This window comes from Micromonospora pattaloongensis, assembly GCF_900107255.1.
GTDB lineage: Bacteria > Actinomycetota > Actinomycetes > Mycobacteriales > Micromonosporaceae > Micromonospora_I > Micromonospora_I pattaloongensis.
Map to the genome: position 1 here is coordinate 1 of NZ_FNPH01000016.1, position 56438 is coordinate 56438.

Genomic DNA, 56438 nt, shown 5'->3' on the forward strand with positions numbered 1-56438 from the left:
CCGCCCAATCCTCCACGCTCAACACCCTCCCGATCCTGGAAGGGGGGTCCAGCTTCGCCCGTCGCCCGGGGGTCAGTTTTCACGCGTCGCCGACACTACGGGCGTAGCCACGGTGCGACATCGTCCCAGCACAGTCACTTTCAGATACGCGGAACGAGTACGCGCCTACACCAGTAGGCGCACCTCCCCCAACCGTCACGGCGATCCGGGTCTCGCCGCCATCCGGATGCCGATGTGCGGACGTCGGTGTCATGCAACCTGCCCGGCACCGCCAGCGTGGCGGCTCAGTCCCACCAGAACGACCACCAGGCCCGGTTCGTGAGGCTCTCGGCGTAACGGATGAGGGTGTGGGTGTGGGACTGCCACACGTTGTCGGGGCAGAACGCAAAGTGTTCGGCAGCGACGCGCAGCGCGTGGTCTGCGTTGGTGGGCGGAGCAGCGACGCTGAGGTATAGCTCGGCTGGTCCGAGGCCGACGACTCTGGCCCCGAAACGTTCTTCCCAGCTGCGCAGCACCGCGCTGAACTGCGCGGTGTCGTTCTCGTAGTTCAACGGCCCACCCCACCCCAGATCGGCCGGGGCATCCGCACCGCGGGCACTGGGACTCAGCCCGAGGCGCGGCGCGGTCAGCCACGAGTCGGCCAGCAGATGTTCGGCGAACTCGGCAGCCCGAGCCGCGGGGTCTTCCTGCAGCGTTCCGGCAGGCGCGAGCCCAGGCCACCGATTGCCGAACGGCGCCGTGACGGCCAGCCGCTCCGGCGCGCTGAGCATGTCGTAGTCCCCATCCGTCGCCGTGTAGACAGACCACCACCCAGTCAGCAGCGCGTCGGCGTCATGATCGCCTGGGCTGGACTTGATGAGACGCGGGTCGAGTTCACCGGTCGTCCACGGGGTGCCCGGCTCGTCCGACCTCCCTCCGAGCAGCAGTGGCCACAGACCTGTCCGGCCATGGCGCGCCTGAAGTGATCCCCACAGACCCGCGTCCGGACGGGTGTCGCTGATCCACAGGATCGGCTCCTCGAGAACCCCGGCCTCGGTCTCATGCACGGCTCGCCCGGGCGGAAGGTCAAGGCTGAGGGAGCCGCCCGAGTCGTGCCGAAGGGATGTCAACGGATTGCCTGGCATTGGACGCACGGTACAGACCCGCCAACACGATCAGAGTCACTCGCCTCGTCGGCTATCCGCTTCTGCCGCATCTTGGCCAGGCACTCATGTATCGCCGTGGCCTGGCAAGATCGCTGCGGGAGGTAGGGTCATTGCAGTACACGTGGGTTTCGTCGGCTGGCGGACCGCTGCTCGTCGCTCCGCAATCGGCGCTATCGCTGTGGACCGGTGCTGACAGCACGGATGGTCCCGTGGAGAGCTGGGGCGACTACGGCCGGGCCTGCGCAATCGACGGTTACGTCGGCGTGGTCGCCATAGGTCAGCGGCAGGCGCTTGTCCTGGGCGATGAGCCGGCAATGACGACGTACCTATCCTCGGAACGGCTGTTCCTGCGGTGGGCAGCGGCGTACGAGGAAGACGACCTGGTGAGCGCTGCACGCCGAGCGGTACGTGATGGCGTGAATTGGGACGCGGATGAGGATGTCCGCTGGGTGGCGGACGGGCCGGTCGTGATGTTCGATTCGGCGTGGCCCGGAGCGGAGTTGGAACCAGACAACCACCTCGTGATCGAGCTACGCCCGAGCGAATACCGGGTCCGGGCGACGTACCGCGCCGATGGTGACAACTGGATGATCCTCGTTCAGCTTCAACCCGTGCCATGAACTCGCACAGCCAGAGGCAAACGCAGGCTTGATCAGGACATCTGGATCTGCCGCCGACCGGGCGTCACGTTGAGTGGCAGGCGTGGGTGGGTCGAACGCTCGGTCGCGCCGGGATGAGTGCCTCACCGTTGGAGTCAGACGTTCAGTGGGTTCGCGTGTGCGGGTTGCCCCAGCAGCTACATGGTCGTGCGGCGTGGAGCGGTCAAAGCGTCGCGACGAGCCGGAACCGCTCCAGCACGGCTGGTGTGTCGTCGTTCACGGTGAAGCCTGGATTGCCCAGCCACCCTCGGTAGTCCATTCCGTGCCAGTACTCCTCGTGGCCAGCTCGCCAGGCGGCGATCGAGTCGTGCCCCTCGCCCTCGTCCCGGGCGTGGTCGAAGTCCACGTCGCCGAGGCAGCTGACACGCACCTCGGTCAGTTCGATCACCGCGACCCGGCGACCAGCAGAATCGACCACCGCCGCTCGGGCACCCACGACCGGTAGTGGCTCGCCTTCGATTTCGTAGTCCTGGAGCAGGCCGGTCGTGGTGGTCTTGGTCCCCTCGAGGACTGCAGCGACCAGCTTGTCGCGCAGCGGACCAGGGAAGGCCAACTCGAACGTGGGTAGATCTGCGGTCACTGGAGGAGACTAACGAGAGATCGTCGACGTCTGCGAGCCGATCATGCGGTCCTTACGACCAGTGTTGACTCTCATGCCGCATACCGCGCGATTAGCCAGGGCGTTAGTCGAGTGCGAGCGCCTGCTGAGTGTCGCTAGCCGAGTCGAACATGACGCACGTTGGCCACGGTGGTACCTCCGATTTCCCACTCCACGTCAGATGGACCAGCGCCCATCGGTCGTCGACCTTGAGCAGCACGTCGTCGCGTGCATCGGAGCGTCCGACAACCGCGAAGGGCATGCCGTGCAGGGCGTGACCCGGCGATGTCTCACGCAGCATTTCGTTCGTGATCGCGTGGACCTGTTCTTGCTCGGACTCGCCGGGGTTGCGCAGGTCCCACCAAGGGTCGGTGATGATCACATCGTCAGGCACGCCGAGATCCTGACATGCCGCAATCCGCCCGCGGCCGTGTCGTCGCGGGCCGCTGGGCACCAATCTCCGGTCGTGCCGTCGACCGTGGGGAACGCAATGTCACGGAGGGTCGATCAGGACAACATCTCGTCGGGCCGATGAGCGGATGTCGAGGGCATGCTGGCGGGATTGCGGAGCAGGCGGACTGCTATCGTCCGCCGCGTGAAGGGCGATGACGAGATCCTGGAAATGGTTCGCCAAGACCTGGGTCTCGCTGAACTGCTGTGGAAGGTCTGCGAGTTTGACGTCACCCGCGGTGATCACGGTGAGCCTGTCCGGCTGTCGTCCGGGCATGCCGTGGAAGGCATAGCAGGTGACTTCGCTGGCGGCACGTTCTTCCTCTGCGGTGAACGCCGCTCGATTCGTCCGGTCTTGTATGCCAGCTCCGAAGGGCAGGCCGGCCTTATCGGCCATAGCCTTGGCGAAGCCCTCCAGGTCATGATCGGGCTGCCGTCCTGGTGGGACTGCCTGAAGTTTTCCGGCGGCGGGGATCTGGTGACAATGCAGTGCGCTGCGGAGCATCTGCAGCGCGACGAGCTCAGAGACCAGCCGGAGGTTGCTGTTCAGCGGGTCCAACTCGCGACAGCACTGTCGTTGGGTCTGGTGAACGCCCCGCTGCTGCTGACCCACTTGCGTGACGCGGTGGCCGGTACCACGCCTGACTTCGTCCTTACCGGGGAAACTGGCGAGGAGTACGGATCGCTGTTCGGGCTGTGGCTGCCGGGCCGCAATCCCTGCTGGAGTTGAGAGCGTCCGTTCTAGCTCACGACCGACCACCAAGATGAGATGCGCTGATCTGCCTCTGTCCGGGCGTTCGCAGTACTGGCCAGAGTGCGCGGTCATGGCTCCCCTCTGTGTTAAGACGCTGTCGGGAGCGGGGTTCTATGCTGGGTGGCGGCGGGACCGGGAAGTGACTTCTCCGAAGAGCTGGCATGGGGATGTGAGCTGGTCATGCTGGAGTCAGTAGTCGTTCCCCGGTGTCCTCCCGGGCCCGTCGCCGCGGTGGCCGCGGCGTTGTCGATCATGTGTCGGAAGACGATGTCGGACAGGCGTCGTTTCAGCGCGCGCATCGCTTCCATTGACGTCTTGCCGGACGCTTTCTTCCCGTCGAAGTAGGCGCGTCCTTCGGTGGGGTTGCGTAGTTGAACGGTGGCCATGATGTGCAGTACGCGGTTGATCTGTCGGTTGCCGGCGCGGGAGAGTCGGTGGCGTATCTGGTCTCCGGAGGAGGCGTCGATGGGGGCGGTGCCGTTCCAGGAGGCGAAGTGGGCCCGGTTGGGGAACCGGGTGATGTCGCCGACCTCGATCAGCAGGCGGGCGGCGCCGGAGGGTCCGATGCCGTGCAGGTCCATCAGCGTGGTGCCGGTGGAGGCGACCAGTTCCTTGAGTTCCTTGTCGGCTTGCTTGGAGCGTTGGTAGATCCGTTCGAGGTCACTGATCAGCTCCGCAGCGACCCGGCGTCGGGCCTTTCCGACGGCGTCGCGGGGTCTGACCGTGGCCGGCAGTGCCTTGGCCTGGGCGGCGGACAGGTTCTTTTTCGCTCCGCCGGGGATGAGCTCCAGCAGCAGTTGGTGCAGCTGGGAGACCATCCGGGTGTGGTCCTCGCCCAAAGAGCGGCGGCGGTCGGCCAGGATCCGCAGCAGGGCGAGTTGTTCGTCGTTGACGACCGGGCGCAACCCCGCCATCCGGGTGCCGACCAGCGCAATGGAGTGGGCGTCGGTGGCGTCGGTCTTGCGGCCCTGCCCGGTGGCGAACACCCGCGCCCGGGCGGACAACTTCGGTGGCAGATCGACGACTTGTTCGCCATCGGCGAGCAGCCGGTTGGCGATGTGCCGGCCAATGCCCTGGCAACCCTCGATCGCCCAGACCCGGTTCGGCCACCGCGTGGCGTACTTCCTCATAGCCGCGTAGCCGGCCCGGCCGGTGTCGAAGCGGCCGCCGCCGACGACGGCCTCGTCGCCGGCCATGACCTCGATCGTGGCCGAGCGCTTGTGCGGGTCCATCCCGATGACCACGCGATCCGACGTGCCACTCAACGCGTCCTCCGATGCTCGATCCACTCTGGGTTGTCGAGCCGGGAGGGCAACGCTACTTCGAGCCGAGCAAACCCCTCTTGAGCCTCTCCCCGCCCTGCGGCGACGCCCGGGCTGCGCAGGCCAAATGAGAGCCACACGACCAGCGTGGGCAGCCGAAATGAGAGCGACAGCCCGGGCGCCTCGACCGAAGCCTGGCCGGGCCGCGGTCGTAGGTCAATGAAGCAAGTAGCCGAGATGACTGCGTCACCCTTTGGCGGGGTAGCCGGGCTTAGGAAGTAGGGATCAGAGCGGCGAAGGACTCGATACCTTCAACCCAGCCGGCACCTCGTCCAACTCGGCAAGCCGAACCCGTCATGCGTATTGTCTAGCGGATGAATTGGCGCTCACCGAGACCGGCCGTCATTGCGGCAGCGCTCGGTGCTGCCTTCGTCCTCTCTGCCGTCGTTTCGCTCAGCGTGCCAATCTTGGTCCAGACCAGTGATGGTGGCAGCACTGCGACAGAACCGACCGCCCCCCGAGCCATCACCTGTTTCCAACCCCCGCAACCGACCGGAGCGGTGCCCGATCCATGCTGGGACGTCGCCGTCGCGGCGGGCCGGAGCACCCCGAGCCAAGCGGCGCGGGAGGCCGCTCGACTCGCCGCCGTTGAACTCCGAACGGAGGTGTCGGCCCTGATCGATCGGCAGCCGTCGGTCTGCGTGACGACTGCGGCCGGTGGACCCGGGCGATGCAGTCGCGACGAACTCGACGCCGGCGAGCTGCGGAACGCGCTAAACCGGGTAGGTCTGGTCGACCATGTCGTACGATTCGCGCGGTCCGACGACATCACCGAGGGCAAGGGGCTCGTGTTCGCCGCGCGAGTTGGAGGCGCCTGCGTGCTCGGCTACGTGCTCTCCTCGAGAGAGGCGGCCGGCGTAGCTGGGACGCTGCACGATGGCACGTGCTTGTCCGTCTGAGCAGCCATGCCGCGATCGGCGCGATGAGGAGCGTGACCAACCCAGCAGCAGCCCTCGGAGTGTCCGGACATGCAGGTAAGCGCGACGTCCTACTAACGCGCCGCCGGTACAGCAACTGTCGAGACGACTCGAAGCCCAGCCGATCGTACACCTGCACTGCCTTGCGACCGGAGTGGACGGTCACGGAGGAGTCGAGCAACGAACGCTACGTGCGAGTGCTGGTGCGCGGACCACTGCGCGACGTCCGCTGCGAAGGCGTCAACGGACTGCCGTGCTGGTTCCTCATTCAGGGTGTCTCGCCCCAACAACTGGGCCAAGTCTGCGACGTCATCCGCGCTGGCCTGACTAATTCTCCCGCGCAGGTCTGTCACCTGGTTGGCCAGAAGCACGGGAGTCGCGAACACAACTGTGTTCAACCGCATGACGACCGGATCTGCCGCACGGCGAGCGCGGAGGCGCAGCTCAGTCGAACCAGTTGAACAGCAGGTCACCGAGCCGGCTCGGCTGGTGGTAGGCGACATCCCGCCGTTCTTCTTCGGTAAGAAGATGCAGGTGTCGGTCGTTGAGCGGTTGATTCAGCTCTGCCGTGGTGGCGACCCGCAGCCCTGCGCGGCGGTAGACGTCCCCGCCGGGGACGTCAACGAACACCGCGTTGATCATGTAGGGATCTTGCTGTTCGGCTCCAGCGACCAGGAAGGCCGCAGCGTTGAAGAGGATGCTCAACGGCTTGCCATCACGGAGTCGCACACCGACCCTGTAGTGATTTCGGCCGACCGTCGGCTCCTCGACCGAGGTCGTGACCACACCGCCGACTGCCCTGGTGCTGTCGTACACCATGGCCAGCCACGTTGCACTGGCCGTCCGATCTGGGTGCGGCTTGGTCACTCCAGCCTGCAGCAGATGCAGAATCTCCACGCAGGGATCATCCGGCACCGCGGCGTCACGAAGTGCTGACTCGGCCGGCATATGAGCGGGTGTTCCACGAGCTGCGCCTCGGTGGACCCTGACTAGGGTGATGCGGTGCCGATCTACGCTGGGTTCGACGGAGCGCCACTGCATTACGACGAAAGCCACCCTGGGCGAAGCCGGGACCTTCCGCCCGTCATCGTCCTCGCCGGCGGCGCCGCCAGGCACCCGAGCTACCTCGGTGATCTGGCCGGACTTGCATGGACGTGGTGCGGCGTAGGAGCGGGCGGGTCAGGGCAACCCTTGCCGTCGTCGAGGAGTTGCTGGCCGAGGAGGGCGACGCGTCGCGTATCGCGCTGGATTTTCTCGAAAATCTTCAGAACGCGGCGTCGCACGGGACGGAGGGATTGTTCACTACGGAGGAGTTGCTGCCGTTGCGCGGGCCCCGGACGGTGGAGGGCTGGGAGACGGTGGACCGGTTCTGGGCCGCTGTCGTCGCCTGGTGCGACGAGAACGGGGTGGAGCTGGAGTCGAGTGAGTCGCTCCGCCTCGTCGAGCATCCGGGACTGCAGTCGATCATGTGGCCGTCGTGCCGGAGCCTCGCTGACGGGCGGCGGGTCGATCTCAGCGATGTAGTGCGGTACGAGAAAGCGGTTGGCATGCCGATGGCCGGCTTCGGTCACCACCCGACGCCATGACCGGACAGGCGGCGGCGCGACCGGCACGCCGCACTCTGGAGGCATCCCCTCCCCAGGGCTGGTTGATCGGGCACGTGGACCATCACCTCCAAGCCCCAGAGGCAACGAGACGTGCCCCGACGCACATGCCGACGCAACACGCTCTTCTACCCGCGGACCACACGTCGCGCAGCGCGGCCTGCTGTCCACGGGTGGCGACGCGCGGAGGTGGCGACGCGCGGAGGTGCCGATGAGCGGATGCCGAGGAGCGTCACCTCCTGTGTGATCATCGGTATGCGCGCACGGCGACGACGGGCGAGGGACACACGGTGACGGTTGATTGGGGTCGGCTCCAACACGCGTACGGCTGGGCCACCGATACGGCCAAGCACCTGCAAGCGCTGGAGTCCGGCGACGCCGAGGCTCGCGCGGCGGCGCTGGACCACCTCGACATCGCCGTGCTGCACCAGGGTTTTCCCCGGACGGCGACCGCGCCGGTCGTCCGGGCCCTGACCACGCTGCTCGCCAACGGGCGTGCACACCCGGACACAGTCGAATCGCTGCTGGAGTTCCTGGGCGACGCGGCCCTGAGCGTGACCGGCCTGGCCGACGATCGCTACTTCGCCGATGTGCTGCCGGACCTTGCTGACGCGCTCGCGGAGGCGTATCCGGTGGTGCTTCCGCTGCTCGTGGCATCCCCGCCGGACCGGGCCCTGTTCCGCGCAGAGAACTTGGTGGCGATCGTCCGCACACCGCGCCTTGCGGACCGGCGGGAGGAACTAGCCGTCCTCGTCCTGGAGTGGGCGGAACGCGATGCCGGGCCGCAGGCGGATTGGGTTCACTGCCTCGCCCGGCTCGACGTCGACGTCCGCGATCGGCTCACCGACCTGGACCCTGCGGTAAGGCTGCGGGCTGCGCTGGCCCACGAGGACGACCCGCGGAGCCGGGATCTGATTCTGGCCGCGTTGGCGGACCCGCCGCCTCCTGGGTTACATCGATCCGAGCTGGTCGCCGCAGCGATCCGCATCGCCGCCGACTTCGAAGCGATCGCTGCGGCTGCCTGCCAAGTTGCCAGGCGGGACAGTTGGACCGGCTTCGACGATGGCTGGGGAGCGTTGGTGCGGTTCGCGTTCCCCACGCCGTATGGGAAGGGCCGGCCGCTGACCGAAACGCAGCGTGCGCTGCTTCGGGCCCTGGTCGCAAACGATCAGCTCTGGGATCCGACGAACGGAAGCTGTGGGCTCGTCTTCAGGCAGGCCGGGTTGCCGCACAGCCGGGCGGGGTGCCGCCGGCTGGCCGGGTGACCGCGTATCCCGTGGCCATCCGGGCAGCACGCGGTTAGAGGCTGGCGCTGGTCAATAAGGCGAGCAGCTCCGCCTCCTGCTTCCGGCGCGAAGGCGTCGGTGCCGGACCGCCGCAGTGGTCATGGATCGCTGGCATACAGTGAGGCCGGCTGGGCGCGGCCGGCGTTCGATGATCGGGTGGACGCTTCTGCCGCAGCGATGCGGGGATTCAGGGTCACGGGCCGTTAGGCCCTCGGTCCCGGTCTCGCTGAGTTTGTCGAGCATCAGCGGGGGACACGACAGCGGCAGGTTGGCCGCCCCGTGCCGGTCCGTAGAGCGCGCGAGGCGATGAAGTGCGGCGAGAACCTGCGCCGGGACGCCACGGTTACCGGCCGGACATCCCTGAATGCGCAGGTGGGGCGGACCGTAGATCAGTGGTCCTGATGTTCGCCGTGCGCAGAACGAGTTGGTCGCGGCCGTCGGGTCGGCGAGGCTGAATCTCGTGACCGATATGGACTCCCTGGCTGCGGCCGACCGACGACTGCAGGCCGCGCAGCTCGCGGCGGATGCCGATGTACTGGACCAACTCCTTGATGACCGTCTCGTCTTCACCGGCCCGGATGGAGCCTGGTACTCGAAGCAAGACGATTTGGAATTGCAGCGCTCGGGCCAGCAGGTGTTGACCGAAGTGACAGAGGAGGAACTCACCACCGTCGTGGTCGGCGACACCGGGGTCACCTTGTTTCGAGGAAGGCTTGCGGGCCGGCTCAGGGGCGAGTCGTTTGTCGCGCACGTGCGCTACACCCGGACGTGGATCAAGACAGCTGCAGGCTGGCGCTTGCTCGCAGCGCACGTCACCACGACGACGTAGCCGCGAGCACCTTGAGCGGATACGCGCACATCCGACTCTCCACGATCGCGCACCCGGATCTGCCGCCGAGCGCGCGTTACTGAGCGCAGCCGTTGTCCACGGGTGGCGGCGCTGTGGACGTGCCGAGAACAGTGCACATGATCATGCTCGCGTACTCGACGGGCACGCTGTGCCGCCGATTGCGCCTCAGGGCGGTGGACTCTGCAGGGCATGCGTCCAGACAACTTTGACGGCTGGATGAACGGTTGTGGGACTGGTCAGAGCGGTGCCCACAGGTGGCGGCGCTTCCACGTGTCGTCGCCGGCTCGGAACTCCTGCAGAAGCCGCACGGCTGCCTCGCGGTCGGTGGTCTGGCAGCGGAAGTGCCGGTCGATGGAACCTTCCTGATACTCCAGTGCGTATGTCCCGGCGGGTACTCCCGCAGCGTCGCCGTAGCCCACCTGGACGAACCATCCGTCGGCGCGTTCGAGAATGACGTAGCCGTTGTCTTTGCCGACTTGGCCGATGATCCATTCCAATCGGTGCGCGTCGGGGTCGGGCATCGTCGGCAAGCTCTCCGAGGAAAGCGTGAAGGGCGCTGCGTAGCCCGGCGCGTTCGGGTTTACGACGTGGTAGCCCGGTTCGTAACACACCAGGCCGTGCTCGGTGGCGAGCGTCAGGACGGCTGTACCGACCTCGTTCGCTCGCGACCAGACGCACGAGACGGCCACGATCGCGTCGGAACGCTCGGGGGTCATGCTCCACACTCCGAGCCGGTCGATGTCTTCATCGCTGAGGCTCTCCAGGGGCGGGAAGCGATCGAGCAGTGCGTCATAGAACCGGCGCACGGCGGGATGGGTGGCGAATAGATCTTTTCCACCGTCGCCCCAGCGCTCTAGCTTTGCCCGCGCCTCGGCCGCAGTGATCGGTTGGTCCTCGTGCCAGACGTACAGGTCAAAACTCACCGTAACCCCAAGTGTCTCAGCCAACCGGCGACGACAGCCTAGGTCCCGCGACCCTACCCAGAGAACCGCTCGCCGCCACGTCGGGATCCTGCCCCGGATCCGCGACAACGCGCTGATCACGCTGGGCCGCGCCCACGCCGAGATCACCGCCCACCTGCTCACCGCGCTGACCGCCAGCCGGCTCGCCGCGGCCGGTCACCCCGACGCGGGCCTGCTCGCCCGGCTCGGCAAAGCCGCTGGCGTCGACGCCGCCGTCGCCGCGGTCGCCGGCCTGGCCCCGCTGATCGGCGCAAGCGGCTTCCAACGCCACCACCGCATCGCCAAGGCCCGCGCCGACCTGACCGGCCTGCTTTACGCCGACGGCATCCACGACAGCCTGTACCGCTCCGGCGGCGTCACCTTGCTCGCCGCCGCCGGCGGAGCCCCGACACCGGCACCCGCGGTGGCGGCCGCTGCTTGACCTACAGCACACAGGCACCGCGACCCGAACCCTGGTCGCGGTGCCTGTGCACGTCGCCGAGTGGATCAGGCGACGAACAAGCCGTTCTCCAGGTAGAGCGCCGTGTTCTTGGCCCGCGTTCGCAGCGCAGCGACGATCCTGCGGGCCAGCAGCTCGGAGAGCCGCTCACCGGCCTCCTGCTCGGTGCACCAGGCCCAGCTGCGCAGCTCCTCGGCTGGCAGCCGGATCTGCGCCGTCTGCTCCGCGGTGAGAACCCCGCCGTCGAACACCATCAGCAGGCCCTCGTTGCGGCCTGGGCGCGGAGGCACCCAATCGGTCACCAGCAGCCGGCCCGGCTGCACCGGCAGCCCCAGCTCCTCCTTGAGCTCGCGCACCACCGCGGTGTACGGCGACTCGTCCGCCTCGACCGCGCCGCCCGGGATCTCCCAGTAGTCCTTGTAAGTCGGCTCGACCAGCAGCACCCGGCCACGATCGTCGGACAGCAGCACCGCGGCCCCCATCCGCTTGCGTGGCAACGTGGCGGCGAAGTCGTCATTCGCCACCGCGCCAGGCTATCCATCGGCCGCACCCGCGAAGGCCTGGCTGAACTGTATTTTCTAGGTGACTCGGGGTCACGGGCGAGAAGCTGATGCGTCCGCTGGCCGGTGGAGTTGTGTTCTGGTTATTCAGCGCCTGGCGCATTGGCCGCGTCTCCGCCGGCTCCGGCACGCGCGCGCCGGTAACGTTGGGTGTATCGCCGCAACGCGTCGGCGGCTGAGCAGAACCGGACGCGCTCATCGAGGCTCGCTGCCGCGGCCGCACCCGGTCCACGGTCTGCCCGGGCAGGCAGAGGTGGACACCGGTGGGCAGCCGCAATGTGGGAGCGTCTCGCCGGGCACCTGGACCGAGTCTGGCCGGACACCGATCCTGGCCCAAGTCTTAAGTAGCCGATGTGCGGAAGACCGTCATGCTCGATGACGAAGCTCGTAGGCGCGGATCACTCGGACCGTGGGATCGGCGCTCTCGGGAGTCCGTAGCCGATCGGTCAGAAGGAAATCGGGCAGGGTGAACCCGGCCGCGTGTTCGTGTTCGGACAGCACGAACGTTCCGCCGCGCCTCTCAGGCTGCCATCCGTGCTCCAAGGCGTGGCTGATGACGGCTCGTACGTCGGCCGGCGTCGGATAGGCGCCGTCGGTGGCGCATGCCCCCCATGGCGCTGGCCAGGCGACCGATAGCAGATCCGCCTGGAGTGCCTGGCTCGTCTTCCCAGCGCCCCACACCCGCAGCCGAATGCACCGGTGGCAGTCACCGCTGCCCTGGACGTGCCGGATCTCCGCACGCCACACGAAGGTCCGTGCACCGATTCGCATCTGCCGCAGTCGCGTCCGCACGTGGGTCACCTCACGGTCGATCTTCCCCGCTCCGCCGCGACCCGCCAAGGTAGTTGCCTGCGACACCTGCCGCCGATCGAGTCGCCTGGCGTGCACGCTCATGCCGCCGACAATGCGTGGCCTTCTGATCGGTCAGTCAGTATCTGTGGCCGCCGATCGCGGCGCTGCCGAATCTTGCGTGGAGCATCCTGTCCTTGCAGCCCCGGGCCACGATCCGCCCGGGACGCCTAGGATGGTCTCGATGACCATTCCCGAAACGCGACTCGACGACGTCCCCGCCGATGGAGCCCGGGTCGAAGAGGCCCTGCGGCTGCTTTCCGGCGTGCCGGTAGGACTCGATGTCGCCGTCAAGCGGCTCAGCCGTGGCAGCGGTGTCTACGCCTGGTGGGCTGGTCCTCTGATCTTTCCCGAGCTCCCCGGGCCGCCGAATGAAAGCGTTCCGTCGCTACGGCTGCTGTATCTCGGACGGGCGACGAGCCTGCGGGGCCGGATCCTGCGTAACCATCTGAGGCGTTCGGGCAGCTCGACTTTGCGCCGTACATTGGCCGGGCTTCTTGTGTCCGAGGGTTACCGGACGACCTGGACGGATCGTGTTGTTCTGGTCCCTGAGGATGAGACGCGGCTGACCGCGTGGATGTACGCGCACCTGCGCTTGACCTGGGCGGAGGACCCGGAGCCGGCGGCTATCGAGGCCGAACTTCTCCGGCGTGTGCACCCGCCGCTCAACGTGCACGGCGTCGACCCCGAGCACATCCAGGCGGCCGTGGTCGCTGCCAAGAACTCATACAACACCAGCAGCCGCCCGGTCGAGCCCTCGCGAACGCCGTAACCGTTCGCCCGGCACGCGTACGGGTGCCGGCGCGCCCTCATGCCGTGCAGCGCTCGTCACCGAAGACGACGTCGGTGCCAGTTGCTGGTGTACGGACGTGTCGACGTGAGTGCTTCGGTGCGATGACGACGGCGCAGATCCGTGACACGTTGACGGGGTAGAGTCTCGCGTCGTGATGGCAGGGCTTGATCAACCGGGTGAGGATGGTCGTCGTCTCGGTCAGGAAGCAATGCGGCGGCTACGGCTCAGCTCCGTCTATGCGGTCGACCCCGGACTCACCGACTCGGAATTTGACCGGATCGAGCACGAATTCGGGTTCCGGTTTGCCGCCGACCACCGGGCCTTCCTGTCCGCAGGACTTCCGGTGAACACCCGGCCCGAGCCACGCGAGCCAGGTGTGATCTACGCATACGCGGAGCCGTGGCCCGACTGGCGTAACGGTGACCGTGACAAGCTGCGTAGTCGGCTGGATTGGCCCAGCGAAGGAGTGCTGTTCGACGTCGAGAACAACGGCTTCTGGTACGACGGCTGGGGTTCACGCCCAAGCGATACCGCAGCGGCATTGGCGACAGCGACGCGCATGCTGGCGCAGGTTCCGAAGATGGTGCCGGTATACGGGCATCGGTATCTGCCTGGTGAGCCCGGCGCCTTCGGCCATCCCGTGCTTTCGATGTGGCAGACCGACATCATCTACTACGGGTTGGATCTCGCCGACTACATCGACCGGGAGTTCGGTCGCACGGGCACAGGCGAAAACCGGTGGGAGCCGAAAGCGAGCGTCGAGTTCTGGCGCGACCTAGTCTGAGCCGTACTCTTTCCGCCAGTTTCTTCTGCGGGCATCCCCAAGCCGGAGCACGTGCGCTGACGAGTGAGCGTCATCCGCCATTCCAGCGCGGAGGAGCTGATCTCCACCGCCTTGCTTCCTGACCGACCCAAGGGCTACGCGGACTGGATGGCGTGGCGCTGCGAGACGTCCGCTCATGGCACCCCTTTATGTCAAGGCGCTGCCGGAGCCAGGAGTCTAGGCTGGCCGGTGGCGGGTCCGGGAAGTGGCTTGTCCGAAGGGCCGATGTCCGGGGTCAGGTCGGTCACGCTGGATTGCAGAGTCGTCCCCGAGTGCCCTCCCGGCCTGCCGCCTGCCGTTGTTTCTGGTCGGCGACCATGCGGGCGTAGACGACGTTGGACAGTCGCCGTTTCAGGGCGCACATGGCTTCCGTAGAGGTCTTCCCGGTGGCCTTCTTCGCGTCGAAGTAGGCGCGTCCTTCGGTGGGGTGGGCAGCCGCAATGTGGGAGCGTCTCGCCGAGCACCTGGACCGAGTCTGGCCGGACATCGGTCCTGCAGGAAGTCTCTAAGTAGCCGAGATGCGTGCGTCTGATCATGATTGGTCGAGAGTTGGTGATCTGCAAGTGCGGGCGCGTTCGGCAGGTCGAGGAGCGGCGGGCTCTTCATCGGCGGCTCCAGGCGCCGTCCGGGTTTCGGTCGGCCCGCTCGCCTGGTTGTAGTTCGGCGATCGCCGCCGCGGCCGGATGTGCATTGGACGCCCCAGAACGTGTCCGGGTCGACGTCCGGATCAACAGGCGTCGTGTGGCAGCGGTTGACGGCGAACTCTACCTTGGATGCCACCGACCCTGCCAACACTTCGTTGGAGTGCTGATGTCGTTGCCCGCTGGACAGGGATCTCGGGCGTCGGGGCTACGGGCGTTCGTGGCGGTTGCGGTCGCGATTCTTGCCGTCGTTGGCGCGATCAGTTGCGTCCTCGGCTTCGTCCGCAGCGTACGGGATGTGAGGGAGTTCTCCGCCGAGATTGGGGACTGCGTAGCCGGGGAGACGGCAGAGGACGCGCGCATCGTCACCTGTGAGGATCCGGCCGCGCGCAGGCGAGTGGTGGACAGCGAGATAAGGCCGAGCCCGGTGACAGAGGAAGTCCTCAATGAGGCATGCTCCGGCTCCCCGGCAGCCGACGACGTCTTCTGGAAGACTTTTGAATCCGGCCAAGTGCTGATCCTGTGCCTCGAGACCTTGAGACCATGACCCGCCCAAGTGATCGCCTTGCTCGCCTCTGGAGCCGGCAGGGCGGGCCAACGCCTGCCCTGCCGGCTACCGGCTCAGTCTGATCACCGACGTCGACCATCGATGGATAGTGCATGCGCGAGAACGGGCCGCCGCCTTGGCGGAAGCCCGCCGTAGCCCGTTCGCCGAGGACTGGTCGGGCCGTCCGCCTCGCCGGCGTCCGCACATGGCGTACAGGGCATGCGCGCGGTCGCATCGCCGATCGAAGCTGGACCGATCTCTGACGCGCGCCGAGCGAGACTACCAGGTCGGCTTCCTTGACGGCGACTCGCGGTGTATCGGTTACTCGCGCACATCCGAAAGATCATTGATGGCTCAGGTGCGGAACCCGCCGGTTGGCACCAGCCGGCAAACCGCTCGCTTCGCGGCTACCTATTGACTGGTGGTACGACCGCAGCCCGGCCAGGCTTGGTCGAGGTGACCGGTGGGGTCGCTCTCATCGCGGCTGCCCACCGATGTTTGGTGTGGCTCTCATCTGGCGTGCGCCCCGCCGGTCACCGCGGCGGTGAGAGGCTCAAGAGGGGACTGCCCGGCTCAAGGTAGCGGTGCCCTCCCGTCGACGTTGCATCGTCGGATCGAGGGAGGACAGGATGGCTCAGGTCATCATCGGCGTGGACCCGCATAAGCGTTCGGCCACCATCGAAATCATCAACGCACGGGAGAAGTCGCTCGGCAGGGCCGGTTCGGCACCGACCGCAACGGCTACCAGGCCATGCTCGCCGCCGGTCGCAGGCACAAGGACCGCCTTTGGGCGGTCGAGGGCTGCAACGGCATCGGCCGGCACGTCGCTCAACGCCTGGTGACTGACGGCGAGACCGTCGTGGACGTTCCCGCGAAGCTGTCCGCCCGGGCCCGGGTGTTCGCCACCGGCCAGGGCCGCAAGACCGACCCGGTCGACGCCCGCAGCGTCGCGGTGGTCGCCCTGCGCACCGAAGGTCTGCGGCAGGTCGTCACCGACGACACCACGGTCGCGTTACGGCTGCTGGTCGACCGCCGTGACCAGCTCGGCCGCGCCCGCACCGACGTGGTCTCCCGGCTGCACCACCTGCTACTCGAACTGGTGCCCGGCGGCGCGAAAAAGGACCTGTCCGCCCAGCAGGCCCGCGCCCTGCTGGGCACCGTGCGCCCGCGCGACGTGGTCGGCAAGACCCGCCGCCGGCTGGCCTCCGGGCTGATCGGCGAACTCGTCGTCATCGACAAGAAGATCAAAATCGCGAAACAGGAGCTCACCGACCTGGTCAACAGCACCGGAAGCCGGCTGATGGACCTGACCGGCATCGGACCGTCCGGCGCCGCCCGCCTGATCGGCGACATCGCAGACATCGCCCGGTTCACCAGCCGCGCCCACTTCGCCTCGTGGAACGGCACCGCACCGATCGACGCCTCGTCCGGCGACCAGAACCGGCACCGGCTCTCCAGAGCCGGGAACCGGCGCATCAACCGCGCACTGCACATCATGGCCATCGTCCAGCTACGCCGTGACACCGAAGGGCGCCGCTACTACCGGCGCAGACTGGCCGAGGGCAAGACTCCGATGGAGGCCCTACGGGCATTGAAGCGGCGCCTATCCGACATCGTCTATCGGCGGATGGTGGCCGACGCGAAGCTGGCCAGGACGGGTCCGGGAGGACACGCGGGGGCGACTCTAGAATCCAGCGCGGCCGATCTGAACCCCGAGATCGACACTTCGGAAAAGTCACTTCCCGGACCCGCCGAACCCCAGCCTAGAACACCCCTTTTGATCATCACTTGACACAGAGGGGTGCCATGAGCGGACGTCGCGCAGCGCCATGTCATCGCCAGTCCGCGCAGGCCCTTCGGTCGGTCAGCTTGGTCGTGATCATGTAGGGATCAGGCGAGGCCGTTCCGTCAACCGTCATGCGAGACCAGGCAACTGTCCCGACACTGTGTCGAGTCTCAGGTAATCAACCGTCGATGAGCTGAGTAGACAAGTAAGCCGGACCTGCCCTAACGGTCCGCCAGCGTCCACGGCCGTCCGTCCTTGCTCGTGCTCGTTGTCACCCAGCTAGTCACCCAGTGGCACCGTGATTCGTAGTCCTGGCAGGCGGTAACCTCGTCGCCTTGTGCGGAGCGGTAACGTGCTCATCCGCCTGTAAGCGCCGGACGGCCCTCCGCGGTACCAGATTGGTGCGCACCTTGAACGACACGATAATCCCGATCACTGATGCGCGGTCTAGGTGGGCTCGCCAGAAACCTTGGGTTTTCGTCGCACTTGCACTGCTTTGCGTGATCGCAGTTCTCGCGTCGGTGTACTGCCGTACGGACGCCGAGCCTCCGGGCGACGAACTCAAAACGGACCAAGCACCGTACGGCTGGCAGACCTCCAAAGACGTCGGTACGACGTTCACCGATGGGCTGAACATCATCGCAGTGACGCCACAGGCGCGCCGGCCGTTGCGCCTCATCTCGGCGAGGCCACTCATGGATGATGGCGGGAGCGTGCGAGTGATTGGAATTCTGGCGCGGATCAACCCTGGCATGTTGCCATCGCGTTCCAAGATCGGATCGTTCCAGGAGGCACCGGGGTTTCCGCCCACGCTGCCCCACGCGGCAGGCGCAGTACCCGTCGAAGGCCTCATCGTTCAGCCGCCGAAGCAGGGCGAGGATCGCTGGATAGAGCTCCAGATCGGGTACGAGGTCGTCGCGCCGGGTCGCACCGCACGCCGCGGCGTTGAGCTTGTTTACGAATATGAAGGTGCCCAGCACAAGGCAGTTATTCCGAGCTACGTGGCAGTCTGCGCGCCTTCAACGGCTACCTGTGAACCGGAGTACGGCAAGTAGCTGACGTTTCGTGCGCGTGGATGAAGTCGGGGTCGGATCCGCCGTTGAGCGCTCGCGCAGTCGGGATTGTTAGCGCTCTGCGACACCGGTTACTCCTGGTTTGGCTGAGCCGGCACGAAGGGCTATCTCTCGCGACGGTCGGCATCCCGTATGCCGTCGATCCGCACTCCGTGGAACGGGCTACCGCCCGGCCCGCCACGTCAAGCGGACCTTGACGGTTCGTGCGGACGCTGGCGGGTCGGGCGGTGGTCTGCTCGGCTCGTCCGGGTCGATGGCAGACGGGATGCCTACCGCAACCACCCACGAACGGTGACCCACCGACGGAGCCCCCGGCCATCCTGGAGCCAGAGCGCCCCCGCCGCAGGCGCAGTAGCCGCAACCCCGCGACCGCCGCCAGCTCGCCGACGCGGCCGGCGTCCGCTCCCCTACGCCGCGCGGCCCGGCCGCTGCCGGCCCACCCCACCACCGGTCAACGGCCTGTCGTTCTACGGCGGCCCACCGGGATCCCCGCCCTCCGCGCCAGCCGCCGGGCATCAGGCGTGACGGCCGCAGAGCGACAGCGGCAGCGGCCGGCGCGCGCCCAGGCAGCGGCGCGCGCGGCCCGTCAAGGGCTGCCCTAAAGACGTACAGAAAGTTCTCACCGGTTGACCGGCAGCCGGTTGTCGGGTGTCAGGACCTCCGTGACAGATCAGTCTCGGGACCTGGGTGACAAGTTCGGCTAGATCGCCGCCCGAAGGATAGCCACGAGGTCGTCGATGGTCCGTTGCGCGTGGAGTCGGTCCGCTTCGGTGGTCCACCCCTGATGCCACGGCCCGTCGGGAGCGGCGACAAAGAGCAACGCCTCCAGTGCAGGGGCGGCGAGACCCGACGCTGACGCGGGAAGCAGCGCGATGTCTGTCTCATCCGCCAGCTCCGCCAGTTCCGTCAAGCGGTGTTGTAGGTGCTCCCCGCCAGGAAGCGTCGCGGCTACAAGTGCTGCCGCGGCGACGACCTCGTCAGGGAAAAACTCTCGCCAGAGACGGTCGCGGTTGGCCAGGACGTAGGTGAACATGTGCCGGAGTGCGTCCAGTTGCTGCTCTGTCGGCCGTTCGGCGAGTTCTTCGAGGAAGTCCAGGGCACCGTCACTGCTGAATGGCCCGGTTCCGAACGTTCCCACGTCACCCTCTCGTCGGAGGACAGCCACCGTTCAAGCCGATGAGCGACACCAAGATCCCGCGTAGCGTAGCGCCCTGTTACGCCCGTACTGATACCGATCTTTCACGCAGGTCCCGAGACCCGACATGATCGGCAGCCGGCGACGCGCCCTCCACCGCGTTAGCGCGTCAGCAGGCGTAGACCGCTGTGGCGTCGTCGCTGCTCTTGTTCCGCGCCCAGCGCATGCAGGTCGGACCGGCGCTCTCGACGGCGCGCACTCGGCGGATCAGCTCCGTTGGGCCGTGCTGGTCCAGGACGTCGAGGACCCCAGGCCAATTCAGGAGCTCGAACAGGTTCACGATGCGCGCTGCGCCATCGGTGAGGACGGCGACTCGTCGCACCTCACCGAGTGGCAGTGATCCGGTGATTGCGTGGATCGCGACGGTGGGGTTCGCGGCGGCAACCCAGTAGTCCGGTGTGTTGCGGGCCGCCAGCTCGGCATGCTTCATCCGCAGCAGCGCGGCCTGCTTCTCGGCCGACCCGAACGGATGCCGGTCCGCCTCGGCGCGTTCCGCTTTGGCAGTCTGGTCGACACCGTCGACCGCGTCGATGACGATTGAGACATCACCGAGGACGAGGTACTCGACCTTGTCGCCGTTCAACCGCAGGATCGCGGTCGCCGCAGAGGGTGTACCGGGGTGCTCCAGGTCGCAATCGCGGTGCTGGTCGGCGGTGGAACGGATCGCCAGGGTCAGTGCGTTGCCTAGCGAGGTGTCACGGTCCGTCGCGAATCCGGTCAACGCCGAGCCCAGCTTGCCGGCGTACCACGCGACGCCATGCGAGCATCCTGTTCCCGTGCGGGCCGTCGCGCCGTCGAGCACGACGATGAGCCCTTCAGTCGCGACGCCCCAGTCCTCGTTCGGCGTCGTCGGGGACCCCGCCTCGGACGCCACAGAGACGCGCATCAGGCCACGCCCTCGGCGCGGTACACCGGGGTCAGGGCCTCGACGCTCTTGATCGTGCGCTTCCGCTTGTCGTACTCGCATGCGATCAGCACCGAAAAGCGCCGGTTTTTGACCTCGCGGTACAGGTCGTCAAGATGGTCTTCGAGGAACTGGACAGCCCCCAGCGTGCCCATGGCGTGAAGCTGCCGCGACCGTCGGGGCGAGGAAGACGCCCGACGTACCCATAGTCGACGCTCCTCCCCTTGTCTGACGGGGACCGGTACGTCTCCCCCGTCGCGCGGTTCACCAGGAACAGACCGTCGTCGTCTGTGTTGAAGCCAAGTTTCGTATCAGACGCGAGCACCTCCGAGACTCCCCTACCTCTGCCGGCCATCTGCGTCACCGCGTTGCGGCGCCGCCACCGTCAACAGGAGGTGCCCCGAGAGAAGGCGGCCGGCGAGGCGTGGCACGACACCGGCATGATCTTCACGACCCGCTACGGACTGCCCGTCGAGCCGCGGAACTTCAACCGGTCCTACGACAGCCGCATCGACCACGCCGGCGTCCCAAAGATCACCGTCCACGACGCCCGACGCACCTGCGCTTCGCTCCTGGTCGACCTGGACGTGCATCCCCGGATCGCGATGGCGATCCTCAGACACGCGGACTTCTCGATCACGATGGAGATCTACAGCCAAGTCTCATCCAAGGCCATTCGAAAAGCCCTGCGAAAGCTCGGCGAAAGCCGAGGCCACGGAGGTCTTGTCGGCAACGTGACGGTTGCGTGTGTGACGGGGTGGGGGTGCCCGCCCGCGGTCTAGTTCTGCGGTGCCAGGGTGCGTAGGACGCAGAACTCGTTGCCCTCGGGGTCCGCCATGACCACCCAGTTTCGGTCTGAGCCTTGGCCCACATCCGCCTTGGTGGCACCGAGGCCGAGCAATCTGGTCACCTCGTCCTCAGTGCTGCCGTCGATCGGGCTGACGTCGAGGTGGAGCCGGTTCTTCACGGCCTTGCCCTCGGGCACCTGGACAAACAGCAGGGTGGGCGGCATCTGGCGGGCCCGAACATCCTCAACGGTCGGCACCCAGGAGCCGATCTCGACCCTGCCCTCGCTCCGGTCGATTACCTTGAAGTCCATTACCTCGCACCAGAAGGCCGCCAGCCTCTCCGGGTCGCGGCAATCAACGGCCAACTCGGTGAATCGACTTGTCATGACTCTCCCGGAGTGCGGACGGGGCTCAGAGCATCGGCCGATGAGCCGTTGCTGTACTTCCCTGCTGTACAAGACTTCCCTGCTGTACAAGAACAGAAAAGGCCACCTGGAAGATTCCAGATGGCCTTTGACCTGCGTCGGGACGGCCGGATTTGAACCGACGACCCCTTGACCCCCAGGCAACCAACACGGCTCGCTGACCTGCATCGCAACGGGCATCAAACTGCGGCAACCGTCCACCAGAGTCCGTGGACGTCCTCCACCGCTCGTACCCGTCGTCACTCAGATAGTCACCCACCTCACGCTGTTACGGGAACGACCGGCAGACCATCGCGTGCGACGCGCACCGTCAGTTTGGAAGAGTGCGCTCAGGCGGTCGCGATGCCCGAAACGACTGCGGGCGGCGGCCGGTCCGTTGCGTCTCATGCCCGCTCGTGCCCGCTGTGCGCCACGGTTTCTGGCCCACGGATGGCCCATGCTGGCCTTCCGGGGCCTGCCTGGATCATCGGCTGCGCGAGGCGACGCTGTTACCAGCGAGCCAGCGACGCCAGCTGGCTGCCGTCACCGGCGCGGTCGCGTTGTCGACGACCCACTGCATGTAGCCAGCGCGCAAGCGCACTAGGCCGTCGTGATCCTGTTGGGCGCTAGCGAGGCAGCAGCGTAGGGAAGGGCCGTCGAGCTGTCGAGCCAGAGCGGCGTATCTGCTGTCCTCGCATCGGTGCTCGCGGTAGATCGCGGCGGTCAGGAGTTCGAGTAGGTCAGCTTGAGTATCGGGTGTGGGCCCGGCTGCGATGAAGCGCCGCAAGACCTCCTTTTTGGTGCCCCACCCGCCGATCGCCGCGTGGTGCCACTCGTCTGGATACCGGGTCTCCCACTGCAAAAACAGCACCGCATAGGGGGCGTAGCGACTGTGGGCCTCCGGCCCGCCTGACCATCTCGCGCTACAGAACGCGTAGACCGGCCCCAACAGGGTGCTCTCCCAGGCAGCCCACTGGGCGGCCCTGGCCTGGTCCATCTCAGCTTGCAGAGCCGGATCGCTCGGCATCAACTCGCGCCCCGCACGTTGCCAGACGTCGTTCTGCCATTGGATCGCTTCCTGCGACTTCGACATCAAGTCGCGCTGGCGACCAATCGCTGCGGCGCGGCGGGCTGAATCGGGGTGGATGAGGTCGAATACCCACCGATGCTTGTCCGTGCCTGCGCTCATCCGGGCAGCTTGTCACGTGAGCCGTGCACTGCGGTGCCCGGTCGCGCCATCAGGACGAGGCAAATCCCGCTAGGCGTGCCGTCTAGCGCCTGCGACACGCAAATCCCGGCAGACAACGTGGTCGCCACCGGTTACGCCGATTGCTACGTCGTGCTCTGATGCCCGTCAGGCGCTTTCGTCACCCGCAACGCCTGCCCCTAGCCATCCCACGCCGGCCCACGCAGATCCGCCTCATCGGCACGGATGACATACGAGTGCAGCCCATCGCGGTGCTGGTGCTCGAACCTTAGGAACCGCTCCGGATCTGCCACGCCATGAGGATGCCGGAACCCAGCCCTCGCTACCGAACCGGACCGCTACCGGCCGCGGATGGCACACTCTCATGCCGCCGACCGCGCGTTACTGAGCGCAGCCGTATCCACGGGTAGTGGGCTGCGGACGTGCCGATGACAGTGCGCTTTCCAGTGTTGGCAAGGACTGGCCGTTAAGCGTGGGTACGGGGCATCGGAAACTGTTGGGCCTGATGTGTGCCAGGTGCCCAGCTGCCTCCGCCCAAACCAGTTGGTTGCTCCGTGGCTCGGCGGTTACGGTGCACGCGTGACAATGGTTGACGCGGATTGGTGGTCGGTACTCCGGGCGCTGGACGAGCCGGTTGCGCCAGTGGAGGGCATCGGGCCGGAGTTGATCCTGCGGGCCATGGTGGAGGGGCGTATCCCGGAGCCGATGGCTGCGGCGTTGAACGAGCGGGTGGCGCGAGGTGAAGGTGGTGGTCTGGAGGTGCCACGGGACTTCGACCATGCCGCGGCTCAGGGCCGGTTTGACCGGCTCGCAGAGCGGTTAAGTGAGGCTTATGGTTGCTCGTGCGACTCGGGACTGGCCCAAGACTCCGCCTGTTTCGGCAGCGTCTGGATTCCCGCCGAGGCCAGCCGCAGTCACACGAAGCGCACACGGATCCGGCTGTCTTTGCAGGTGAGTGTTAGCAATTTTGGTGGCCTCGCCACCTACGGGCCGTCCAGTCAGAACGGTCATACACCTTACCTGCACCCCGACGACCGTCAACGCATCGAGCAGGCACTCGTCGGACTCGGTTATCTCATCGTGCCCAGGCACATCCTCGCCACGCCGTACGACGGGCCTAACGGCTGGGTCTTCGGCACGACGGCCGATGCGACTTGGTTTACTCGATTCTTTGACCACTTCTAATACGTAAAATCCGCCACGCATCGTGACAACTGGGCGCATTCATCTGCGGCAGGGAGGGCGCGGGCGTGCTGGCGCGCCCGTCACTACCGCAACCGTCGGCGGCGGTGCGTCCAAGCGCGAGAACGTCCGGACGTAGCCGAGATGAGTGCGTAGCTGCTGTGGAACTTCGACGACGATCAGCAACTGAGTCACCGCCTGCAGCGGCTTGCCGCCCTGTTTTCTGAAATTGGGTGGCCTGGCCTGCCGCGGTCAGCCGCATCGGCCGTGCCGGTCGTAACGGTCGTGGCGGTCGGACGTCGGGGGCATCCGAGCCACCGGTCGAACCATGCGCGGGTGCGGCCGAGTACGTCGCGTGGCGCTGTTGCGTTGTGGGATCGGTGGACGTGTTGAGCCGGTGTCGGGCCGCGGTCCGATCGCTTGAGCGAGTTCTGTGAACGCCGCGGCGACCCGCATTGTCGGCGGGGCGTCGACGGCGAGTTCGTAGTGTCCCCGTCGCAGGTTCTGCATGAAGGCGTGTCCGGCGATGATCACCTGCGCGGTCCGATCGGTCTGTAACCCGCGCATCGGTTTCAGCCGGTGCTTGAGGCGACTGTGATCGGCGGCGATCGGGTTGTTGGCGTGCTGCTCAACGTGGTGCCACGCGTGCGGCATCAGTTCGTCGAGCACGCCGGGGTAGACCGCGGCGGCGTCGGTGACCACCTCGCTGGGTGTCACCATCAGTGTGGACAGTGCTCGACGAGAGAACCGGCGGGGCGCACCGGCGTCGCGGCGGGCGGAGATGAACACGTCGATGACCTGTCCGTACTGGTCGACCGCCCGCTAGACGTAGCGCCAGACTCCGTTGACCTTCACGTAAGTCCCGTCGACGTGCCACCTGTCGCCGGGTAATTGCCGAACGAATCGGGCAGCGTCGGCCAGCAGTGAGGTGAACCGCCGCACCCATCGATAGACGGTGACGTGATCGCCTCGATGCCGCGTTCGACCAGTAGCTCCGCTACGTCACGGTACGAGAGGTTGTACCGCAGGTACCAGCGGACCGCGACGACGATCACCTCGGCCGGGAACCGGAGGCCAGCGAACGCCGACTTCGGCGGCAGCCACGAGCGCGCGCGGATCGATCACCTCACCGCTCAAGTCTGCCTCGATCTTGCCAACCCTCAACGCAACGGAGCCTGCCCGATCGCACCGGTGCCATCTACGCTGGGCCGCATGACACCCACGACGGTCGGCGCGGGGCGACGGGGTGGCCCGATCGTAGGATCCCTGGTTCTGCTCTGGGTCTGCGGGCTGATCGCGGCGGCCGTGTGGTGGGTGGGCATCGGCTTGGAGCAGTGGAGTGTCAGCTACGGCGACCAGCCTGGCGAGTTCGAGGACCTCAAGCGTCGGGCGAGCTTGGCCCTGCTGGTCGCCGCGTTGGTGGCGACCGCCGGGCCGGCCGTCATCGCGCTCGTCGCGTACCAGTTGCGGCTGGTCCGCACCGCGGTCGTTTTCCTGGTGCTGACCGTCGTGATCGCTGTGCCGGCCGTCCCGTTCGCGGTGCTCGCCGGCCGGGATCTCGATCCGGCGCCGGCCGCGACGACGCCCGGCCCGCCCGGGCACTGCGTGGAACACAGCGGCGGTGACACCCGCTGCCCGGGCGGCTGACCGAACGGTTTTGTAGACGGTCGTGCCATGATGCCGCTGCGGGCTTTGTCGGCGGTTCCGGATCCCCGCGACCCGGGTGGGGGGGCACACCCGCTGTCGGGCCTCCTCACGGTCGCGTTGGGCGCGGCCCGCGCCACGTCGAACGCTTACTGCGCTACCTCGGGGGGAACGACGTTGGCCATGTCGTTGATAAGCCCGGACAGGGTGGAGAGTTCTTGTGCGAGGTCGCCGAGCGTGATCGTGGGTGGCAGCTGGACGCGGGCTCCGAACATGCACGCCCCGTCGATTTTGGCCTGCGCTTCACCGAAGCCGATGCCCACGTATGGGGGTACTCCCGCGGCGACGATCTGCTGGTGGCCGGCTCTGTCGTGGCCGGCTCTGTCGTGGGCGGCTTTGGGGTGGGCGCGGTTGGTGACCCAGTCGGTTCGCGCGGCGTGCATGAGTGGCCACATCGCTGCCAGGTAATGCCAGTTGTAGCCGGCCGAGGTCGCGACGTTCCGCTGTTGCAGGCACACCTTGATCGACGGCCCACGCAGCTGCCGTAAGCCGCCGCCCGCGTACTTGGGAAAGTCTCGTACCGGAAGGTTCTCCTCGACCTCGGTGTACAGCCGGGCGACCCAGCTGACGCCGGCGGCGGAGGAGACAAGGTCATGGTGAATCGGGGCTGGAGGTGCGAGTTGCCCGTGGAGCCATGATATTCGCGCGCGGAGCGCGATGACGAAGTCCTCCCCTGGCACCAGATCATTCCAGATTGTTGCGGCGTCGACGGCCGGCAACGCACCAGCAAGGTGGTCAGCCCAGGCGGTCGCGCACGTGGAAACCCACGAATCTGTGCTCGCCTGATATGCCTCAAGCAACCTGACCATCGCCCAGCAGCAGGTATGGCTCGGACCTGCCCTCGCCGGCACCCCAGTCACGATCTGGGTCGACACCGACCGGCTGCACGTCCTGGCCGCCGACGGCGGCCGGATCAAGTCCAGCCCATCCAGGCTGTCCCAGCGCGACCTGGCCCGCCTCCTGGCTGACGGCGGCGCACCCGCCGGCCCGCCTCCGCTGCCGCAGTCCGAGCCACAGACCACCGCCGTCGAGGTCGACCGGATCGTCAACGCCTGCGGCGGCATCAGCATCGCCGGCCGGCAAGTCAGCGTCGGCATGCCCCTCGCAGGACAGCGGGTCCGGGTCCGCGTCGACGGCGTCCTCCTGCACGTCATCGACAACACCGGTCGGCTGCGCCGCACCCTTCGCTGCCCACTCCCACCCACCGCACTCGGCCGCATCCGCGACGCCCGACCTGCCTCCCCCCGATCGTGTCCATCAACGGCAGCATCCAAGTCGCCGGACAAAAGATCCAAGTCGGCAAGGTCCACGCCCGCAAGCTCGTCACCGTCGCCTTGGATGAGCCACACCATCACCGTCTACGACGCTGACAGCCCGATCAAAGCCGTCCCCCGCCGCAGCGCGACTGACCTAAACCGCACAAAGGCGAAGCACCAGATCACCCCGGGCGCAGTCTCAGGAATCAGCCCTCGCAGTCCCAGGTGACGGCGGGCAGAACCTGTGGCAGGTTAACCAGGCCCGGAAACATGAACGCAGGGAAGGTGACATGGGCGCCTGGGGGCCTGGCCTGTTCTCCGACGACACGGCATGCGACGTGCGCGATGAATACCGCGAGATGCTCGAAGACGGCGTGGACGACGACGAGGCCACGCAACGCATGCTCGACTCCTACGCCGACGCCCTCGACGACCCGGACGAGGCGACATCAGTCTGGCTGGCCTTGGCCGTCACCCAATCCAAGCTCGGTCGCCTCCACCCCACCGTCCGCGACCGCGCAATCGCCGCGATTGACAGCGGGGCCGACCTCGCGAGGTGGTCGGACAAACCTCGCCTTGCCGCCAAGCGCCACGACGTCCTCGAAAAGGCGCGTGCACAGCTGACCGGCCCCCAGCCGCAGCGCAAGAAGGTGCGCCGGCCCAGCCGGCACGCCACTGACCTCCAACCCGGTGATGTTCTCAGCTACCGCGCTGCAAACGGCAGCATGGCGCTGTTGCGAGTAGCCCGCATCGACGACGAACGGCACTCCATCGCGCCGGTCCTCGTCGCCCTCGACTTCACCGGCACTCGCATGCCATCCCAACCGGAACTCGACACCCTTGCCGACAAGCCCGAAACGCCATTCCGCCTGGACGGGAGTCCCCTGCCGCCCTGGGCCAACGCCAGCTGGCGGGTCGCCGTCTTCAAGCGCACGAACTATGACGCTGCCGGATTCCACCGCGCTGGACGAACCATCGCCCGTCCAGGCGATCCAGCCTTCCACACCCGGACCTACACCTCCTGGCAACTTCTGCCAGGCGAACTCGAGCGCAACCTCACCGACGCGCGCGCCACACCCGAGCCATAACACCTACCAGCAACGCACCAGCACTATTCGATCTCGACCTGGCGTCAAGCATCCTGCGACGCCGTTTCGTCAACCATCATGCGAGACCAGGCATGCCGGCAGTCGGCCTGTCGTACTCCGGTTGATGGGTGACACCGTGGCTCCACTTGATGCGTGACGGCATTGGCAGGCCCGGCGCGGACGGGGCGCTACGGTTTCTCCGTGTCGATCGACCTTGAGGCGTCGTTGCTAAGACCCGTTCCGCTCGCTGCCGTGTTGACCGCCGCACGGAGCACCCTGGCGGAGCTTCTCGGCGTGGACGCGACACCCGAGCTGAGCGTGGTCGTTGACCGACGTTACGAGCAGGGGCGTCGCATCGCTGTCGGCCGGCGGCTTGGTGGCGTGGAACTGCTGTCGACCAGCATCGGTGACCCCATCACCCCCGAGTCCAACGGTTCGCTTGGCTCGATCCACTATGAGATCGATATCTCGGGCTGCAATGACGGGGTCTGGCTGATGGTCATCGACCATGCTCCAGAGGCCGGCGGCGAGGTCAAGGCCCTCTTTAGCCCCTACCGCACGTGTGTGGGTGTTGTCGTAGCGACGGCCATGGCGCTGGCCGTCGCCGACCTCGGGGGCGGAGAGTTTATCGACGAACAGATTCAGATGCTGCGACCCGGCCACACAGACCCACGCCACGTCGTCAAGGTGACTCGCCTGCCACGTGACCAGGGCGAATTCGCCACGAGATGCGAGCGCTACCTACGCCAGTTCCCGCACCTCGGAGATTGGCCGCGCGACGTATCGATGCCCTAACCGACACGTGCAAGATCGTCTAGCCGGACATGCCGCCCATCATTTGACCTCAATCCGTCACGCATCAAGTGGAGCCCGACATGACCGGCAGCCGGCGTGTCTGGCCTCGGGTGATGCGCCCGGACGCGTGTCCGCATCAGGTGTCGCCGGTGGTGGAGGGGGCGGTGTGTGAGCTGCGCCGGGCTGGTAGCGCGAGGGTGCGGCGTGACTTTCTAATCTTGCTGTCTCCGTCCGGTGCTCTGGATTAAGGCCCACCGACCCCGCACCGTTGAGCCGAGCCCGCAGGAGGGCACGATGATCAAATGAATGCCTACGAGACCGGCCGGTCCGCCGACATCTCCGCCACCGACCTGGACCGGGTCGCCTCGCACGCCGACGTCGCCCACATCGTCGAGCGGATGCTCCACGATCTGCGCGCCCACCCCGACGCGTGGGAGAACGGCACCCTGGAACGATTCCTCGACGCCCTCGCCGCCAGCTTCGACGCGCTGCCCCCGCTGCACGCCAACCGCGGTGAGCGCATGCCCGACCAGCCGACCTGGAAGCTGATCGCCGAGGTCCTCGTCATGGCCACCGGCTACGAGTAGCCGCTCAACAACTCAACCCACGTTTCCTAGGCCACCTGTCCAGCAACAGGTGAAACCAAAACGGGCGGGTTCAAGCGGTCCGCGCATCGGTCCCGGTGGGTCAGCGAGAATTTCGTTGATCTATAAGGGAGACGTTGATGACGGCTCATCTGACGGTGGAACAACGGCAGTTGGCGCGACGGCTGAGCGCGCGAGGTCTGTCGTTGCGGGAAATCGGCCGGCAGGTCGGCTGTTCCCATGAGGTTGTCCGGGCGGTGGTGCGGCGTGATTCGGAGCGGCCGGGGCGATCAGATCCGTGGGAGCCTGGGCCGGGAAGGCTGACCTTGGCCGATCGGGAGGAGATCAGTCTCGGCGTGCGGGCGGTGAGTCGTTCACCGCGATAGCGGGCAGGCTCGGCAAGGCCGTGTGGCACCGTCTCGCGGGAGATGGCTCGCAATAAGGGTCGAGGTGACTACCGGGGATCACCGTGGGCAACGGCGCTATCTGCGGCGCCCTTCCTTTCGGGCTTCGCGTCCGCCAGCGCGCCGTTGATCCGGCCCACTAGCTCGGCGACTTCACGAGCTTGGGCTTCATGCTCAGCATCGGTTGCGCCACGCCATACACGCGTCTGCGGATCCTTGACGAGCATTGGCTGGCGGAGCCGCCCCTCCAGCCACCGGCTGAGCCATTCGGTGAGAGAGATCCCCTCGGGGAAGAACGACCTCCCGGCCAGACCCGAGTTCGGATCGAAGCCCCACATCATCGCCGATGGCTCGGAACAGTCGACGTACGAGTAGATCGCGCATCCCCAATAGGCGACAGGAAAAAGGCCTGAGGGCTCTCGTGGATCCAGCCGATCGACTGCCGTTCTCTCCAGGTCGTCCGTGTAACCGCCAGCGACACCTAGTACGCCCGGACCGAAGCCGCCGTTGGCCACCTCAAGGTAGAGGCGACGCAGCAATGGAGGTAACGGATGGCCGAGCAGTCGTTCGGCCCCTGCCACGGCCTCGGCGCAGGCAGGTTCGAGCGGCGGCAGCGGGTCAACCGCTCCGACCGCCCCGGCTGCAAGGTGCGTCTGTGACCCACGCTCCTCTAGCCATCGAACATCATCGGCAGAAGGCGTCAGTACCCAGCCGCCATCCGCATCCAGGTAGCCAGGGCGGACGAAGACTTCGTCGCTGTAGTCGAGAGCAGCCACGCGATCGGCAATCGCCTGGAAGACTTCCTCTTCGCGCATTCGCCGAGTATCCACGTTGCGAAGCATCCCCGGAATCGGCGGATCTCCTCGTCGGACAGTCACCAGACCGTCCAGCCTCCCCGGACGGGGGCCAGGTGGAGGGGCATTCCCACGAGTCTCAATGGTGGTTGTCAAGGCTCGGTGTGGTGACCGAGGGATTATGAGATCAAGATGGGCGGCCCGGCGAGCTGGGCGCATGGGGCCTAGCAGCGGAAACACGTCTCGACATCTCACACCGCTCCCCCGCCGTCCATCGACCTCTTGCGGACCAGATGCGGAGTTCTTGTGTCCCGTCAGCGTGGCCGGCCGGCCCGGCCGATGCCGGCCGGAGGTCGGCATCGGCGGGGGCCGGGCGGCGCGGCCCGTTCGCGGGCCACCTTGACGAGCGAAGAGAACAATTCGGCAGGTAACAGCTGGCGCTACATGGCTTGACCAGCGGCCAAGGAGCGCTACCAGACGGCGCACTTGACCGGCGTGGTCCCCAGGAAGCCAGAAAGGGCGGCCCGACGTTTCGGACCAGCCCTCTGACCTGCTATTTCACGTTGTCGGGACGGCCGGATTTGAACCGACGACCCCTTGACCCCCAGTCAAGTGCGCTACCAAACTGCGCCACGTCCCGATGCTCCCGGCGGTTGCCCGCGGCAGCCGGTACAGCGTAGCGCACAGGTTCCCCGTCCTGCGCACACCCCTCACCGGGTGCCGCCCGCCACACCCCCTAAAGCATCCTAGGAGGGTGGGTTGAGGCTCAGCCGTGGGCCTTGCCGCGGCCACCCGGACCGAGGTTCTTGCGTGGGCGGACGTTGATGTCGATCGGGCTGCCCTCGTAGCCGAACTCCTCGCGGAGTTTGCGCTCGATGAAGCGCTGGTAGCCGGCGTCCAGCGGCGCGGTGGTGAACAGCACGAACCGCGGCGGCGCCACACCCGCCTGCGTGGCGAACAGGATCTTCGGCGCCCGTCCGCCGCGCACCGGGTGCGGGGTGGCCTGCACCAGCGCGGTGAGCCACTGGTTGAGCTGGCCGGTGGGGATGCGCTTCTCCCAGCTGGCCAGCGCCGTACGCAGCGCCGGGGCGAGCTTCTCCACCGCCCGGCCGGTCATGGCCGAGATGTTGACCCGCAGCGCCCACGGGATGCGCTTGAGTTCCCGCTCGATCTCCTTGTTCAGGTAGTGGCGCCGGTCCGCGTCGACCAGGTCCCACTTGTTGAAGGCGATCACCGTCGCGCGACCGGCCTCGATCACCATCGACAGGATCCGCTGGTCCTGCTCGCTGATGACCTCGCTGGCGTCGAGCAGCACGACGGCGACCTCGGCCGCCTCGATCGCCGCGGCGGTACGCAGGCTGGCGTAGTACTCGGTGCCGCTGGCCTTGCCGACCCGCTTGCGCAGCCCGGCGGTGTCGACGAGCTGCCAGGTCTCGCCGCCGATCTGCACCAGGCTGTCGACCGGGTCGACGGTGGTGCCGGCGACCGAGTCGACCACCGAGCGTTCCTCCCGGGCCAGCCGGTTGAGCAGGCTGGACTTGCCGACGTTGGGACGGCCGACCAGCGCGACCCGGCGCGGGCCGCGCGGGCCGGTCTCGACGATCCGCGGTGCGTCCGGCAGTGCCTCGAGGATCGCGTCGAGCAGGTCGCCGGAGCCGCGCCCGTGCAGCGCGGATACCGGCATCGGCTCACCGAGCCCGAGCGACCACAGCGAGGTCGCCTCGAGCTCGATGTTCGCGTTGTCGGCCTTGTTCGCCACCAGCAGCACCGGCTTCGCGCTGCGGCGCAGCATCTTCACGGCCGCCTCGTCGACGTCGGTGGAGCCGACGGTGGCGTCGACGACGAACAGCACGACGTCGGCGGTGCCGACGGCGATCTCGGCCTGGTTGGCGATCGCCGCGGCGCGGTCCTTGGCGTCGGGCTCCCAGCCACCGGTGTCGACCACCGTGAAGCGCCGCCCCGACCACTGCGCGTCGTACGGCACCCGGTCCCGGGTCACGCCGGGGATGTCCTCGACGACCGCCTGGCGGCGACCGATGATCCGGTTGACCAGCGTCGACTTGCCGACGTTGGGGCGGCCCACCACCGCCACGATCGGAGCGGGACCGGCCGGCTCCACCACGTCGTCGGTCGGCTCCCGCAGCTCGGTCCAGCCACCATCGGCGCTCATGCCGTTCCCCCGCTCCTGTTCGTGCCGCCCGACGGCATCGTGCCGCCCGACGGCGTCGTGCCGCCCCGCGGCGACCTCGTGCCGCGCGACGGCGTCGTGCCGCACCGCGGCGACCTCGTGCCGCCCGACGACGCTTCCGCGCCGCCCGACGCCGGCGTCGTGACCGGTCCGGTCATGCCCCGACCCGCCCCTGCAGCAGGTCGCGCAGCCGCTCGACCGCCTCGTCGATACCCATTTCGGTGGTGTCCAGCACGACCGCGTCGGGCGCCTGCTGCAGCGGGTCGACCGGGCGGGTGGAGTCGAGGCGGTCCCGGCGGGCCAGGTCGGCGGCGGTGGCGCTGACGTCGGTGGCGTACTCGGCGCTGCGGCGGCGCGCGCGGGCGTCGGCCGAGGCGGTCAGGTAGACCTTGAGCTCGGCGTCGGAGGCGACCACGGTGCCGATGTCGCGACCCTCGACCACGATCCGCTCGGCGGCGGCGATGATGCCGCGCTGCATCGCCACCAGCGTCTGCCGGACCGCGGGCACGGCGGCGACCGCCGAGACGGCGGCGGTGACCCGCGGGCCGCGAATCTCGGCGTCCAACAGCGTGCCGTCGGCGGCGATGTGCGGGGCGGTGGGGTCCGTGCCGATGGTCAGCTCGATCTCGCCGGCGATCTTCGCCACGGCGTCGGTGTCGGTCGGGTCGACACCCGAGCTCAGCACGGCCCAGGTCACGGCGCGGTACATGGCGCCGGTGTCGAGGTAGCGGGCGTCCAGGGCCGCCGCCAGCCGACGCGAGACGGTGGACTTGCCCGAACCGGACGGGCCGTCCACGGCCACCACGATTCGCCCGGTCGGTACCTTTTCCGCCACCGTTCCTCCTTGCCGATGCGCCGCGCCGGGGGCGCCGCGGGCCCGTTGGCACCGTGCGCGGCGTGTCACCCCGGGCAGAGCGTGCCCGCTTCCGGCATCCATCATGCCCGGTCGCCCGAACTGGTCCGCGCCCGCCACCGCCCGCCCGAGATCCCGGCCACCGGCACGCCCACACGCGGCGCGCCGGTGGGCGGCCGGAAACGGCGTCCAGGAGAGCCCCGCACGCCGCGCTAAGACCGCCTCGGCTGCCGCTGTGCGGACCACCCACGTTGACGCGCACCCACGACCGCCCCCATGATCAGCGATCATGCCGCTACCGTCCGCCGCCACCGGGGCCCTGCTCGTCACGTTCGCCGCGGTCCTGTGGGGCACCACCGGCACGCTGCAGGCGCTCAGCGCGTACCCCGGCTCTGCGCTGGGGCTCGGCGCCGCGCGGGTCGCGGTCGCCGGACTGCTCCTGGTGATGCTGGCCGCGCTGCGGCACGGCCGACGGGCCGTACGCCCGCTGTTAGCCCCCGCCGCCCGCGCGGCCGTGCTGGTCGGCGCCGCCTGCATGGCCGCCTACCAGGGGTGTTTCTTCGTGGCGACCCGGGAGACCGGGGTGGCGATCGGCACCCTGACCGCGATCGGCTCGGCGCCGATCCTCGCCGGTCTGCTCGGCGCGGCGCTGGGCGCCCGCCCCACCCGGGCCTGGATGGCCGCCACCGCGGTGGCGCTGGTCGGGCTCGTGCTGCTGGTGGCGCCCGCCGCCACCGGGCAGCTGCGCCCGCTCGGCGTCGCCGCCGGCCTCGGCGCCGGCGCCGCCTACGCCGGGTACACCTGGTGCAGTCGACGACTGCTCGACGCCGGGGTGCCGCCGCTGCCGGTGCTGGCGGCGCTGTTCGCCGGGGCGGCGGTGCTGCTCGCCCCGGTCGCGTCCGTACCGGCGGCCGGCTGGCTGCTCGACCCCGACGGGCTGCGGGTGGTCGGTGTGCTGGCGATCGGCGCGACCGTGCTGCCGTACCTGATCTGGATCCGGGGCGTCGCCGCGACCGCGCCCGCGGTCGCGACCACCCTGACCCTGACCGAACCGCTGACCGCGACGCTGCTGGGCGTGCTGCTGCTCGGCGAGGCGCTGAGCGGGCCGGCCGCGCTCGGCGCGGGGCTGATCGCGGCCGGGCTGCTGGCGACCGTGGTCGCCAGCGCCCGGATCAGCCCGCGGTCCGCTTGAACAGCGCGGCGATCTCGGAGTTGGTCAGCACCCGGGTCCGTCCGGGGCGCAGGTCCCCGAGGCGGATCGGGCCGATCGCGGTACGCACCAGCCGGGTGACCGGGTGCCCGACCGCGTCGAACATCCGCCGCACGATGTGCTTGCGCCCCTCGTGCAGCACGACCTCGACCTGCGCGGTCTTGCCGAGCGTGTCGACCAGCCGGAACGAGTCGACCTTCACCGGTCCGTCCTCCAGCTCCACCCCGGCCTGCAGGTCGCGGCCCACCCGACGCGGCAGCGGACCGGCCACCTCGCACAGATAGGTCTTCGGCACCCCGTACGACGGGTGCATCAGCCGGTGCGCCAGGTCGCCGTCGTTGGTGAGCAGCAGCAGCCCCTCGCTGTCGGCGTCGAGCCGCCCCACGTGGTAGACCCGCTCCTCCACCCGGCCCAGGAAGTCCGACAGCGCGGCCCGGCCCTTCTCGTCGGCCATCGTCGAGACCACGCCGCGCGGCTTGTTCATCGCCAGGTAGACCAGGTTGCGGTCGACGATCACGCGCTCGCCGTCGACGTAGATCTCGGCGGTGTCCGGGTCGACCTTGTCGCCCAGCTGCGCCACCCGGCCGTTCACGGTCACCCGCCCGCGGAAGATCAGATCCTCGCAGGCGCGCCGCGAGCCGACCCCGGCTCCGGCCAGGATCTTCTGCAGGCGTTCGGCGTTGTCATCGGTGGGCATCGGCGATCTCTTCCACGTCGTCGGGGAGGAACGGCGCGAGCGGGGGCAGCTCGTCGACCGTGTTCAACCCCAGTTTTTCCAGGAACAGGGTGGTCGTGCGGTAGAGGAACGCGCCGGTCTCCGGCTCCGTGCCGCACTCCTCGACCAGCCCGCGGGTCACCAGCGTACGGATCACCCCGTCGCAGTTGACGCCCCGGATCGCCGAGATCCGTGACCGTGTCACCGGTTGCTTGTAGGCAACCACCGCCAGGGTCTCCAGCGCCGCCTGGGTCAGCCGCACCGACTGGCCGTCGAGCACGAACCGCTCGACGTACGAAGCGTATTGCGGGCGCGTGTAGAGGCGCCAGCCACCCGCCGCCCGGCGCAGCTCGAAGCCGTACCCGGCGGCGGTGTAGCCGTCGGCGATGGTTCGCAGCATCGCCGCGACCCGCTCGATCGGCTGCTCCAGCACCTGGGCCAACATGATCTCGGCGACCGGCTCGTCGACGACCAGCAGGATCGCCTCCAGCGCGCCGCGCAGCTCCGCGTCGTCGATCAGCGAATCCGGCGCGGCCGGTCCGCGCGGCGCGGGCTGCGCGGGCGCGGTCACGGTCGGCGGTGACACGGCCTCTTCCGGGGTACGCGGCTGCGGCAGCGTCGTCTCGGCGGGCGCCTCCGGCTCCGCTGCGCTCTCCGCGGCCACGCCGGTCTCCGCGGCCACGCCGGTCTCCGCGGCCACGTCGGTCTCCGCGACCGCCACCGACTCCGGGGTCGCCGCGGCCGGCCCTTCGGCCACCGGCGAAGCCTCGCCCGACTCGGCGTGCTCGACGGCGCGCGGGCCGGCTGCGGCCTCGGCGGCCGGCGGGCCGGCTGCGGCCTCGGCGGCCGGCGGGCTGGCTGCGCCATCGACCGGCAGCGGGCTGGCTGCGGGCTCGGGACGCGCCGGGGGCTCCGCGTCGCTCTCCGCGCGCTGCGGTGGGGTCGGCGCCGTACGCTCCCACGGCGGCACCCAGGCCGCGGCCTGTTCGGCGAGGGAATCCCGCTGCTCGTCGCTCACGATCCCACCTCCTTGTCGGTGTCGTCGGCGGGGCCGTTCCCGCCCTCAGCATCGTCGCCGCGCGCGGCGCCCGCCGCCCCACCCGCACCCGCGGTCGCGTCCCTGTCGCCGGGACCGGACGGGCCGGCCGCGGTAACGCGCTCCGGTCCGTCCGCGGTCGGGCCGGCCGCGGTAACGCGCTCCGGTCCGTCCGCGGTCGCCGGGTCGGGTTCCGCCGCGATCCCCGGGTCGGGCGCGGCCACGGTCGCCGGGTCGGCCGCGGTCACCGGGTCGGCCGCGGTCACCGGGTCGGCCTCGGCCTCGGTGGCCGGGTCGGGCGGGGATCCCGCGTACTCGTCGATGGCCAACTCGCCGCCGCTGCTGTCACCGCCGGTCCAACGCACCGTCAGCTCCCCCAGCGCCTGCGCCTGGTCGAAGCCGACCAGCCCCTCCCGGTACAGCTCCAGCAGCGCCAGGAACCGGGCGACCACCTCGAGGGTGGATTCGGTGTCGAGGCAGAGCGTCGTGAACGTCGCGGTGCCCATCTCGCGCAGCCGGTCGCGCAGCACGGCGGCGTGCTCGCGGACGCTGACCCGCACCATGTGCACGTGGGCGATCGACACCTCCGGCGGCGCCGACTTCGGGGTGAACGCCTTGACCGCGAGTTTGAGCAGCCGCTGCGGGCCGATGCCGAGCACCAGGTCGGGCAGCGCCTCGGCGTAGCGCGGCTCCAGCGACACCGCCCGCGGGTAGCGTCGCGACCCCACCGCCTCCAGCTCGGCGATGTGCGCGGCGGCCTCCTTGAACGCCTTGTACTGCAGCAGCCGGGCGAAGAGCAGGTCGCGCGCCTCCAGCAGCGCCAGGTCCTCCTCGTTCTCGACGTCGGCGGCGGGCAGCAGCCGGGCCGCCTTGAGGTCGAGCAGGGTCGCGGCGATCAGCAGGAACTCGCTGGCCTCGTCCAGGTCCCAGTCGTCGCCCATCGCCCGGATGTAGGCGATGAACTCGTCGGTGACCCGGTGCAGCGCGACCTCGGTGACGTCGAGCTTGTGCTTGCCGATCAGCTGCAGCAGCAGGTCGAACGGGCCGGTGAAGTTCGCGAGCCGGACGGTGAACTTCGACGACTGCTCCCCCGCCGCGGCAGCCTCGTCGGAGGCGGCGGCGGCTTGGGCGGGCGCCGTGCCGGTGTCGCCGTCGCTGTCCGCCGTGCCCGGTTCGCCCTGCCCGGCCGGCGGCTCGACGGCGGCGGGCGGCCGGTCGGTCTGCGCGGGAGCGGCTTCAGTCGGGGGCGGGACGGTCACGCGCTGACCGTAGTGCACGGACCCGCCCGCGTCCCGCAGGCCGCGCGGGCCGTTACCTCACTCACGACGGCCCCGCGACGGCCGCCGCCGGCCGTGCCGCGCCGGGCGCTACCGCTCCGCCTGGGCGGCGATCACTTCCCGCGCGAGCTGGCGGTAGTTGCGGGCGCCCGAGGAGGCCGGGTCGAGCGTGGTGATCGGGGCGCCCGCCACCGTCGACTCCGGGAACTTGACGGTCTTGGTGATGACCGTCTGGTAGACCTTGTCGCCGAACGCCTCGACCACCCGCTGCAGCACCTGCCGGCAGTGCGTGGTGCGGCTGTCGTACATGGTGGCGAGGATGCCCTCGAGCTCGAGATCGAAGTTGAGGCGCTCCCGGACCTTGTCGATGGTGTCCAGCAGCAGCGCCACGCCGCGCAGGCTGAAGAACTCGCACTCCAGCGGGATCAGCACGCCGTGCGCGACGGTCAGCGCGTTGATCGCGAGCAGCCCGAGCGACGGCTGGCAGTCGATCAGGATGTAGTCGTACTCCCGGCGCACCGACTTCAGCACCCGGGCCAGCGCCATCTCCCGCGCGACCTCGTTGACCAGCTGGATCTCCGCCGCCGACAGGTCGATGTTGGCCGGAAGCAGGTGCAGCCCGGCCACGTCGGTCTTGATCACCACGTCCTCGACGGTGACGTCGTCCTGCATCAGCAGGTTGTAGACCGACAGGTCGAGGTTGTGCGGGTTGACGCCCAGCCCCACCGAGAGCGCCCCCTGGGGGTCGAAGTCGACCAGCAGCACCCGGCGGCCGTACTCGGCCAGCGCCGCGCCGAGGTTGATCGTGGTCGTGGTCTTGCCGACCCCGCCCTTCTGGTTCGCCATCGCGATGATCCGGGCCGGACCGTGCTGGTCCGTCGGCATCGGCTCAGGGATGGGCTTGCGCATCGTGTAGACGACGGGATCGGCGGGGCCGAGCTCGGCGCCGAGGTCCAACCCGGACTGCTGTTCGCGGAGCGTCGAGGTCCACGCCTCAGCACGGTCACCGTTTCCAGCCATGTCGTGTGCGCCCCCTCCCGACAACCACGTGACGTCGGAGCCGATCGGCGTCTCCAGCGGCACGCGCCGCCGCTGCGGACCTCACTTGCCGCACCATGAGGCCCGGCCGATGCCCGACTGTACGCCACGAGGCACCGCCCGGTCCGGCAGCGTCCCGGCGTGTCTCGTGCCCGACCTGCGGATCAACCTCTGGCGCGGGGGTGCGAGGTGGCGTACACCTCACGCAACCGCTCCACGGTGACCAACGTATAGACCTGCGTGGTGGTCACCGACGCGTGCCCGAGCAGTTCCTGCACGACCCGGACGTCCGCGCCGCCGTCGAGCAGATGCGTAGCGTAAGAGTGACGCAGCGTGTGCGGGGAGACGGCGCGGGGCCCCTCGACCGGCAACCCGGCCGCCTGCGCCGCGCGCCGCAGGATCGTCCACGCGCTCTGCCGGGACAGCGGCCCGCCGCGGGAGTTGAGGAAGACCGCCGGGGTGCCGCGGCCGGCCGCCGCCAGCGCCGGCCGGCCGCGCACCAGGTACGCCTCCAGCGCGGCCCGCGCGTACCCGCCGATCGGCACCAGCCGGGTCCGGCCGCCCTTGCCGTGCAACACCGCCGTCCCGTCGGCCAGGTCCAGGTCGTCGATGGCGGCGCCGACCGCCTCGGAGATGCGCGCCCCGGTGCCGTACAGGAACTCCAGCAGCGCCCGGTCGCGCAGCCGCCGGGGCGCCCCCTCTCCGGCGGCCTCCTCCGGCCCGGCCGTCTCCAGCAGACGCTCCACGTCGGTCACGTCCAGCGCCTTGGGCAGCCGGCGCGGCAGCGTCGGCGGGCGGACGTCGCGGCTGGCGTCGTGCGGCACCAGGCCCTCGCGGACGGCGAAGCGGTGCAGCCCGCGCACCGCGCTGGCGGCGCGGGCCGCCGAGGCCGCCGACAACGGCGGATGCGCGGGGTCGCCGTCGCGCAGCGCGGCCACGTGCGCCGCGATCTGCGCGGCGGACACCGCGGCGAGGTCGGTCACGCCGGCCGCGGCCAGCGTCTGCAGATACCGGTCCAGATCGCGGCGGTACGAGCCGAGCGTGTTGGCCGACAGTCCCCGCTCGACGGTCAGATGGTCCAGATAGGTCCCGACGGCACGCCGCAGCGCCGGTGACGGCTGGGCCCCGTCACCGGCGAGCTGCGGCGCGCCGCTCAGGCCAGCACCTCGTCCAGCGACAGGCTGGCCATGCCGTGCGCCTCGGCGACCGGGCCGTAGGTGACCCGCCCGTCGTGGGTGTTGAGCCCCAGCGCGAGCGCGCGGTCCCGGCGCAGCGCCTCGCGCCAGCCGTGGTTCGCCAGCTCCAGCGCGTACGGCAGGGTGACGTTGGTCAGCGCGTACGTGCTGGTGTGCGGCACCGCACCGGGCATGTTGGCCACGCAGTAGAAGACCGAGTCGTGCACCTTGTAGACCGGGTCGGCGTGGGTGGTCGGGCGCGAGTCCTCGAAGCAGCCGCCCTGGTCGATGGAGATGTCGACCAGCACGCTGCCCGGCTTCATCCGGGACACCAGCTCGTTGGAGATCAGCGTCGGGGCCTTCGCGCCGGGCACCAGCACCGCGCCGATCACCAGGTCGGCGTCGAGCACCGCCCGCTCGATCTCGTACGTGTTGGACGCGACCGTCTGCAGGTGCCCGCGGTAGTCGGCGTCGGCGGCGCGCAGCCGGGCGATGTTCTTGTCCAGCAGCAGCACCTCGGCCTGCATGCCCAGCGCGATCGCGGCGGCGTTCATCCCGGAGACACCGGCGCCGATCACCACGACCTTGGCCGCGTACACGCCGGGCACGCCGCCCATCAGCACGCCGCGCCCGCCGCCCTGCCGCATCAGGTGGTACGCGCCCACCTGCGGGGCGAGCCGACCGGCCACCTCGGACATCGGGGCCAGCAGCGGCAGCGAGCGGTCCGGCAGCTCGACGGTCTCGTACGCGATCCCGGTGACCTTGCGGTCGAGCAGCGCGTCGGTGCACTCCTTGGAGGCGGCCAGGTGCAGGTACGTGAAGAGCACCTGCCCCTCGCGCATCCGGTGGTACTCCTCGGCGATCGGCTCCTTGACCTTGAGCACCAGGTCGGCCGCGCCCCACACCTCGTCGGGGCTGGACAGGATGGTGGCGCCGGCGGCGGCGAAGTCCTCGTCCGGGATGGACGAGCCCACGCCCGCGCCCGACTCCACAAAGACCTCGTGACCGCTGCGGGTGAACTCGTGCACCCCCGCCGGCGTGATCGCGACCCGGTACTCGTGGTTCTTGACCTCGCGTGGGATTCCGACCTTCACGATGCAGACACCTTCCTCCGGGGGCGACGCCCCCGGCTGCACGGCGCCGGATGGCCCCGTTGCCACCCCGGTTCACCGTTCCCGCCGGCGGCAGTCTAGGGCCGGCCCGGCGGTGGAGCGGCCGTCATCGTGACAGTCGGTCGAGCCGGCGGCTGACGAAGTGTCAGCCGGCAGGATCGGTCGGACGCGTGAGCCGCTCGTAGCCGTACGGCCATTGTTGCGCCGGACCGTCCCACATCATGAGTGGCGCGCGGGACACGAAGTTTGGAGATCACTATCGTGCCGCCTCATGACTAACCCTCAGTACCCCTCCGCCGGCGACCCCGGCGTCTCCGACAAGAGCAAGGTCGTCGCCGGCATTCTCGGCATTCTGCTGGGCACATTCGGCGTCGGCCGGTTCTACACGGGACACATCGGGCTCGGCGTAGCACAGCTTCTCGTGGGCTGGTTCACCTGCGGACTCTGGGGCATCATCGACGGCATCCTGATCCTGGTCAAGGGTGGCGTCGACGCCCAGGGCCGTCGCCTGCGCGACTGACTCACCCGCTACGACGAACGCCCCGCCCGCCACGGCCGACAGACCGTGACGGGCGGGGCGTCGTCGTTGTCAGCGCGGCAGCGGGGCGCTGGCCGGGCGCAGCGACGCCCAGCCGGCCGCGCGCGACCGCGCCGCGGCCAGCACACCGGCCACGCACGCCGCGTTCGTGATCATCCCGTTGAACACCATCTCCACCGCGTCGTCGAGGTTGAACCAGCCCAGCTGCATCCCGGCCTCCTCGTTGCGCCGCTCGTGCCGGTCCAGCTCGGCCACCGGCGCCAGCCCACGGGCCAGGTAGATCCGGATCAGCTCGTCGGAGCAGCCCGGCGAGGTGTGCAGGTCCACCAGCAGCTCGATGCGCTCGGCGGTCAGGTCCGCCTCCTCGGCGAGCTCCCGCAGCGCCGCCGCGGGCAGCTCCTCCCCCGGCACGTCGACCAACCCGGCCGGCAGCTCCCACAACGGCCGCCCCACCGGGTGCCGGTACTGGCGCACCAGCGCGACCCGGCCATCGTCATCGACCGCCGCCACCGCGACCGCGCCCACGTGCCGCAGGTAGTCGCGGGCCACCACCCGGCCGTCCGGCATCGTCACCTGATCGGTGACGACCGTGAAGACCGGGCCGCGGAACCGCTCCTCCCGACCGCGTACCTGGTAAATCTCCTCCCCGGTCGTCACGACGCGTTCGCGGCCTTCGCCGTCTTCGCGCCGTTGCGGGCGGCCCGACCGCCGGTGCGTCCCTCCTCGGCCACCGGCGCGGGCGCGCCCAGCTCCACGGGCAACTGATCGGCCGACGAATACGCCACCGCCGCCTTGACGAACGCCGCGAACAGCGGGTGCGGACGGGTCGGGCGGCTCTTCAGCTCCGGGTGCGCCTGGGTCGCCACGAAGAACGGGTGCAGCTCCCGGTCGAGCTCGATGAACTCCACCAGCCGACCGTCCGGCGAGGTGCCGGAGATCCGCAGACCGGCCTTGGTCAGCGCGTCGCGGTAGGCGTTGTTGACCTCGTAGCGGTGCCGGTGCCGCTCGCTGACCTCGGTCGCGCCGTACGCCTCGGCCACGATCGACCCCTCGGTCAGCGTCGCCGGGTAGGCGCCCAGCCGCATCGTGCCGCCCATCTCGCCCTTGCCGGCGACGATCTCCTCCTGGTCGGCCATCGTGGCGATCACCGGGTGCTCGGCGTTGTCGTCGAACTCCCGCGAGTTGGCCTCGGCCAGCCCGGCCACGTGCCGTGCCACCTCGATCGCCATGCACTGCAGGCCCAGGCAGAGCCCGAGGATCGGGATGCCGTTCTCGCGGGCGTACCGCACGGCGCCGATCTTGCCCTCGATGCCCCGCACCCCGAAGCCGCCCGGGATCACGATGCCGTCGACCCCGGCCAGCGCGCCGGACGCCCCGCCCGGGGTGGCGCACTCGTCGCTGGGCACCCAGCGCAGCTGGACCCGCGCCCGGTGGCCGAAGCCGGCCGCCCGGACCGCCTCACTCACCGACAGGTACGCGTCCGGCAGGTCGACGTACTTGCCGACCAGCGCGACCGTCACCGTGTGGTGCGGGTGGTGCACCCGCTCCAGCAGGTCGTCCCAGCGCGTCCAGTCCACGTCCCGGAACGACAGCCCCAGCCGGCGTACGACGTAGGCGTCCAGTCCCTCGCGGTGCAGCACCTTGGGGATGTCGTAGATGCTCGGCGCGTCCGGCGCGGCGATCACGGCCTCCCGGTCGACGTCGCAGTACAGCGACAGCTTGTGCTTGAGCGAATCCGGGATCTCCCGGTCCGAGCGGCACACGATGGCGTCGGGCTGGATGCCGATGTTGCGCAGCGCGGCCACCGAGTGCTGGGTCGGCTTGGTCTTGAGCTCGCCGGAGGGCGCGAGGTAGGGCACCAGCGACACGTGCAGGTAGAAGCAGTTGTCCCGGCCGACATCGTGACGGACCTGCCGGATCGCCTCGAGGAACGGCAGCGACTCGATGTCGCCGACCGTGCCGCCCACCTCGGTGATCACCACGTCGGGGGTGCGGCCCTGCTCGTCCGGGTCGCCCATCGCCCGGATCCGGGCCTTGATCTCGTTGGTGATGTGCGGGATGACCTGGACCGTGTCGCCCAGGTACTCCCCGCGCCGCTCCTTGGCGATGACATCCGAGTAGATCTGCCCGGTGGTCACGTTGGCCTTACCGGACAGGTCGCGGTCGAGGAACCGCTCGTAGTGCCCGACGTCGAGGTCGGTCTCGGCGCCGTCCTCGGTGATGAACACCTCGCCGTGCTGGAACGGGTTCATCGTGCCGGGGTCGACGTTCAGGTAGGGGTCGAGTTTCTGCATCACGACCCGCAGCCCTCTGGCGGTGAGCAGATTGCCGAGGCTGGAGGCGGTCAAGCCCTTACCCAGCGAGGAGGCGACGCCCCCGGTGACGAAAATGTGCCTGGTCGTCCGTGCTGAAGGGGCCAACGCCTGCTCCCGTGGTCGTCTGTCTGGTCGTGCAGACCGGCGCGCGGCGAAGAAACTTCTGGGCGCGATCCACGGGATTCCACGGTAACACCATGGCCGACCAGGTAGTGGTCGCACCCGCGGCGCGTCCGGCGATCTGAATCACGGTGCCGGGGCGGCGACATCGACGCCCTTCGGTTCCGCCGTGGCGGATTCGCCCGGGTTTCCCGCCGCCGCGTCCGCGCGGTCGGATCGGTCGCGCGCCGGGGCGTCCTGGCCGGGATGGGGTGCCGGCGTCCGCGTCGCGGCGGGCGCGGGGGTCTCCGTCGGCGGGGCCGCCGCGGCGGGCCCGCCGGACGCCGCCGTGTCCGCGGGCGCAGGCGTGTCGGCGGGCGCGGGCGTGTCGACGGGAGCGCCGGGCTCCGGGCGCCGCTCGTCGGCCGGTGCGGGCGGCCAGGGGATCTCCGGCGGCACCAGCGGCGGGTGGGTGCGGTCGGTGGCGTGGTCGAGCACCCGCAGCGCGGACAGCGTCGCCATCGGCACCACCAGCGCGGCGGCCGCGCCGGCCACGTTCAGCGCCGACCCGCCCAGCACACCGCCGATGAGGGCCGCGACCGCGATGCCGGCCATCGCTGCCCGCACCGCCGGGTAGATGCCGAACAGCCGCTTGAGCCCGCCCCAGGGGCGCAGCAGCGCGAACCACACCAGCACCGCCGCGACCACGGCCAACAGGCTCAGCGGGCTGCTCACCAGCGCGGCGACGTTCGCCGCGCCGGAGCGGTGCACGGTGAGCCCGCCGGTGCCGTCGGCGAGCGCGGTGAGGAACCGCCCGAGGCTGCCCCGCTCGGCGGCCGGCCGTTGCAGGTCGAGCGCGGCGAACGCGGCGGTGACCGCCAGCCCGGCGATGGTCGCCCAGGCGAACCGGGCGAAGGTCAGCCAGCCCCCGGTGCTGATCGCGGCGGCGATGCTCACTCCCGCGGTCAGCGCGATCGCGCCGACCGGATCGGCGCCCAGGTAGGGGCTGCCGACCACGATCACGCCGGCGCCGCCGACCGCGACGATCACCGCGGGCCGCCAGGAGCGCCGGATGCGTTGCGCGAGGCAGCCGGCGGCGAGCAGCGTGCCGGCGATGGTCACGCCGAGCCCGACGGTGCCGATGCCGGCGTAGCGGCCGCCCTCCAGCGCCGAGTAGCCGGCCACGCCGTTGAGCTGCAGCCGCGCGCCGGTGAGCACGTCGGCGCCGACCACGACCGCGGCGACCGCGGCGACCAGCCCCATCGGTCCGAGCGTCGTGCGGTACGGGCCGGCGAACCGCACGACGGCGGTGGCCAGCCCCAGGGCCAGCAGCATGACCGCGCCGAAGACGCCGCCGGCGTGGCCGGTGCGCCACCACGGCACGGCGTCGGCGACCAGCGCGGCCGGGATGGCCAGCGCGGCCGCCAGCAACAGGATCTCCACCGCGGCGATCACCCGCCGGGGCGTGGGCCGTTCGGCCGTGGCGCCGTGCCGGCGGGCCCGGCGCAGCAGCGGCACGACGGCGACGGCCAGCGCCAGCTGGAAGCCGGCGAGCAGAGCGAAGAACCACGTGGCCACGTGCCGTTGGGCCCGGGCCTCCTGGTCGGCGTCGGCCGGGGCGGCGATCGCGGCGGCCAGATCGTGGGGGCGGCCCTCCGCGGCGGTGGCGGCCTTGCCGATCAGCAGCCGCTCGGGCCCGGGCCGCCCCAGCGCGGCCAGCGCGGTCGGGGCGAGGTCGACCAGTTGCAGGTAGCCGGCGCGGCCGGTGCTGGCGGAGGTGACCCAGCCGCGCTCCCAGCCGGGCCCGTCGGCGACCGCCACGTGCAGCCGCGACGCCTGGTCCGTGTCGGACACCCCGGCGACCATCACCAGAGACCGTTCGGGGCGGGCCGCCAGCAGCCGGGCCAGGGCGGCGTCGGCCCGGCGGGCGGCCGCCGCCCGCACGGCCGGATCGTCCCCGGCGACGGTGCCCAGGTCGACGATGCTGAGCACGCAGGAGGCGAGCAGGTCCCGCGGCTCGGCCGGCAGGGTCGGCTCGTAGCGGTCGACCCGCCCGAAGGGGCGCGCCGCGGCGACCGCCGCGCCGGGACCGACCGCCACGGTGCAGCGCACCGATTCGGCCAGCGCCCCCGGCACCGCGCCCCACCGCTGCTTCTCCTGGTTGTAGCGCACCGTGGCGCGCTGGTCCGGCAGGTACGCCCCGATCCGGTCGGGCCGCTCGATCGGCACGTTCACGCCGGGGCAGGCGTCGGTGACCGGCAGCCCGTCCCGGGCGGCGTAGTTGCCGGCCCCGAGCGTCAGCCAGCCGTCCACCGGGCAGGTGGGGGCCGCGGCGGAGCGCACCGACAGCGACCCGATGGAGCCACGCTCGGCCATCCGCCACAGCGTCGGGGTCGTCTTCTCGTCGACGTCCTCCCAGCGCAGCCCGGCCACTCCGGCGATCACGACGTAGTCGACGGTGCGTTTGGGCGTGCCGGCGGCGGGATGCTGCACGAGCGCGGCGACCCCGGTGGCCAGCATCGCGACGGCGAGCAGCAGCGCGGCGATCCGGCGCGGCATCAGCGCTGTCCCCCGGTCGCGCCCGGCTCCGCCGCGGCGCCGTCGGCGCCCGCCGGCGCGCCGGTGCTCGCCTCGCCGGCGCCGGCGAGTTCGGCGTAGACGCGCTGCAACTGGGCGACGGTCTGCGCCTCCGTGGGCCAGGTGGCCGCTCGCGCCGGGCCGCGACGGGCGTAGTCCGCGCGGCGGGCGTCGTCGGCGAGCAGTCCGCGCACCGCCTCGTCGACGGCGGCCACGTCGCCGGGGGGCACCAGCACGGCGGCGTCGCCGACCAGCTCGGGCAGCCCGCCGACCGCGGTGGCCACCAGCGGCACCCCGGCGTGCAGCGCCTCCTGGGCGAAAAGTTGCCGGGCCTCCCAGTCGCTGGTGACCACGGCGAGGTCGGCGCCGGCGAGCAGGTCGGCCACGTCGGTGCGGTGTCCGAGCAGCGTGACGGGGGCGCGCGCGGTGGAGATCCGCGACGCCAGGCCGAGGTAGCTGGGTCCGGTGCCGGCGATCACGACGACCGGCGGCGGGGTGAGTTGCCGCCAGGAGGCGGCGGCGTCGACGAGCACGTCGTAGCGCTTCTGCGGGTGCAGGCGGCCCACGGACAGGATCAGCGGCTGCTGCGGCCCGACGCTGAACTCGGCGCGCACGGCGGCGCGGCTGCGCCGCGGCCGCGGCAACGCCGGCGCGGCGACCGGCGCCAGCCGGGCGTCCGGGGCGCCGAGGGCGCGGGCCCGCTCGACCAGGTCGGCCGAGGCGCCCAGGGTGAGCCGGGCGCGGCGGGCGACGACCCGCTCGGCCAGCCGCGACAGCCGGCCGCGCACGCCGCCGGCGAGGACCGAGTTGTGCCAGGTGACCACGACGGGCGCGGTCGGGCGGGCCAGCGTGGTGACCAGGCCGGCGCGCAGGCCGTGGGCGTGCACGACGTCGAGCGGCCGGGCCAGCGCCGTGCGCAGCGCGGCGACCGCGCGGGCGTCGGCCGGGGTCGGGTTGGCCGGGATCTCCACGGCGACGAATGCGGCGCCGGCGGCGGTGAAGCGGAACTGCTCCTCGGTGGCGGCCGGCCCGCACACGGTGACGGTGGCGCCGCCGGCGACCAGGCCCCGGGCGACGGAGGCGACGTGCTGGCCCACCCCGCCGGTGCTGGAGGCGAGCACGAGAGCCACCGCCGGTGTCCAGCCCGCCTGTGTCGCCTCGCTCACCGCGACCTCGTCCCCTCTCCGTTACGCCGACCGTACGTACGCAGCCGCCGCGTCAGGGCGGAGGTCATCGGGCGGATGTCGTGGCGGTCCAACGGGTACGCGACACCGAGGAACACCAGAAGCACGACCACTCCGGACAGCATGCCCTGCAGCAGGGCCCCACCGCGCGTCGGGGTGGTGCCGGCCACCGCCGCGAGCCACCCGGTCGCGGCCAGGCCGGCCAGCGCGGCGGCCGCCGCGGCGAGCACCCCGACCAGGCCGGCTCGGGCCAGTCCGGCCAGCGCCGCACGTCCGGCGCGGCGGGCCACCGCTCGGACGAGCAGCGCCCCGAGCACCGTCATCCCCACCGAGTTGGCCAGCGTCAGCGCCATCACCCGGTGCTCGGCGGGCAGCGCCGCGCTGAGCAGCACCGCGGCCAGCGTAGCCGTCAGCCAGCCGGCGGCCGTCGCGGCCGCGGCCGGGCGGGGCTCGCCGCGGGCGTACAGCGCCCGGGACAGGACCGCGAAGAGGCCGTAGCCGAGCAGGCCGGGGGCGAACCCGGCGATCCCGGCGGCGGTGGCGGCCGCCTGGTGCGCGGGGATCAGCAGGTCGGCGGCGGGTCGGGCCAGCGCCACGAGCGCGGCGGCGCCGAGGCAGGTCAGCAGCACCACCGCGCGGGTCGCCGGCGCCAGAGTCGCCCGGTAGCGCTCCTCGTCGCCGGTTGCGCGGGCGGCCGACAGCGTCGGGTACGCCGCGGTGGCGACCGGGACGGCGAGGACCGCCCAGGGCAGCAGGTAGACGGTCTGCGCGTACGTGAACAGCACGTTCGTGCCGGTCGAAGCCGCCAGGGCGAGCTTGAGCGTCACCAGCACGGCGATCTGCTGGGCGCCGACGGTGACGGCGCCGGCCAGTGCGAGCCCGCCGACGGTGCGTCGGGCATCGGCGGGGAAGCGGTAGCCGGGACGCAGCCGCAGCCGCAGCCGGCGCAGCGGGATGAACAGGCACAGCGACAGCACGACCACGCCGAGGGTGGTGCCGATCGCGAGCAGCAGCTGCCCGGCGGCGCCGACCCGGGGCAGGTCCGCGGCGCGCCCCTCGGTGATCGCGAAGGTGAGATAGGTGCCGATCACCGTGACGCTGGACAGCAGCGGCGCGATCACCGGCCAGGCGAAGCGGTGGTGGGCCTGCAGCACCCCGGTGAGCACGATGCCGATGCCGTACAGCGGCAGCTGCGGCGCGAAGACCCGCAGCATCCGGGCGCCCGCGACGAGTTGCTCGGGCGACGCGCAGCGCGTCGCGAGCTGCTCGGGTGAGGTGCAGGCCGGCACGAGCGCCGCGATGATCGGGTCGGCGGCCAGGGCGACGATCGCCGCGAGCGGCACGAGCAGGGTCAGCGTCCAGGTCAGCAGCGCCGAGGTGGTGGCCGCGACCGCGGCCCGGTCGCCGACCGCGACCGCGCCGGCCAGCAACGGTACGACGAGACTGGCCAGCGCCCCACCGGCGACGATCTCGAAGATGATGTTGGGGACGGTGTTGGCGGCCTGGTAGATGTCGCCGAGGTCGGTGGCGCCGACCCCCCAGACGAAGACCACGTTGCGGCCGAACCCGGCCAGCCGGGCGACCACGGTGAGCACCGCGATCAGCGCCGCGGCTCCGGCGACGCGGCGCACGCCGGGCGACCGGGACGCCACGCCCGGCTGCGTGTCGCCGCCCACCTCAGTCGCGCCGGCCCAGCGCGTCCAGCTCGCGCAGGCCCGGCGTCTGCTGGATCACCTGGGTGAAGCTCACCTTTTCGCTGGCCCCGGTGAGCGCGGCGACCACGGCGAGCAGCCCGGCGCGGCCGAGCGGCCCGGTCCGCGCGGCGAGGGCCACCCCGAGCAGCGCGCCCAGGGCGTTGGCGCCCGCGTCGCCGAGCATGATCCGCTCGTCGAGATCCGCGGGGAGCAGCCCGGCGGCGGCGCCGACCGGGCCGGCGGCGAGCCCGCCGGTGCGCCCGCGCAGCAGCGGGACGCCGAGCAGGACGCCGGCCTTGAGCGCCCGGCCCGGACGCAGGTCCAGCAGGTTGAGCAGGTTGGCGGTGCCGGCGATCACGCCGGCGCCGAGCAGGACGTCGGTGGCGCGGGCCAGCCGCCCGCGGCGCCGGCGTCGCGCGGCCACGCCGGGGTCGGCGGCGAGCAGCGCCGACGCGGTCAGCCCGGCCGCGCCCACGCCGATGATCTTCACCAGCCCGCTCGTGACCCGTCCCTCGCCCAGCGCGGTGAGGTGCCCGGCGAAGCCCTTCGCGGCCTTCTGCTCAGGACGGGCGCCGACCACGTCGTCGTAGAGTCCGACGGCCCCGGAGCCGAGCCCGGCGACCAGCGCGGCGGCGCCGGCGGAGCCGCTGGGGGCCCCGACCGCGGCGGTCAGCGCGGCCCCGGCGGCCAGCGCCGGTCCGCCGGCCAGGGTCACGGTGCGACCGCGGAAGTTGGTGCGTTCCAGCGCGGCGGCGCGGCGCTGGGCCGCGACCGCGCGCAGCGCGCCCCGGGCGGCCAGCGCGCCGGCGCCGATCAGCAACAGCCGGCCGGCGGTACGCCCCCCGCTCACCGCATCCCCCCTGCGCGTTCCGCGCGCGCCGGACGGCGCGTCAGCGGCCGTCAGCTTAACCGACCATCGATGTGCCGCGCGCCGACGCCGATGGCTGCGACTAGCCGGCCTGCTTCGGCATCAGCGAGGTCGCGCCCTCACCGAGCCCGTAGTGCCCGGTCTTGTTGGAGGCCACCTGCTCGGCCGCGGCCAACGTGGTCACCACCTGACCCTGCGCGGTGTTGGCGTTGTCGACGGTGGAGATGGTCTTCGACAGCGCCGGGTCGCTGCGCACCCCGGCCACGACGTTACCGGCGCTGGAGCCGGTGCCGGCCACCACGACCCGACCGGCCTTGTCGAACTGGTCGACCATCGTCACCACCGCGGCGTCCTTCTTCGCCGAGTCCCGGTCGACGTACGGCTGCCCGCTGATCACCACGGCGATCTCCGCCGGACCGACCAGCTTGCCCTCCACGGTGATGTAACCGGCGTTGCTGTACGCGCTGAGCACGGCCTTGAGGTCGGCCTCGCTCACCGGGGCGGTGCCCTGCGGGCGGTCCAGCAACGCGGTGGCCAGCAACGCGCTGGAGGTCTCCACGCCGTCGCTGTTGCCGGGCAGCTTCGCCGTCGGCACGGTCGGCTGCGAGGCCCGTACGGCGAGGTCGAGCAGCTCGATGCTGTTGTCGGGGTTGACGAACTTGTCCTGCACCTCAACACGGCCGGTCACCTTGGCGCCGGCGGTGGTGAGCATCTTGTTGACGCCGTCGACCTGGTCGCCCCCGCTGGGCAGCACGACCAGCAGCACGCGCTTGTCGGCGAGCTTGCCGGGCAGCAGCAGCTGCGCCGCTTCGCTGGCGAAGTCCTCCTCCCGGTTGACTTCCTCCTTGAGGCTGTTGACCGTGTCGCGCAACTGCTGGTTGTCTTTGCGCAGCCCGTTGACGTTGTCGCTGAGCGAGTCGGCCACCGGCCCGTTGAGCGCCGCCGTGCCCACGACCAGCCCGATCGCGAGCGCGAGAAAGACCGCGGTCAGGGACACCACGTGGTATCGGAAGTTGATCACGCCTACAGCCTCTTGATCGGTCGGGGTCTAGAAGAGCTGTCCCAGCTGGAACACCAGATTGTCCCACCATTCGGAGACGACCCCGAGGTAGGCCTTGCCGACCGTCGACACGGCCACCGCCGACGCCATCGCGGCGATCGCGGAGAGCACCAGCAACAGCAGCGACGACCCGGAGATGCTCTGCCGGTACAGCCGGCTCACCCCCTTGGCGTCCACCAGCTTCCCGCCGACCTTCAACCGGGTCAGGAACGTCGACGCCATCCCGCCGCGCCCCTTGTCGAGGAACTCGACCAGGGTGGCGTGGGTGCCGACCGCCACGATCAGCGAGGCGCCCTTCTCGTCGGCGAGCAGCATCGCGAGATCTTCGCTGGTCGCCGCCGCCGGGAACGTCACCGCCGCGACCCCCAGCTGGTGCACCCGGGCCAGCCCGGGCGCCCGGCCGTCCGGGTAGGCGTGCACGATCACCTCCGCGCCGCAGCGCAGCACGTCGTCGGTGACCGAGTCCATGTCGCCGACGATCATGTCGGGCGTGTAGCCGGCCTCCACCAGCGCGTCCGCCCCGCCGTCGACGCCGATGAGCACCGGCTTGAACTCGCGGATGTACGGGCGCAGCACGTCCAGGTCGGCCTTGTAGTCGTAGCCGCGTACCACGATCAGGCAGTGCCGCCCACCGATCTGCGTGGCGATGTCGGGCACGCCGACACCGTCGAGCAGCAGGTCCCGCTCCTGCTTGAGGTACTCCATGGTGTTGGCGGCGAACGCCTCCAGCTGCACCGACAGGCCCTCACGGGCGTCCGACATCGCCTTGGCGATCGACTCCGCGTCCTGGCGCGTCCCGTGCGCGACCGGCTCGTCGCCGACGTACACCGTGTTGCCGTCGACCCGGACGGTGTCGCCCTCCCGCAGCTGCTGGAAGACGCCCTCACCGAGATCGTCGATCAGGGGGATGCCCGCGTCGATCAACACCTCGGGCCCGAGATTGGGGTAGCGCCCGGACACCGACGGCTTGGCGTTGAGCACGGCGGCCACGCCCACGGCGACCAGCGAGTCGGCGGCGACCCGGTCGAGATCGACGTGGTCGATCACCGCGATGTCACCCGGGCGTAACCGGCCGGCCAGACGCTTGGTCCGGCGGTCGAGGCGCGCGATGCCGGCGGTAGTCCCGGGTTCGACGTTCCGGGTCCGGCGCAACGTGGGTAAACGCATCGGGACCATCCTGGCACGTAAAGCCGACTTTTCCCCTCGCGACATGCCTGGGCAGCGCCGCTAGGATGCCCCCGCCACGCGCGCCGCGACCACCTCCACCGCGGCGCCCGCCCCTGCCGGCGGCGCCAACGTGGCCTGCGTCACACCCTGATCGTCACGGCCGTCGCGCCCGCGCCGCCACGGCCAGCAACTCCTCGGCATGCGCGATACCCAGGTCCGAGTCGGGCAAACCGGCGAGCATCCGGGCCAGCTCCCGCGCCCGCTCGGTGTCCTCCACGACCCGTACGCCACTGGTCGTCACCGCACCGCCGGTGTCCTTGGCCACCACCAGATGCCGGTCGGCGAACGCCGCCACCTGGGGCAGGTGCGTCACCACCAGCACCTGGTGGCTGCGCGCCAGCCGCGCCAGCCGCCGGCCGATCTCGACCGCCGCCTGACCGCCGACGCCCGCGTCGACCTCGTCGAAGACCAGCGTCGGCGGGCCGCCGGCACCGGCGAAGACCACCTCGATGGCGAGCATCACGCGGGACAGCTCACCGCCGGAGGCGCCGCGCTGCAGCGGCAACGCCGGAGCCCCCGGATGCGCGAGCAGCCGCAGCTCCACCTCGTCGGCGCCGTCCGGACCGATCCCGACCTCGCTGCCGCCCACCGTCAGGGTCGGCTCACCGCGGCCGGCGGGCCGCGGCAGCACCGCCACCTCGATCCGCGCGTGCGGCATCGCCAGCCCGGCCAGCTCCGCCGTCACCTCCCCCGCGAACCGTCCGGCCGCCTGCCGCCGCGACGCCGACAGCCGCTCGGCCAGCTCGGCGACCTCACCGCCCAGCCGCTGCCGCTCCCGGTCCAGCTCGTCGAGGAGCTCGTCGGAGGTGTCGAGCTCGGCCAGCCGCGTCCGCGCCCGCTCCGCCCAGGCCACCACACCGTCGACGTCGTCGGCGTACTTGCGGGTCAGCCCCCGCAACGCCGCCCGCCGCTCATAGATCGCCTGCAGCCGCGCCGGGTCGGCGTCGAGCCCGGCCAGATATCCCGACAGCTCCGCCGAGACATCACCGGCCAGCGTGACCGCCTCCTCCAGCCGGCCGGCCAGCTCGCCGAGCGTCCGGTCGACCGCGGCCTGCGCCTCCAGCGCGCGCCGCGCGGCGCCGAGCAGCCCGACCGCGTCCGGCACGTCCTCGCCGGCCTCCAGACCGCCGGCGACCGCCTGCTGCGCCAGCTGCGCGGCGGCCCGCAGCCCCTCGGCGTGCTCCAGCCGCTGCGCCTCGGCTTTCAGCTCGTCGTCCTCCCCCGGCTGCGGATCCACCCGGGTGATCTCGTCGAGCCCGAGCCGCAGCAGGTCGGCCTCCTGGTTGCGCTCGCGGGCGTTGCGTCGCCGGTCGGCCAGGTCGTCGGTGACCCGCCGCCACTGGGCGTACGCGTCGCGCAGCGTGTCCAGCAGCTTCTCGTGCTCCGGGCCCGCGAACCGGTCGAGCGCGCCGCGCTGCTCGGCCGGACGCAGCAGCCGCAGCTGGTCGGACTGCCCGTGGACCGCGAGCACCTGCTCGCCGATCTCACCGAGCATCGACACCGGCATGCTGCGCCCGCCGACGTGCGCGCGGGAGCGCCCCTCGGCGGTAACCGTGCGGCTGAGCAGCACCGTGCCGTCGTCGTCGGTGTCCGCGCCCGCCTCGGAGATCCGCGTGTGCACCGCGGTCGCGGTCGGCTCGGACAGCCGCAGCCGCCCCTCCACCACCGCGCGACCCGGCTCCGCGCGCACCCGGCCGGCGTCGGCGCGGCCGCCGAACAGCAGCCCCAGCCCGGTGACGACCATCGTCTTGCCCGCGCCGGTCTCGCCGGTGATGACGTTCATGCCGCCGGTCAGCGGCAGCGTCGTGTCCTCGATGACACCCAGACCGGTGATCCGCAGCTCTTCCAGCACAGGCACAGACAGTAGTAGCGGCCCCCGACACTTGACCACCCGCGACGCGATCGCATCGACGTCAGTCAGCGTGGGTTGCCCCGCCACCCGTCCACGGGGAGCCCGAACTTCGCCACCAGCCGGTCGGTGAACGGCCTCGGCCGCAGCCGTACGACCCGCACCGGCAGGCCGCCGCGGCGCACCGTCACCCGGGTGCCCGGCGGCAGGTCGTAGACCCGACGCCCGTCGCAGCACATCACGGCCAGCGTGGTGTACGGGTCGACGGTGATCACGAACGTGGAGGTCGGCGCGGTCACCAGCGGCTTGCTGAACAGCGCGTGCGCGCTCACCGGCACCAGCAGCAGCGCCTCCACCTCCGGCCACACGACCGGCCCGCCGGCCGAGAACGCGTACGCGGTGGAGCCGGTCGGGGTGGCGCAGACGACACCGTCGCAGCCGTAGCGCGACAACGGCCGGCCGTCGACGTCGACCATCAACTCCAGCATCTGGGCGCGCTGGCCCTTCTCGACGCTGACCTCGTTGAGCGCCCAGGACTCGATAACCTGGCCGCCGTCGATCTCGGCCCGCACCTCCAGCGTCAGCCGCTCGTCCACTGTGTAGTTCCGGTCGACCACGTGGCGCACGGCCCGGTCCAGGTCACCGATCTCGGCCTCGGCGAGGAAACCGACCTTGCCGAGGTTGATGCCGAGCAACGGGGCCTTCGCCGGCCGCGCCAGCTCGGCGGCGCGCAGGAACGTGCCGTCCCCACCGAGCGCGAACACGATCTCGGCGCCCTCGGCGGCGGCCAGCCCGGTGATCGGCACCACGCCGGGCAGCTCCACGTCGGCAGCCTCCTCGGCGATCACCCGCACCTCGAACCCGGCCGCGATCAGATCCCGCGCCACCGTGCGCGCGTGGTCCGTGCTGCGCCGCCGACCCGTGTGGATGACCAGCAGTGCGACGCGCCTCATCCGGCATCCTCTCCCGACGTCGCCGCCGCGCCGGCCGGCCCGGCCGCGACGACCTCCCGCACCCGATCCTCGTCGGCGCGCGGTGCGCCGCGGCGTAACCATACGAAGAACTCGACGTTGCCGCTGGGGCCCGGCAGCGGACTGGCGGCCACGCCGGCCAGCCCCAGTCCCAGCCCGTATGCGGTGGCCGCCACGTCCAGCACCGCCTCGGCCCGCACCGCCGGGTCGCGCACCACGCCCCCCGAGCCGACGCGCTCCTTGCCGACCTCGAACTGCGGCTTGACCATCAACGCCAGGTCGCCGTCCGGCTCGGTGCATCCGGCCAGCGACGGCAGCACCAGCCGCAGCGAGATGAACGACAGGTCTGCCACGGTCAGCGCCGCCGGGCCGCCGATCGTCTCCGGGGTCAACGTCCGCACGTTGGTGCGCTCGAAGACCCGGACCCGGGGGTCGCTCCGCAGCGACCAGGCGAGCTGGCCGTAGCCGACGTCGACCGCGACCACCTCAGCAGCGCCGGCGCGCAGCAGCACGTCGGTGAAGCCTCCGGTGGACGCGCCGGCGTCCAGGCACCGCTTGCCCGCCACGGTCAGCCCGTCGAACGCCGCCAACGCCCCGGCGAGCTTGTGCCCGCCCCGTGAGACGTACTCCTGCGTCGGGTCGTCGCCGGTCACCCGGACCGGATCCGCCGGGTCGACCATCGCGGCGGCCTTGCGCGCCGGCACGCCGTGCACCTGCACCCGCCCCGCCTCGACGAGCGCGGCGGCCTGCTCACGGGAGCGGGCCAGCCCGCGACGGACGAGCTCGGCGTCGAGCCGGGTGCGGCGTGCCATGGCGCGGGCTTTCTGGTTCGAAGGGAACGGTCGGGGCGGGGCGGCGCTCAGGCCTGGTCGATGGTGGCCAGCGTCTCCTGCAGCGTCTGATGCGCCGCCTCGTACTGGGCGATCTGGTCGCGCGGCGGCAGGTCGACCGCGTTGTCCATGGCCTGGATCGCGGCATCGACGGCCGGGTGGCCCGTGCTGCCGCCCTCGGCGTCGGCGTGGACGCCGGCCGCGGGCGGCCAGTTCGGCGGCGGCGCGGGGCGCGACGGCGGAGGTCCGGGGCGGAACG

General features: G+C 70.3%; 56 protein-coding genes, 1 tRNA gene and 2 pseudogenes (1 of these 59 running past the window's edge). 19 read left to right on the top strand and 40 right to left on the bottom strand.

Going from position 1 to position 56438, the window contains the following annotated elements; genetic code table 11:
• Window positions 1–284: 284 nt before the first annotated feature.
• Entirely contained in the window at window positions 285–1124 is an 840-nt protein-coding gene (locus BLW47_RS23420) for a DUF4253 domain-containing protein (RefSeq protein ID WP_091562470.1), read from the bottom strand.
• 131 nt (window positions 1125–1255) lie between these two features.
• Here BLW47_RS23420 and BLW47_RS23425 point away from each other — a divergent pair, with 131 nt between their 5' ends.
• Window positions 1256–1765, top strand: coding sequence for an immunity 21 family protein (locus BLW47_RS23425; protein ID WP_245737017.1), 510 nt, complete (start codon window positions 1256–1258; stop codon window positions 1763–1765).
• 202 nt (window positions 1766–1967) lie between these two features.
• Here BLW47_RS23425 and BLW47_RS23430 read toward each other — a convergent pair whose 3' ends face one another.
• Together BLW47_RS23430 and BLW47_RS23435 are read right to left on the bottom strand one after the other, a co-directional pair.
• Window positions 1968–2384 (bottom strand): ASCH domain-containing protein, encoded by a 417-nt coding sequence (locus BLW47_RS23430; RefSeq protein ID WP_091562477.1) that lies wholly within the window; start codon window positions 2382–2384, stop codon window positions 1968–1970.
• 103 nt (window positions 2385–2487) lie between these two features.
• A complete protein-coding gene (locus BLW47_RS23435; protein WP_175543776.1) occupies window positions 2488–2796 on the bottom strand; it encodes a hypothetical protein in 309 nt (102 codons plus the stop codon).
• A 201-nt stretch (window positions 2797–2997) separates the two neighbouring features.
• Between BLW47_RS23435 and BLW47_RS23440 the strand changes: the two genes are divergently transcribed.
• Window positions 2998–3582 carry a hypothetical protein gene (locus BLW47_RS23440; RefSeq protein ID WP_091562610.1) on the top strand — a complete coding sequence of 195 codons (585 nt, stop codon included), beginning with the start codon at window positions 2998–3000 and terminating at the stop codon, window positions 3580–3582.
• A 110-nt stretch (window positions 3583–3692) separates the two neighbouring features.
• On the opposite strand, the gene BLW47_RS23445 is transcribed toward BLW47_RS23440, so the two are convergent.
• On the bottom strand, window positions 3693–4838 hold the full coding sequence (locus tag BLW47_RS23445) for an IS110 family RNA-guided transposase (RefSeq protein WP_091562612.1): 1146 nt from the start codon (window positions 4836–4838) through the stop codon (window positions 3693–3695).
• 1451 nt (window positions 4839–6289) lie between these two features.
• Complete coding sequence (locus tag BLW47_RS23455; protein WP_245737019.1) at window positions 6290–6742, bottom strand: hypothetical protein; 453 nt, start codon at window positions 6740–6742, stop codon at window positions 6290–6292.
• A gap of 251 nt (window positions 6743–6993) precedes the next feature.
• Between BLW47_RS23455 and BLW47_RS23460 the strand changes: the two genes are divergently transcribed.
• The 3 genes from BLW47_RS23460 to BLW47_RS23470 all read left to right on the top strand — a co-directional run bounded on the left by BLW47_RS23460 (window position 6994) and on the right by BLW47_RS23470 (window position 9564).
• Window positions 6994–7431, top strand: coding sequence for a hypothetical protein (locus BLW47_RS23460; RefSeq protein ID WP_091562489.1), 438 nt, complete (start codon window positions 6994–6996; stop codon window positions 7429–7431).
• 308 nt (window positions 7432–7739) lie between these two features.
• Complete coding sequence (locus tag BLW47_RS23465) at window positions 7740–8714, top strand: hypothetical protein (RefSeq protein ID WP_091562492.1); 975 nt, start codon at window positions 7740–7742, stop codon at window positions 8712–8714.
• A gap of 490 nt (window positions 8715–9204) precedes the next feature.
• Window positions 9205–9564, top strand: a complete 360-nt coding sequence (locus tag BLW47_RS23470; protein ID WP_091562616.1) for a nuclear transport factor 2 family protein — start codon at window positions 9205–9207, stop codon at window positions 9562–9564.
• 257 nt (window positions 9565–9821) lie between these two features.
• On the opposite strand, the gene BLW47_RS23475 is transcribed toward BLW47_RS23470, so the two are convergent.
• From BLW47_RS23475 to BLW47_RS23490, 4 genes are all read right to left on the bottom strand, one after another.
• A complete protein-coding gene (locus BLW47_RS23475) occupies window positions 9822–10508 on the bottom strand; it encodes a hypothetical protein (RefSeq protein ID WP_091562495.1) in 687 nt (228 codons plus the stop codon).
• Window positions 10509–10524: 16 nt separating this feature from the next.
• Window positions 10525–10878 (bottom strand): hypothetical protein, encoded by a 354-nt coding sequence (locus BLW47_RS25280; protein ID WP_175543777.1) that lies wholly within the window; start codon window positions 10876–10878, stop codon window positions 10525–10527.
• A 155-nt stretch (window positions 10879–11033) separates the two neighbouring features.
• Window positions 11034–11510, bottom strand: a complete 477-nt coding sequence (locus tag BLW47_RS23485; RefSeq protein WP_342709842.1) for an NUDIX domain-containing protein — start codon at window positions 11508–11510, stop codon at window positions 11034–11036.
• A 402-nt stretch (window positions 11511–11912) separates the two neighbouring features.
• Window positions 11913–12440 (bottom strand): integrase, encoded by a 528-nt coding sequence (locus tag BLW47_RS23490; protein WP_245737021.1) that lies wholly within the window; start codon window positions 12438–12440, stop codon window positions 11913–11915.
• 139 nt (window positions 12441–12579) lie between these two features.
• Here BLW47_RS23490 and BLW47_RS23495 point away from each other — a divergent pair, with 139 nt between their 5' ends.
• The 3 genes from BLW47_RS23495 (at window position 12580) to BLW47_RS23510 (ending at window position 15199) form a co-directional block, all read left to right on the top strand.
• Window positions 12580–13167: a GIY-YIG nuclease family protein gene (locus BLW47_RS23495; protein ID WP_245737022.1), complete on the top strand. Its 588-nt coding sequence runs from the start codon at window positions 12580–12582 to the stop codon at window positions 13165–13167.
• Window positions 13168–13342: 175 nt separating this feature from the next.
• Window positions 13343–13972 carry a hypothetical protein gene (locus tag BLW47_RS23500; protein WP_217634929.1) on the top strand — a complete coding sequence of 210 codons (630 nt, stop codon included), beginning with the start codon at window positions 13343–13345 and terminating at the stop codon, window positions 13970–13972.
• 849 nt (window positions 13973–14821) lie between these two features.
• Window positions 14822–15199: an LppU/SCO3897 family protein gene (locus BLW47_RS23510; protein WP_139307427.1), complete on the top strand. Its 378-nt coding sequence runs from the start codon at window positions 14822–14824 to the stop codon at window positions 15197–15199.
• 634 nt (window positions 15200–15833) lie between these two features.
• On the opposite strand, the gene BLW47_RS25735 is transcribed toward BLW47_RS23510, so the two are convergent.
• On the bottom strand, window positions 15834–16031 hold the full coding sequence (locus tag BLW47_RS25735; protein ID WP_245737031.1) for a hypothetical protein: 198 nt from the start codon (window positions 16029–16031) through the stop codon (window positions 15834–15836).
• Between BLW47_RS25735 and BLW47_RS23515 the strand changes: the two genes are divergently transcribed.
• Window positions 15951–16991: an IS110 family RNA-guided transposase gene (locus BLW47_RS23515; protein WP_245737024.1), complete on the top strand. Its 1041-nt coding sequence runs from the start codon at window positions 15951–15953 to the stop codon at window positions 16989–16991. The genes BLW47_RS25735 and BLW47_RS23515 overlap by 81 nt on opposite strands.
• A 494-nt stretch (window positions 16992–17485) precedes the next feature.
• A complete protein-coding gene (locus BLW47_RS24940; RefSeq protein ID WP_139307428.1) occupies window positions 17486–18040 on the top strand; it encodes a hypothetical protein in 555 nt (184 codons plus the stop codon).
• A gap of 718 nt (window positions 18041–18758) precedes the next feature.
• Here the strand turns inward: BLW47_RS24940 and BLW47_RS23520 are convergent.
• The 3 genes from BLW47_RS23520 to BLW47_RS25285 form a co-directional block, all read right to left on the bottom strand.
• Window positions 18759–19223: a DUF4259 domain-containing protein gene (locus tag BLW47_RS23520; protein WP_091562507.1), complete on the bottom strand. Its 465-nt coding sequence runs from the start codon at window positions 19221–19223 to the stop codon at window positions 18759–18761.
• 139 nt (window positions 19224–19362) lie between these two features.
• On the bottom strand, window positions 19363–20139 hold the full coding sequence (locus BLW47_RS23525; RefSeq protein ID WP_091562510.1) for a protein phosphatase 2C domain-containing protein: 777 nt from the start codon (window positions 20137–20139) through the stop codon (window positions 19363–19365).
• Window positions 20139–20312: a hypothetical protein gene (locus BLW47_RS25285; RefSeq protein WP_175543778.1), complete on the bottom strand. Its 174-nt coding sequence runs from the start codon at window positions 20310–20312 to the stop codon at window positions 20139–20141. The genes BLW47_RS23525 and BLW47_RS25285 overlap by 1 nt, the downstream gene beginning before the upstream one ends.
• 171 nt (window positions 20313–20483) lie before the next feature.
• Here BLW47_RS25285 and BLW47_RS23530 point away from each other — a divergent pair.
• Window positions 20484–20864: pseudogene (locus BLW47_RS23530) on the top strand (tyrosine-type recombinase/integrase); the annotation flags it as partial.
• A gap of 71 nt (window positions 20865–20935) precedes the next feature.
• Here BLW47_RS23530 and BLW47_RS23535 read toward each other — a convergent pair.
• Together BLW47_RS23535 and BLW47_RS23540 are read right to left on the bottom strand one after the other, a co-directional pair.
• A complete protein-coding gene (locus BLW47_RS23535; protein WP_091562513.1) occupies window positions 20936–21331 on the bottom strand; it encodes a VOC family protein in 396 nt (131 codons plus the stop codon).
• Between the two features lie 502 nt (window positions 21332–21833).
• On the bottom strand, window positions 21834–22538 hold the full coding sequence (locus BLW47_RS23540) for a hypothetical protein (RefSeq protein WP_091562515.1): 705 nt from the start codon (window positions 22536–22538) through the stop codon (window positions 21834–21836).
• 597 nt (window positions 22539–23135) lie between these two features.
• On the opposite strand from BLW47_RS23540, the gene BLW47_RS23545 reads away from it, so the two are divergent.
• The gene (locus BLW47_RS23545; RefSeq protein WP_139307429.1) at window positions 23136–23741 is read left to right on the top strand and encodes a hypothetical protein; all 606 of its coding nucleotides are present in this window, start codon (window positions 23136–23138) and stop codon (window positions 23739–23741) included.
• A 411-nt stretch (window positions 23742–24152) separates the two neighbouring features.
• On the opposite strand, the pseudogene BLW47_RS23550 reads toward BLW47_RS23545, so the two are convergent.
• Window positions 24153–24838, bottom strand: a pseudogene (locus BLW47_RS23550) (IS6 family transposase); the annotation flags it as partial.
• A 112-nt stretch (window positions 24839–24950) separates the two neighbouring features.
• Between BLW47_RS23550 and BLW47_RS23555 the strand changes: the two are divergent.
• Window positions 24951–25385, top strand: a complete 435-nt coding sequence (locus tag BLW47_RS23555; protein ID WP_091562525.1) for a hypothetical protein — start codon at window positions 24951–24953, stop codon at window positions 25383–25385.
• Between the two features lie 146 nt (window positions 25386–25531).
• Here BLW47_RS23555 and BLW47_RS23560 read toward each other — a convergent pair whose 3' ends face one another.
• Window positions 25532–26161 carry a hypothetical protein gene (locus BLW47_RS23560; RefSeq protein WP_139307430.1) on the bottom strand — a complete coding sequence of 210 codons (630 nt, stop codon included), beginning with the start codon at window positions 26159–26161 and terminating at the stop codon, window positions 25532–25534.
• A gap of 73 nt (window positions 26162–26234) precedes the next feature.
• Window positions 26235–26591: a hypothetical protein gene (locus BLW47_RS23565; RefSeq protein WP_091562532.1), complete on the bottom strand. Its 357-nt coding sequence runs from the start codon at window positions 26589–26591 to the stop codon at window positions 26235–26237.
• Between the two features lie 397 nt (window positions 26592–26988).
• Here BLW47_RS23565 and BLW47_RS23570 point away from each other — a divergent pair, with 397 nt between their 5' ends.
• From BLW47_RS23570 to BLW47_RS26100, 4 genes are all read left to right on the top strand, one after another.
• Window positions 26989–27786 (top strand): DUF4259 domain-containing protein, encoded by a 798-nt coding sequence (locus tag BLW47_RS23570; RefSeq protein ID WP_091562533.1) that lies wholly within the window; start codon window positions 26989–26991, stop codon window positions 27784–27786.
• Between the two features lie 201 nt (window positions 27787–27987).
• Window positions 27988–28581 (top strand): hypothetical protein, encoded by a 594-nt coding sequence (locus BLW47_RS23575; protein WP_139307431.1) that lies wholly within the window; start codon window positions 27988–27990, stop codon window positions 28579–28581.
• A 302-nt stretch (window positions 28582–28883) separates the two neighbouring features.
• The gene (locus tag BLW47_RS23580) at window positions 28884–29168 is read left to right on the top strand and encodes a DUF7660 family protein (RefSeq protein ID WP_091562540.1); all 285 of its coding nucleotides are present in this window, start codon (window positions 28884–28886) and stop codon (window positions 29166–29168) included.
• A gap of 137 nt (window positions 29169–29305) precedes the next feature.
• Window positions 29306–29551, top strand: coding sequence for a helix-turn-helix domain-containing protein (locus BLW47_RS26100; RefSeq protein WP_091562544.1), 246 nt, complete (start codon window positions 29306–29308; stop codon window positions 29549–29551).
• Window positions 29552–29619: 68 nt separating this feature from the next.
• Here BLW47_RS26100 and BLW47_RS24945 read toward each other — a convergent pair whose 3' ends face one another.
• From BLW47_RS24945 to cmk, 4 genes are all read right to left on the bottom strand, one after another.
• Window positions 29620–30384 (bottom strand): hypothetical protein, encoded by a 765-nt coding sequence (locus BLW47_RS24945; RefSeq protein WP_139307432.1) that lies wholly within the window; start codon window positions 30382–30384, stop codon window positions 29620–29622.
• 545 nt (window positions 30385–30929) lie between these two features.
• Window positions 30930–31003 (bottom strand) — tRNA-Pro (locus tag BLW47_RS23595).
• 126 nt (window positions 31004–31129) lie between these two features.
• Complete coding sequence (der, locus tag BLW47_RS23600) at window positions 31130–32533, bottom strand: ribosome biogenesis GTPase Der (protein WP_091562631.1); 1404 nt, start codon at window positions 32531–32533, stop codon at window positions 31130–31132.
• A 172-nt stretch (window positions 32534–32705) separates the two neighbouring features.
• On the bottom strand, window positions 32706–33386 hold the full coding sequence (cmk, locus tag BLW47_RS23605; protein WP_175543779.1) for a (d)CMP kinase: 681 nt from the start codon (window positions 33384–33386) through the stop codon (window positions 32706–32708).
• A 307-nt stretch (window positions 33387–33693) separates the two neighbouring features.
• On the opposite strand from cmk, the gene BLW47_RS23610 reads away from it, so the two are divergent.
• Entirely contained in the window at window positions 33694–34596 is a 903-nt protein-coding gene (locus BLW47_RS23610; protein WP_091562550.1) for an EamA family transporter, read from the top strand.
• Here the strand turns inward: BLW47_RS23610 and BLW47_RS23615 are convergent.
• From BLW47_RS23615 to ald, 6 genes are all read right to left on the bottom strand, one after another.
• Complete coding sequence (locus BLW47_RS23615) at window positions 34577–35311, bottom strand: pseudouridine synthase (RefSeq protein WP_091562554.1); 735 nt, start codon at window positions 35309–35311, stop codon at window positions 34577–34579. The two genes, BLW47_RS23610 and BLW47_RS23615, sit on opposite strands and share 20 nt — an antisense overlap.
• Window positions 35298–36347 carry an SMC-Scp complex subunit ScpB gene (gene scpB / locus BLW47_RS23620; RefSeq protein ID WP_425435444.1) on the bottom strand — a complete coding sequence of 350 codons (1050 nt, stop codon included), beginning with the start codon at window positions 36345–36347 and terminating at the stop codon, window positions 35298–35300. The genes BLW47_RS23615 and scpB overlap by 14 nt, the downstream gene beginning before the upstream one ends.
• Window positions 36344–37624 (bottom strand): segregation and condensation protein A, encoded by a 1281-nt coding sequence (locus tag BLW47_RS23625; RefSeq protein WP_091562637.1) that lies wholly within the window; start codon window positions 37622–37624, stop codon window positions 36344–36346. The genes scpB and BLW47_RS23625 overlap by 4 nt, the downstream gene beginning before the upstream one ends.
• Window positions 37625–37732: 108 nt before the next feature.
• On the bottom strand, window positions 37733–38662 hold the full coding sequence (locus tag BLW47_RS23630; protein WP_091562641.1) for a ParA family protein: 930 nt from the start codon (window positions 38660–38662) through the stop codon (window positions 37733–37735).
• A gap of 182 nt (window positions 38663–38844) precedes the next feature.
• A complete protein-coding gene (locus BLW47_RS23635; protein ID WP_091562645.1) occupies window positions 38845–39837 on the bottom strand; it encodes a site-specific tyrosine recombinase XerD in 993 nt (330 codons plus the stop codon).
• Window positions 39834–40949, bottom strand: coding sequence for an alanine dehydrogenase (gene ald / locus BLW47_RS23640; protein WP_091562561.1), 1116 nt, complete (start codon window positions 40947–40949; stop codon window positions 39834–39836). Before ald ends, BLW47_RS23635 begins: the two co-directional genes overlap by 4 nt.
• Window positions 40950–41163: 214 nt before the next feature.
• Between ald and BLW47_RS23645 the strand changes: the two genes are divergently transcribed.
• Window positions 41164–41487 (top strand): TM2 domain-containing protein, encoded by a 324-nt coding sequence (locus BLW47_RS23645; RefSeq protein ID WP_425435445.1) that lies wholly within the window; start codon window positions 41164–41166, stop codon window positions 41485–41487.
• A 69-nt stretch (window positions 41488–41556) separates the two neighbouring features.
• Here BLW47_RS23645 and BLW47_RS23650 read toward each other — a convergent pair whose 3' ends face one another.
• The 12 genes from BLW47_RS23650 to BLW47_RS23705 all read right to left on the bottom strand — a co-directional run.
• Entirely contained in the window at window positions 41557–42162 is a 606-nt protein-coding gene (locus BLW47_RS23650; protein ID WP_245737027.1) for an NUDIX domain-containing protein, read from the bottom strand.
• Complete coding sequence (locus BLW47_RS23655) at window positions 42159–43925, bottom strand: CTP synthase (protein ID WP_091562566.1); 1767 nt, start codon at window positions 43923–43925, stop codon at window positions 42159–42161. The genes BLW47_RS23650 and BLW47_RS23655 overlap by 4 nt, the downstream gene beginning before the upstream one ends.
• A gap of 141 nt (window positions 43926–44066) precedes the next feature.
• Window positions 44067–46478 (bottom strand): hypothetical protein, encoded by a 2412-nt coding sequence (locus BLW47_RS23660; RefSeq protein WP_245737029.1) that lies wholly within the window; start codon window positions 46476–46478, stop codon window positions 44067–44069.
• Complete coding sequence (locus BLW47_RS23665) at window positions 46478–47662, bottom strand: glycosyltransferase family 4 protein (RefSeq protein ID WP_091562570.1); 1185 nt, start codon at window positions 47660–47662, stop codon at window positions 46478–46480. The genes BLW47_RS23660 and BLW47_RS23665 overlap by 1 nt, the downstream gene beginning before the upstream one ends.
• Complete coding sequence (gene murJ / locus BLW47_RS23670; protein WP_091562655.1) at window positions 47659–49332, bottom strand: murein biosynthesis integral membrane protein MurJ; 1674 nt, start codon at window positions 49330–49332, stop codon at window positions 47659–47661. The genes BLW47_RS23665 and murJ overlap by 4 nt, the downstream gene beginning before the upstream one ends.
• Window positions 49333–49357: 25 nt before the next feature.
• Window positions 49358–50224 carry a hypothetical protein gene (locus tag BLW47_RS23675; RefSeq protein WP_091562573.1) on the bottom strand — a complete coding sequence of 289 codons (867 nt, stop codon included), beginning with the start codon at window positions 50222–50224 and terminating at the stop codon, window positions 49358–49360.
• A 100-nt stretch (window positions 50225–50324) separates the two neighbouring features.
• Complete coding sequence (locus BLW47_RS23680; protein WP_091562577.1) at window positions 50325–51263, bottom strand: copper transporter; 939 nt, start codon at window positions 51261–51263, stop codon at window positions 50325–50327.
• Window positions 51264–51290: 27 nt separating this feature from the next.
• A complete protein-coding gene (gene steA, locus BLW47_RS23685; protein ID WP_091562658.1) occupies window positions 51291–52469 on the bottom strand; it encodes a putative cytokinetic ring protein SteA in 1179 nt (392 codons plus the stop codon).
• A 154-nt stretch (window positions 52470–52623) separates the two neighbouring features.
• Window positions 52624–54381: a DNA repair protein RecN gene (gene recN, locus BLW47_RS23690; protein ID WP_091562581.1), complete on the bottom strand. Its 1758-nt coding sequence runs from the start codon at window positions 54379–54381 to the stop codon at window positions 52624–52626.
• 65 nt (window positions 54382–54446) lie between these two features.
• Entirely contained in the window at window positions 54447–55331 is an 885-nt protein-coding gene (locus tag BLW47_RS23695; RefSeq protein ID WP_091562584.1) for an NAD kinase, read from the bottom strand.
• Window positions 55328–56161, bottom strand: coding sequence for a TlyA family RNA methyltransferase (locus tag BLW47_RS23700; protein ID WP_091562588.1), 834 nt, complete (start codon window positions 56159–56161; stop codon window positions 55328–55330). Before BLW47_RS23700 ends, BLW47_RS23695 begins: the two co-directional genes overlap by 4 nt.
• Before the next feature lie 47 nt (window positions 56162–56208).
• Window positions 56209–56438: the 3' portion of a hypothetical protein gene (locus tag BLW47_RS23705; RefSeq protein ID WP_091562592.1), read on the bottom strand. 22 nt of this gene lie beyond the right edge of the window; 230 of the gene's 252 nt are visible here — the last part of the coding sequence; its start codon lies off the right edge, out of view; its stop codon occupies window positions 56209–56211.

What these genes read in the sequence shown, in the direction of transcription:
- BLW47_RS23555 (WP_091562525.1), top strand. Translation starts at nt 24,951, where the DNA reads ATGACACCCACGACGGTCGGCGCGGGGCGACGGGGTGGCCCGATCGTA.
- BLW47_RS23420 (WP_091562470.1), bottom strand. Translation starts at nt 1,124, where the DNA reads ATGCCAGGCAATCCGTTGACATCCCTTCGGCACGACTCGGGCGGCTCC.
- BLW47_RS26100 (WP_091562544.1), top strand. Translation starts at nt 29,306, where the DNA reads ATGACGGCTCATCTGACGGTGGAACAACGGCAGTTGGCGCGACGGCTG.
- BLW47_RS23630 (WP_091562641.1), bottom strand. Translation starts at nt 38,662, where the DNA reads ATGGCTGGAAACGGTGACCGTGCTGAGGCGTGGACCTCGACGCTCCGC.
- der (WP_091562631.1), bottom strand. Translation starts at nt 32,533, where the DNA reads ATGAGCGCCGATGGTGGCTGGACCGAGCTGCGGGAGCCGACCGACGAC.
- BLW47_RS23660 (WP_245737029.1), bottom strand. Translation starts at nt 46,478, where the DNA reads ATGCCGCGCCGGATCGCCGCGCTGCTGCTCGCCGTCGCGATGCTGGCC.
- BLW47_RS23615 (WP_091562554.1), bottom strand. Translation starts at nt 35,311, where the DNA reads ATGCCCACCGATGACAACGCCGAACGCCTGCAGAAGATCCTGGCCGGA.
- BLW47_RS23700 (WP_091562588.1), bottom strand. Translation starts at nt 56,161, where the DNA reads ATGGCACGCCGCACCCGGCTCGACGCCGAGCTCGTCCGTCGCGGGCTG.
- steA (WP_091562658.1), bottom strand. Translation starts at nt 52,469, where the DNA reads ATGCGTTTACCCACGTTGCGCCGGACCCGGAACGTCGAACCCGGGACT.
- BLW47_RS23445 (WP_091562612.1), bottom strand. Translation starts at nt 4,838, where the DNA reads ATGGACCCGCACAAGCGCTCGGCCACGATCGAGGTCATGGCCGGCGAC.
- BLW47_RS23610 (WP_091562550.1), top strand. Translation starts at nt 33,694, where the DNA reads ATGCCGCTACCGTCCGCCGCCACCGGGGCCCTGCTCGTCACGTTCGCC.
- BLW47_RS23580 (WP_091562540.1), top strand. Translation starts at nt 28,884, where the DNA reads ATGAATGCCTACGAGACCGGCCGGTCCGCCGACATCTCCGCCACCGAC.
- BLW47_RS23470 (WP_091562616.1), top strand. Translation starts at nt 9,205, where the DNA reads ATGGACTCCCTGGCTGCGGCCGACCGACGACTGCAGGCCGCGCAGCTC.
- BLW47_RS23695 (WP_091562584.1), bottom strand. Translation starts at nt 55,331, where the DNA reads ATGAGGCGCGTCGCACTGCTGGTCATCCACACGGGTCGGCGGCGCAGC.
- BLW47_RS23535 (WP_091562513.1), bottom strand. Translation starts at nt 21,331, where the DNA reads ATGACAAGTCGATTCACCGAGTTGGCCGTTGATTGCCGCGACCCGGAG.
- BLW47_RS23515 (WP_245737024.1), top strand. Translation starts at nt 15,951, where the DNA reads ATGCTCGCCGCCGGTCGCAGGCACAAGGACCGCCTTTGGGCGGTCGAG.
- BLW47_RS23490 (WP_245737021.1), bottom strand. Translation starts at nt 12,440, where the DNA reads ATGAGCGTGCACGCCAGGCGACTCGATCGGCGGCAGGTGTCGCAGGCA.
- BLW47_RS23495 (WP_245737022.1), top strand. Translation starts at nt 12,580, where the DNA reads ATGACCATTCCCGAAACGCGACTCGACGACGTCCCCGCCGATGGAGCC.
- BLW47_RS23510 (WP_139307427.1), top strand. Translation starts at nt 14,822, where the DNA reads ATGTCGTTGCCCGCTGGACAGGGATCTCGGGCGTCGGGGCTACGGGCG.
- BLW47_RS23570 (WP_091562533.1), top strand. Translation starts at nt 26,989, where the DNA reads ATGGGCGCCTGGGGGCCTGGCCTGTTCTCCGACGACACGGCATGCGAC.
- BLW47_RS23500 (WP_217634929.1), top strand. Translation starts at nt 13,343, where the DNA reads ATGGCAGGGCTTGATCAACCGGGTGAGGATGGTCGTCGTCTCGGTCAG.
- BLW47_RS24945 (WP_139307432.1), bottom strand. Translation starts at nt 30,384, where the DNA reads ATGCGCGAAGAGGAAGTCTTCCAGGCGATTGCCGATCGCGTGGCTGCT.
- BLW47_RS23540 (WP_091562515.1), bottom strand. Translation starts at nt 22,538, where the DNA reads ATGAGCGCAGGCACGGACAAGCATCGGTGGGTATTCGACCTCATCCAC.
- BLW47_RS23460 (WP_091562489.1), top strand. Translation starts at nt 6,994, where the DNA reads ATGGACGTGGTGCGGCGTAGGAGCGGGCGGGTCAGGGCAACCCTTGCC.
- BLW47_RS23525 (WP_091562510.1), bottom strand. Translation starts at nt 20,139, where the DNA reads ATGCGCGTCTCTGTGGCGTCCGAGGCGGGGTCCCCGACGACGCCGAAC.
- BLW47_RS25285 (WP_175543778.1), bottom strand. Translation starts at nt 20,312, where the DNA reads ATGGGCACGCTGGGGGCTGTCCAGTTCCTCGAAGACCATCTTGACGAC.